The organism is Mesorhizobium sp. NPDC059025, from assembly GCF_042739655.1.
Taxonomy (GTDB): domain Bacteria; phylum Pseudomonadota; class Alphaproteobacteria; order Rhizobiales; family Rhizobiaceae; genus Mesorhizobium.
Genome location: NZ_JBHYIM010000005.1, coordinates 325,613 through 379,484 on the forward strand (window position 1 = coordinate 325,613; position 53,872 = coordinate 379,484).

The following is a 53,872-nucleotide window of genomic DNA, read 5'->3' on the forward strand; positions in this document are numbered from 1 at the left end:
AGGACGAACGAAGACAGCGCGAGGACGAAAGACTTCCCCTAGATCACAGTCTTCTTGAACCAGGCACGGTCGCTCGCCACGAGCGCCGCATTGGTGTTGGTCCATGCGCCGGCGCCGGTGGCGACCGTCATTGCCGGTTCGGTCAGGGTGACGGTCGCCGCATTGGCGATCGCGCCTGTCGCCAGCGCCAGGATGTAGTCGTGGCCGTCATTGCCGGTCACGACGGTGCCCAGTGCCGCGGCATCCTCGCCTGCCTTGATCACCTCGCCGAGACGCAGCCCGACGATCGGGGTAACGGAATAAACCATCTGGTTCTCCTTGTTTGATGTTGCTGTGCCAGCGGTCATCTGACCGTTGGAGCGCGCGCCCGCGCGCCGCGCCCGTTGGCGCGCTAGCCGGGCGGCCCGGATGGGCCGCGCCGGCGCCTGAGGCGTCCTGGATGTGTCAATATCCAGGACTTCAGTCGTCAGACGGTCATTGCAAATGACCGAGCGCGCGACTGCGCGCCGCGCCCGTTGGCGCGGAAGCCAAGCGGCCCGGATGGGTCGCGCCGGCGCTTGAGGCGTCCTGGATGTGTCAACATCCAGGACCTCAGCACTAAGCCGCGTCGAGCAGGAGGCCCTGCAGCGAGCGGTTCGAGCAGGCGACATTGCCCATCCAGTAGTAGGGGATGACCACGGCGTCCTGGTTGACCGGTTTCTTCTCCTCGTCCTGCGACCACTGCGCTTCCTTGTGCTGGAAGATGTAGAGATAGTCGGTGTTGAGGAAGTTGGCCCGCTCCGCATTGGTGGCGAAGTTGGTGTTGTCGTCGAAGATCACGTCGGCGGTCTTGTATTTGTAGGACAGGAAGCCGGTCTGGGCGAGGTCGGCATCCTGGTAGCGCTGGAACTGCTGCTGCGAGGCTTCGTAGACAGAGAACAGGTCATGGCTGAACGTGATCAGGTCCGGCGTGTCGGTGCCGCGCGTCAGCGCCATCCACAGCCGGTTCATTTCACCGAGGATCGTGTCCTTGGTGTAGGCGTCCGTGCCGGGAATCTCGCGGAACTTGTTGCGCCAGAACGGCCACAGCGCCGAATCGATGCCGCCGACCGTACCCTGGCCGTTCGACTGGATGATGTTGGCGAGACCGGCGATCTGGTTCGGCAGCGAGCCGTCCGAATAGAGATCGATCGAGAAGTTGTTCGCCGCGGTGTGCAGCGCGTTCTTCTTCTTGGTCTTCACCAGGTTGATCATCGCCGACTTGCCGGAGTTCTGGCGCAGCTCGCGTCCGCTCGACACGACATGCAGCGCGATCTGCGCCCAGTCGTATTTCGCCGACGTCACCACATCGGAGGCGTTGGTGTTGAGGGTTTCATAGCCGCCATAGCGCTGGTAGGTGCCGTTTTCGCCATACTCGAGCGGAACCTGGATTTCGGTGCCGCCGTCGAGATTGCGAATATTGCCCTTCTTCTTGAGGCGGGCGAGCAAGGCATTGTTCTTGCTCACATTATCAGCGACTTCCGTCGCGGCGTTACGCAGCGTGGTCGAAACCATCTGCGTGAACACAGTGGATGGTCCTGCCATCTTGATCACCTTGAGTTCTGAGCTTCGTCATAGGCCTGGCCGAGCAGTTCGTCTTCGCTGAACTGCCGCGACTGGCCGGTGGAGGTCGAGGTCACGTTGACGGAGGCGGCGCGGCGTGCGTCGGCCATTCTCCTCGGATCGGCGGCGGCGGCCCTGGCGGCGGCGGCTGCCTTGACCCTCAGGTCTGGGTCGGCATTCACGGCCATGTCGTAGGCAAGGTCGAACACGGCTTCGTGGGAAGCGGTGTCGCCAAGCCTGGCACGTGCCTTGTGGATCGCATGCACCATGTCGTCCTCGGCGAGCTCGGAATAGAGCGGCTTGTCCTTGGCCAGGCGGCTCACTTCCTCGTTGGCGGATCGCGCCATGGCGTCTTCCTGCTGGATTTCCCGTATCACCCAGGCAATATCGGCCGGCGTCATCGCCGGCGGTTGCGGGTCGGCGGGGATGTCGATCTGGCCGCTCAGCGCCGCGGCGAGATGCTGTCGCACGCCGTAGCGGTCGGCGATGTCGATAAGGCTGGCGATGGGGTTCTCATCCAGCCGGCGCTGGGCGCTGAACAGGAAGTCGACCGCCTCGGCCATCGACGGCGCCGAGCCGTCGGGCAAGGTCCGCCCGGCCAGCAGGTCGGCATTGCGTTCGAAGATCTCGTTGTAGTGGCGCATGGCGCCAATCTGCCGGCCCTGCTCCGACATGCGGGTGTGCAGCTCGGCGTCGCGCTGGGCGATCCTCGCCTGCACGTCCGCCGGGATCTTGCCCCACTCGCCTTCCATGCCGCGCCAGTTGGCCGGGAGAGGCACGGCGCCGGCGAGGGGCGAGGAAACCTCGGCCTTCGCACGCGCCCCTCCCGTTCCCTCACCTTCCAGTGGGGAATTCTGGGGTGAATCGTCGCGACGGTCGACCAGGCCACCGTCGGCGGCGTCCTGGCTGTCGCTTTCGATCTGGTCCCATACCGCGCCGAGCGCGGCATCGTCGCTGGCGGTATCGGCGCCCTTCGCGACAGCGGCATCCGGGATCATGGCTTCGCCATTCTCGATGGTCATCGGTAGTCCTCGCTGACTGTCAGGCCCCGCTTGGCGGCGAAGGCCTTGTTCCTGATCTTGCCGCCGGTCGGCGACGGCATGTCGCCGGCTTCCACGCAGTTGTTGCGTTTCATGTCCTCGCGGCGCTCGTGGCGGGTGCTGATAAGACGGCCATCGATCGGGCTGGCATATTCCGGCATCGGCCGGGTGATGCCGGGCCTGGCCAGCGGCCCGGCCGGAAGCGCCATCGGCGCGCCGGTTTCCGGGTCGCGGAAATGGCCGTCGCGAAAGACGTAGCGGCGCATCAGTAGAGCGCCACGATGTTGCTTGCCGTGGTGCCCGCCGCGCGCACCGCCTTCGCCCGCACCGGCAGCACGCTGCCGGCCGGCACGGCGGTGAGCGTCACGGCGAGCGTGTCGTCTTCGGCGATCACCGCCACGTCGCCGGCGGCCCCTATCCACAGCGCCCGGCAGACGCCATTCGGCAGCGTATCGGTCGCATGCGGCGTCACAGCCTTGAGCGACGAGGCGGGCGCCGAAGCCAGATCCACGGTCGCGTCGGCGGCTTCACGCACCCCGGAGGGCAGCGTGTGAAAAAGGCGTTGCATGGCTGTGTCTCCTGGTTATCCGGCCAAGCCGACCTGCTGCATCTGCAATTGCCGTTGCACTGCGGTGAGCTGGCTGGTCTTGATCTGCAGTTCGGCGTTCTTGATCTGTAGGTCGAGCGAGGCGTTCTCGCGCTTGATCTGCCGCTCCACCTCGGCGTTCTGCAGCTTGATCTGCTGGTCGAACTGCGCTGCCTCCTGCCGCCGCTTCTCGGCTGCTGCTGCGGCATCGGCCTGGCCGTCCTGCTGAGGCGGCACGCCGCCGCCCTGCTGCACCTTGGCGATGAGGTCGTCGAGCACATCCTCGATCGCCTTGCCGAGGTTGAACAGCCGGGCGAACGATCCGTAGATGGTGATCGCCGCATTGGCCGGCATTACGCCCTGCTGCACCAGCGGGCCGACCGAGGCGAAGAACGCGCTGGAGGCCGACATGAACTCGGTCGCTTCCTGTTTCTTGCGGCTGACGTCGGCGCGCACCGTGCTGTCGGTCTCGACATCGATGCGGTACCCGGCGGTCACCCGCTCATGCATCAGGCCGTTCAGTGCGGCGAGGTGCTGCAGTTTCTTCTGCCGCGCCGCCTCGGCCTGGCTCGCCTCCTGCGCCGCCGCTTGCTGCGCCTGGGCCACCGCCTCCGGCGGCAGCCCTTGTGGCAGCGGCTTTGGGGCCACCGGCGTCAGGTCCTGCGCGCTCGGCAGCAGCTGCACATCGGTCATCTTCTGCAGTGTCTCAGGCGAAAACTTCGCCGGGATCACCTCCGCCATCATCACGAACAGGTCGCGCGAGGCGCGTTCGATCATGCGCTGCATCTTGTGGATGCGCAGCGAGCCCCACTGGCTCTTGATCTGTTGCGCGCCATAGGTCTCGGCGGCGTTGGAAGCGCCACGCACGATGTCGGAAATGCCGGTGATCTCGTAGATCGCCTGCTTGGTCTGGTCGCGCAGCCCGTAGAGCTGCGCCAGCACCACGATCAGCCGCTCCACCGGCCAGAACAGCACGGCAGCCTGCAGTCCGCCATTCTTGGCCCACACTTCGGCGTCGGCGACCGGCACGAACTCGTTGTCGTCGGCTTCCAGCACCGCCTGCACGTCGGTCGGGCTCACCCCGTACCAGCCCTTCACCTTCAGCTGCCTCGTGATGACGCGGATGCGCTTGGTGGTGGTGTCAAGCTCGTCGGCCAGCCTGCGGTAGATCGAGAACGGATTGACCGGCTCCAGATTGCCGTTGACCTCGATCGGCTGCACCGGCGTCGCCGTCGGGAAGAAACCCGACCAGCCGAGCGGATCGGCGACTTTCTTCAGCACCTTGCCGTCACCGGCCCCGATGAACAGCACCGCGCGCGACTTGCGGTCCCACACCTCCCAGACCTCGTGGTCGCTGTCGTCCCTGTCGCTGCTGTCGTCGGCCTGAAGCGCCACCAGCGCGCCGTCGACAAAGCGGTCATAGTCGTCGCTGGCGATCGAATGCCGGAACGCCTCCCAGGGCCGCTGGTCCCAACGCTTGGCCTTGCCATGGCGATAGTCGCGCCAGCTCACCGCCTCGAACACGATGCGTTCATTGGCAAGATGTTCGCCGCCAGCATTGTTTCCGGCGTCATGGTCGCCACGGTCGGCGTCATCCGCGCTGGCATCGCTGTCGTTGTCTTCGGCAATCCTCTTCAGCTCCTCATCCGTGGTCTCGCCGCCGACGAAATCGCTCATGAAGCGCAGCCGCACCACGCCACGTCCGGCCAGGAAGCCGTCCTGCGCCATCGCTTCCAGCTCGCTCTGCAGCCGGCTGTCATCGATCTGCACCGAGATCGCCCGCTCCAGCAGCTGCGCGAAGTCGCGCGCCACCGGATCGTCGGCACCGAAACGACGACGTATATCCGGCGCCGGTGCCGAGTTGATCACCGCCGGCACGATGGTTTCGACATTGGAGAACAGGATGTTGAAATCGAACGGCGCCGTGTCCGAGGAGCCGTCGGTCTTCGGCGCGCCTTTGCCGCGATAGACGGCAGTCGCCACCGCCGCGTCATCGAGGAACGTCTTCTCGTCGGCTTCGGCCGCCTTGATGCGCTCCAGCCACTTCCGGCCGGTGTCGCGCAGCGCCGCACCCTTGCCGGCTTCGGTCTTCTTGGCCATGTCAGAATGCTCCAGCCGGGCACTTGCGAAATCGCATCATCCGTCCATCCTCTTCTTGCGCCGCACCATCGCCTCGACAGCCGCCTTCACGCCGATGTCGGCGCGCACCACGCCCGTTGCGGTCACCTGGTAGGTCGGCCCATCCGCCTGTCTCTTCGGCACAAACGCCGGCGCCACGTCGCGCCAGGCCAGGCCGAGATAGCGGAAGCTTGAGCCGATATGCTCGGCCCAGTCCTTCACCGGGCTGTCGACGAAGCTCTTGCGATCGTCGTCCCATGTGCGGCGGTACATCTTCAGCCCGTCGATGCCGTGCTGCATGCGCTGGCCGCGTTCGTCGGGGCCGAGATGAAACTCGGCCAGCTTGATCGTCTCGCGCCCGGCATTGATGCCGTCGGCCACACTTGCCATCGTCACGATCTTCGGCTTGCGGCCATGCGCCTTCAGCGTCTCGACCCGGGTGCGTTTGTCGCCCCAGTTCTTCACCACCGCGTCATGCGGCACATAATCGTTGCCGTGATAGCCGCGTTTGTCCAACCACTCGCACCAATCAGCCAGGTCATCCGTTTCGGGCCGGTAGAAATCGACGATGCGCGGCCGGCCGTCGATCACCTGGAAACACCAGATCGGGTTGTTCGCCGCCTTGCCGAGATCCCAGGCCGTGTGCACCGGCTCGCCCCAGTCGACAGGCACCTTGCCGATGCGCCCTTGCACGTCGGCCGTGGCCATCTCCGCGCCCCAATAAGCGCCCACCGTGGCACCGGCAAACGAGCAGAAGAACTCCTGCTCCACCAGCAGGTCGGCGACGGTCTTGCCGAACAGCGCCTCATATTCCGCCCGCTGCGCCTCGATCGCCGCGTCCGAGATCGCGCCGGTGTCATGTGCCGTCAGCACCTGCGTGAACCAGGCTGCGTCGCTGCGGAACCGGTCCAGCATCGCCTTCAGATGGTTGTTGCCGCGCGGCGTCGAGATGAAGGATGCCCAGCCGCCATTCTCGGCCAGGATCGGCGCCAGATAGGCCCAGGCCATCGGGTTGGCCAGCGCCCATTCCGAGGCGGTGAGGCCGACCGGCGGCGTGCCGATCAGCGCGTTGAAATTGTCGGAGCCCACCACCTGCCAGGTCGATCCGTTCTTGAAGCGGATGAACATGTCGGATTCGCGTGTGTTCTCGCGCAGCGCCTTGGGGAAGGCTTCGTCGATGCGTCTTTTGCCGGTGTTGGGGTTGACGGCGTCCCAGATCGCTTTGCGTGCCTGCGAATACTCCGGCAGCATGTGCCAGTAGGTGCCGACGCGGTTGAACGCGCCGACGGAGTGCATGCGCAGGTTTATGTCGTCCTTGCCGGCGCGGCGGTGCCAGACCAGAAGTTGCCGGTTGCAGCCGTTCAGCCAGGAGTGCCAGGCAGGCTCCTGGTAGCCGCGCGGCGCCCAGTCATTCGGAAGTTCGATGCGCGGCACGCTGGATCACGTTCACGGTCAGCGGCCCGCCATCGGCATCGGTGAGCGCAACCTTGTTGCCATATTTCTTCGGCTTCAGCTTCTCGGCGATCCATTGCCGCGTGCTGAGCCGCAGCGCCGAGCGCTTCAGCGCTTCGCCATTCTCCTTCCAGCCAGTCACCTCGCCGTCGCGGCCGCGCTGCTCCATCCAGTCGTTGGAACCGTCATCGGCAATGTCGAGCATTTCGTCCACCAGCGCATCCGCCTGGGCGTCACGGGCATGGGCATATTGTGTGGCGAAGTCTTCCCGAGCCGCCAGCCAGCGGAAAACCGTTGCCTTGTCCGGCATGTCCGCATCGCGGCAGATCGAGCGCAGGCTTTGACCCTCCGCGATCCGGTCGCAGATCGTGCCAGCCGTTTTCTGTGAGTATTTGGTCGATAGCGACATGCTGCTCCGAGGATAGAAAAGGCATGGAGGTGAGCCAAGCCGGTCGCAAAGTAAGGCGAGCGGCGATGCGAGTGACGGTTTAAAATTAGCCGGCTTGTATGGAGCGGGGCATAGCTTCCCCTTTTGTCGGCGGTGAGGACCGAGGCTGCTCCGGCAGGTGGCGCTAAGGCCCCGCTCATGTCGAGCAAATCACCAAGTTACTGCGGGAAGATAGCGCGGCTGGTTGGGTTGGCCTAGAGGCGCGAGGGGCTGCGTTAACAGGATAGATGCTGGTGATGTTTAGCGTTGATGTTCGCGAGGCCACAGACGGCTGGCTTGCGTCTTTGCCATTGATCGCCTTGGACGAGGGCGGCCGCGTGGCACGACCGCCCCGGTCAGATCAGGCGGACAGCCATTCATCGGCAGCCCTTGCCGCGGCCAGTTCCAGCGCGTCGGGTGCCAGGATCCCGGTTTTCTGGGCGAAAGTTTCGAATGCGAGGCGCGCCACCGATACATCACCGTCGCTGAGAGCCGCGCGAACTGTGGCAATGGCTTGCTCATGCGTGGGGCTTCGCGAACCGACCCATTCGTTGAGGATTTCAAAGGCCTCCTCGACCGAATCCACGTCGCGCGGAAATCCAAGACCGACAAAAATGTAGACGGGTTTCGCGAAAAGCTTCATGGGGATTCCTCGTTTGTGAGCAACACCGAAATTATCCGGTTTGCTGAGAACGGACGATCCGGCACTTCGTTCAAACGAATTCATCCTTTTGGACGAAGGGCAAATCCCATCTCACTGGTGCAGCCGGCAAACCGGTCCTCTGCGTTGGGGGACATGGCGAGCCGGACGACGTTGTGGCCATCATCCTGGCACAGACCACAACGTCCATTCAGGCATGTGGCTGGCTCATGAACAGCGGAACGATAAGCGATCCGCGCCGTTTTCGAACATAACCGTCGGGTTGTCGCACACATCGCGACTCCTCGGACGAAAGTTTCGAATGCCGGTATCCGCTGACTCAAAGGAGTATCGATCATGACCAGATTCATTGGCTACATGGCGGCGGGAATGCTCTGTCTCGCGGGGCCCGCGCATGCCACGGACGCAGCCTTTCTCCAATCGCTGGGCGGAAGTTGGGGTGGCAAGGGCACGGTCAAAACCGAGACGGGGTCTCAGCCTATCAAGATCGACTGCAGATTTGCGTCGCGTGCGACGGATACCTCGCTGTCGTTGAATGGCAAATGCACCGGATATGTCGTCTTCTCCCGAGCCATCGGTGCCGACGTCAAGACCGACGGCAAAACCTATACCGGCGTCTACAACGGTTCCCGGACCGGCCCCGCCGGCCTCCGTGGCAAGCGTGCGAACAATGCTTTGGTCTTGGGCATTCGCTGGGCCAAGGAAGTCAATGGCGACCGTGCCGCGGAACTCAGGTTGGAGAAGCTCGCAAACAACCGGATGCGCTTGACGACCACCGACAAGGATCCGGCGACCGGAAAAAACGTTGTGATCAGTCGGATTGATCTCAACCGCACCTAGAGCGTTTCCGTTTTTCACGGAAACGCGGAAACGCTCTAAGTTTTTGTTTTCGTCGCATTTTTGTAACGCCAGGTGATTCCACTGGCTACAAAATGCACCTAGGCTGCTTCGCTTTCTCGCCTTGGGAGGAGAGCCATCAGTCGCTGGGTTGGATTTGCTTGCGGCGCCAGGTGAGTTGGGGCTGGTTTGCGCCCGGATTTCTGAAGTCGACATTCGACGACAAAGGTTTACCTTCAACGGTTCTTTCGACGAAGTGTCTTCGGTCGGATCGGAGAAGATGCGGGCTGGCCGTAACGCTCATGTAATTCCGGTCGAACACGATGCTTCTATGACACGACCCACCCGCCCTATCTCATGAAGCTTTTGCTTGTCGAAGACGATCTGGAAATGGCCGACGCGCTTCAGGTCGCATTGTCCAGACATGGTATCGTTTTGGATTCGGTGACCAATCTTGCGGCAGCACGAGAGGCAGTCGCCATGTCGGATTACGAGATCGTGCTCATTGACCGACAATTGCCGGACGGCGACGGAAGCAGCCTGCTTGCTGAGATGCGCAACTCTGGCAAGTCTGCCCGGTCCATTATCATTTCCGCGCTTGGTTCGACACGTGAGAGGATTTCAGGACTCAATGAAGGGGCGGATGACTACCTGCCCAAACCCTTCGAGATCGACGAACTGATAGCAAGGATCAGTGCAGTTCTGAGACGTGCTCCGGTACCGGGTTCGCAAATCCTCGCAGCGGGCAATCTTACGTACGATCGCGGCACCCTGGATATTCATGTCGAAGGAAGCCGACTTGTACTCACCAGACGCGAACTCCTGATCATCGAGACCCTTCTGAGGAACCGCGGACGAACGGTCTTGCGGTCATCGCTGGAAGAAAATGTCTATTCCTTCAACGAGGAAATCCAATCGAACACCTTGGAAGCCAACATGTCGCGGTTGCGCCGCAAGCTCGCAGAGGCAGGTGCGAACATAGTCATCAAAAATATCCGCGGGATCGGCTATTTCCTTCATGAACCGGAATGAAATGAACGGCACACCTCTCCGCTGGCGGTTCACGCTCGGCTTCATCGTCCTGCAACTCTTCGCTACGGCAGCCTCCCTCGCTCTTGTCCTTTACCTTGCTTCTGGCATCGCCCCTGACGGTGCTATTCCATCCATATGGTTGTCGGAGCAGATCGCGGATTCGATCGAAGTGGGACCGAACGGGAAGCCGATCCTGGTTCCAACCGAAAGCCTGTCGAACACACTGAAAGAATGGCCAAGCGTTTGGTTTGTCGTCGAATTGCCGGGCGGTGAAGTCATCAGGCAAGGGGAGGTCCCAGGCGCTATCGCCGCGAATATTCCATTTCTGCGGACGTTCAGAAGTGCTGAGTTGCATGGTTATGTCGGCAATCCGAAGAGTGTCGCGCGGCTCGAACGGATAGCTACCGCCGCCGGCGAGGCCTCTATATTCGCGGGGGGTGTTTCCATGTCTCTCCATGGCTTGATCGTATGGTTGGGAAATACCGCGGTCGCCATTCCGGCCGCGATCCTTGCCGCGATCACGCTTGTCGGCGTTCCTTGGGTCACCAGATGGTCGCTTCGCTCCTTCAACGATCTTACCGGACGCCTGAACACGATCGACTTTGACGCACGAGGCGCAGTTGTAGATGTTCGCGGCCTTCCAGGCGAAGTGTGGAGGGTCGTTGATGGCATCAACAAGGCGCTTCGCAGACTGGACAACGGCTTCGAGACGACAGAACGGTTCTTCGTCAATGCAGCCCATGAGTTGAGAACACCGATCGCCATCCTCCAGGTCCGTATCGGCACCTTGCCGGCGAGCGAAGAAAAATCCCAGCTCCAAAACGGCATCAAAAGGCTGGCAGCGATCACCAACCAACTTCTGGACATCGAGAAGTACCGGCAGAAGCCACCGCGCAAAACAAAGGTGGACCTCAATGCCGTGGTCTCGAAAGTGGTGGCCGATCTCGCGCCGTTCGCCATTGCCGAGGGCTACGAAATTTCCTTCGACAGCAAGGCGAAACAGGTTTCCTTGATCGGTGATTCCGATGCCTTGGAAAGAGCCTTCGCCAATCTGGTGCGCAATGCCATTCAGTATGGCGGCAAGTCAGGTGAGATTTGCGTGGGCATCGAAGCGGATGGCAGCGTTCGTGTCGCGGACCAGGGAGTGGGTATCGCCAGCGACAAGCATGCACGCATCTTCGAACCGTTTTATCGGATCAATCCTCACGGCTCTGGAGCTGGCCTCGGCCTCAGCATGGTCCATGATATCGTCACCAGTCATGGTGGTTTCATTGAGTTGAAATCTTCGCCGGGACGCGGCAGCACTTTCACTGTGCGATGGCGCGGCGTGTGCGATACTTCCGTGCCGGATGATGCATGAAACAATCGCGGCGAGCTTCCTCTGCCCGCCAGGGCAATTCCAGGAAAAGTGTGTAACGGTTTTCCGTCCGGAATTGTGTAAAAACAAAAGGCTGGAGCGTTTCCGCGTTTCCGTGAAAAACGGAAACGCTCCAGGGCAGTCAGGCAAGTGCGTAGGTGACGAGCCAGAGCGCGTTAAAGACAACGTGGACAACAAGACCGGGCCAGATAGACAACGTCTTCCTGAATGAGAAAGCTGTGAGGATTCCGATCAGAAATGCGTTGAAAAAGATGACGCTTGGCCCGTGGGCGGCGGCGAAAATCAGAGCGCTGCCAACAACACCAATTCCCGCTGGATAACGGTTCAATGCGTTGGCGACGACCGCGCGAAACACCAGTTCCTCGCCAATTGGTGTAAGAAGAGCGCCTGTGAACAGCAGGATGAGCAAAGGCACGATCCCTTCTTTGGCTCCAGCCTGGAAATCAGCCTGGGTGTTCACTTCGGTGACGAGCAGGAAATACACGCTCTCCATAACGTGGCTGGCGCCGTAGGCGGCAAATCCTGTTGCGGCACCAGCCAGCATCCATTTCCATGGAACTGTCCGGAATCCAAAGGCTCGAAAATTGCCGATGCGGATGGAGAACGCGGCGGTAAACGCGAGAACAGCAACAATGCCATTTCCGGCCATCCCAAAATTGCCGCGAAAGGCCGCCTGGTCATCAGGTATCCGCAGCATGAAGGCGGACATAATCGCCAGCAGCCCGAAATAGGAAACGAGTACGACCGTCACCTCCAGCGAACCAGGGCGCGCGAGATGGGCCGAATTGCTGCGAACGTTCATTCAATAAATCCCAGTTGCGATGGTCGCCTGATAGCGCGACGTCAAGATTGCTTTCTCGCAGTAGAGGGCTTGCCTTGCGGCAAAGTTACAGGCTCGGGATGCGCGCCGCCGACCTTGGGAAACTACGAATTCAACTGGTCTTGCCAGCCGTAATGCACCCGTAATTGTGGGCAGCCATAGGCATCCTGGCAGTGCGGCGCTTCAACACATGAACCGTGCCTGATTGCTGAACTGACGAGGATGAGACATGAAGAAGATCATTTCAGGTTTGCTGGTTTGCCTATCGCTGACAGCGTGCAGCCAGACTGAAAAGGGAGCCGGGATCGGCGCGGCCAGTGGCGCGATAATCGGTGGCCTGGCAAGCGGCTCATGGGAAGGTGCTGCCATAGGCGCCGCCGCCGGCGGCGTGGGCGGCGCGGTGGTGGGCAACATAAGCGAACGCAACGAGAGGAGCCGCCGCGCCGATCAATGGAATCAAAGGGACCGCCGATATGATCGTTGCTACTATCGCGATCGGTACGGTCGTTGTCGTTGAAGCAGAGCAGGAAAAAGCCCCTAGGCATCAGGCTCTGGAGCCCAGGTTGGCCGTCGTTGCGGCTCACTCAACGGCTGCTATTCCATCCTGAACGGCCAAGGCGGACCGTCTGGATCGGCCCATTCCGGTCTTTCCATGGATTGGTGTTAGAATGGCGGGCACATACTTGTCGCAGGATGCCTGAATGGCCAAACCCACCCGCTCCACCGGCCTTCGCCAGTTCCTCGATCTCGACCAGCAGCGTGATTGGCTCGACGGCAAGATCGACCTTCCAGACACCACCGAGCGCTCGGAATCCCTTGAACAGCGCTTCAGATACGCCGCCCGCTTCGAGAAGCTGCTGCGTCGCCCGCAAGGAAAGCAGGTGCTGGAGCTGCTCAAGCTCTACGGCCCGGCCTGCATCCCGATCCCGTGCCAAACCGAGCGTTTCTACTGGTCTGTATCCTGCCTGCCGTCGACCTCGGACAAGCCGCTCGTCCGCGTCAATGCGAGCTGGATGGAGCTGTTCACCCTCTATGCAGACGGCGAGGATGTCCGTGCCCGCTTCATCGTGCATCTGTCGGATTTCACCAGCGATGGTTCGGCGACGCCCGGCCAACTGGATGAGGCCTTTCTCGAACAGAGCGTCGTGGCGCCGGAGGACGTCAGCTGGGTCTTCCCGAGCGGCCCCGACATGTTCATCGTCAAGCTGCGCAATGCGGCCTCGATCCGCGAATTCATTGCCAATCCGCGCGCGCTGCGCGCCATCCGCACCTTCAACCTCACCCACATGAACCGGGGGCGCAACGCCTACCAGGCCAGCCACAGCTATAGCGTGGCGGATCACATGCTGCCGGATTGAGTTTCGCGAACGCGCCGGCGTCGCTGCATGGCGTGGGGCCGAACACGCTTGACCATCCGCAGGCGGTGCGATCAGTCTTGCCGCCAACGGCATGATCCCAAAAAGTGGGAACCGGTTTCTGGAAAAGATCATTCTCCGAAAAGAACCGGCAATCTGGAGATCACGACATGGCGCTCAAGCGGATGGACAATGTCGGCATCGTCGTCGAGGACCTGACGGCGGCGGTCGACTTCTTTCGCGAACTCGGCCTCGAACTCGAAGGGCGGGCCACGATCGAGGGCGAATGGGCCGGGCGTGTCACCGGGCTGGGCGACCAGCATGTCGAGATCGCCATGATGCGCACGCCGGATGGCCACAGCCGGCTCGAACTCTCCCGCTTCATCCGGCCGGCCGTCGTCGCCGACCACCGCGCCGCCCCGGTCAACGCGCTCGGCTATCTGCGCGTCATGTTCGCCGTCGACGACCTCAACGACACGTTGAAAAGGCTGCAAACGCATGGCGCGCGGCTCGAAGGCGAGGTCGTCGACTACCAGGACGTCTACCGGCTCTGTTACATCCGCGGGCCGGAGGGCCTGCTCATCGGGTTGGCGCAGGAGCTCTGACCACTCACCCCTTCCGCACCGTCAGCCGCTCCAGCGCATCCACGATCAGGTCGCAGAACTTGGCGTGGTCGAGCTGCATTGCCACGGTGTGGCGGAAGTTCATCTGCTCGCTGGCGGTGCCGCCGAAATGGCGCATGCCGCCCATCTTCTCGAAATTGCACACGGTCATGCCCTTCGTCCACCGGCCGGCGATCTCGACGCGGATGTCGGCCTTTTCGGTGGTGAAGACGCTCGGGTCGATCAGCGCCGCCACGCAGCAGGCGTCGTGCACGGCGGGATGTTCGATCTGCAGCAGGCCGCCATGCGTCGTCGCGATGAAGTCCCAGATGTCGAGAATGAACTGGCTGATCGGCCCGCCCACGGCGCGCACCCTGTCCTGCAGAGCGGGCGTCGCCAGCGCCTGGTGGGTCAGGTCCAGCCCCACCATGGTCACGTCCCAGTTGGCGCGGAACACAACGTCGGCGGCTTCCGGATCGCCATAGATGTTGAACTCGGCGGCGGGCGTGATGTTGCCGCGCGTATAGCTGCCGCCCATCGCCACCACCCGCTTCACCCGTTCGATGATGCGCGGCTCCTTGCGGGCGGCGAGGCCGATATTGGTGTAGGGGCCGACCGGCACCAGCGTCACCGTCTTCGGCTCATGCGCCATCACCGTGTCGATGATGAAGTCCACGCCATGGCGCCTGTCCAGCTCGAAGGAAGCCGGTGGCAGCACCGGGCCGTCCAGCCCGGTCTCGCCATGGATCTCGATCGCCAGCACCTGCTCGCTCAGCATCGGCCCGGGCGACCCCTTCGCCACCGGCACCTTGATGCCATAGGCGGTGCACACCGACAGCGCGTTGCGCGTCGTGTTCTCGACATTGTGGTTGCCGGAAACGGTAGTGATGCCGAGCAGGTCGATGGCCGGATTGCCGGCCGCCAAAAGGATGGCGATGGCGTCGTCGTGCCCGGGGTCGCAATCCAGGATGATCTTTTCCATATGCCGCCTCTCTGTCGATTGCCGCGACTGGAAACCACCACGCCGGCGCCGTCAAGGTGCGACCGACTGGGCCAATCCGTCGGCGCCACATATCGCTTGCAACCGCGAGGAACATGATCGCGATGGTCAGGAAGACCGTGACGGCGCGCCGAACTCTCCATCGGGGCCGGCGTTACCCGGCGCCTTCACATTGCCCCGAACCCCGCCTGCCGCTATCAGCAGGCATGAAATCCGCAATCATCCTCATGATCCTCGGCGCGGTCATCTTCGGCGCTACCTTTGCCGGCTGGTATCTGCTCAATGCCTTCGCCTGCGGCATGAGCCCGACCGGATGCACCGGCTTTTCTTTGAAATGGCGCGATTGGGAAGCCTTGCAGCTGTTCGTGCCCACCTTCGTGCTCGGCGGCGCGATCTTCCTGTTCGGCCTGTGGCGGGCGGTCAGGGCGAAATCCTGAGCCTCGTGTTGTTTCCAATGCGCTCGCTGGCCGCCGCTAGGTACCTGCCGGTCGCGCCCGCGTGGCGACATCCACCCACCACTGGTTGACGACTTCCGGACTGGTCAGCTGGGTGTGCAATGAAGCCTCGAGCTGCGTCCTGCGATAGTCGCTCGCGGTGATGCCGAAGCGCTGGCGGAACGCGCGGCTGAAATGGGCTTCGCTGTTGAAGCCGAGATCGGCTGCGATGCGCGACAGCTTGCGGGTTTCGAGCGGATCGCTCAACGCTGCCCGCACCGCGATCAGCCGGCGCTCCTGCACATAGCGCATGATGCCGCCATGCGGGGCAAAAACCCGATACAGCGAGGCGCGCGAAATGCCGAGCCTGTCGGCCAGGAAATCCGGAGACAGCTTGCCGATGGCAAGATGATCGCGGATGACCGCCTGCGCCAGCGACAACAGGTCTTCCTCGGCATTGCGTGCATTCTGCGCCAGATGGTCCGGCTGCGTGAACAGACGTTTCAAGAACTCCGCCGTATCGGCAACGGCGGCGCCGACTTCCTCCTCCGAGATCTGCATACTGCGCTCCTGCAGCGAGCGGATGTGTGCGGCAAGCAATTCGTTGCGGGCCGCGTCGAGCCGCGGCCTCAGCGTGCCGGGTGCCATATCGGGCAGCATCGTTCGGGGAACGACAAGCGACAGCGTGTTGGAAGCGAACGCACGCGTCCGTACCTCATGGGCAAGATCGATCACCGCCACCTTGCCGGGTCCGATCGAGGTCTGCTCCCCCGAAATCATTCCGGTGAAACCGCCGCTCATATAGAGATGCAGCAGGATGTGGCCCGGAGTGACGGCAATGCGTTCGGCGTCGCGCAGGAATGCCTGTGGTTCGAACGCCACCTTGGCGATGATCATATCGCCCAGGATAGCGCCATTGGCCGATCCGGTGGGCAGGCTCTTGCTGCGCGCCCATGGCCGCGGTTCGAACAGCGGCGATAACACCGCGCTCCAGGTCGCAAAGGCCGTCTCCGGGTCCAGCCCGGCTGTCACATAGTAAAGTCTCGGTATGGTCATGCGTGGATAAAGCTTCTCCCATTCATGCCTATACGCCACCGGGCACGGCAGCGAAATCCGTTTCGAAACGGCAGCGCCCGATCGAGCAGGCAATCTTGGCTCAACGCGTCTGGTTACTTCCACGTTCCGGAAAATCGCGCGGCCGGGATGTTCGATATTTCGCGAAACAATTGATCGAGCGTCTCAAAGCGGCGCCTTTTCAGGAAGCCCGCCCATTGGCTTGCTGACTCCTCGCAGGACTCGTGTTTCAAGCGGCCATCGGATGGGGATCCGGCCGCGATCGCGGCGAGTGCTGGGGTGGTTCAAGTGTTTGTTCTGGATGACGTTGCCGCGTGCGGCCAGCGTGCGGCACGGCTGTGCCTTGCTTTCCGTGCAGGCCTTGCGGTTTGCATCGCGCTTTTCTGCCTGCTGGCTTCGTCGCCGGCCGCCTTCTCGCAATCGGCCACCCTCACCATTTCGCCGGCTACCTACACCGGCGCTGGCGTCACCATGACCTATTCGATCAGGATCACGCCGGGCTCCGTCAACATACGGTCGATCAACGCCACCAGTTCCAACATCAAGGGTGTGCCGATCACCTGCGACGCCATTCCACCCAGCGGCTTCGTCATTCCGTTCAACTGCAGGGGCTCTTATGTGACCACTGCCACGGACAACACCACCGGGCAGTTCGGCGACAACATCCGCTTCACCGGAACCCGCACCGGCGGCAATTTCGACTTCACCACCAACTACGCCACCGCGACGAAGCAGGGCGGTGGCGGCACCTCCACGAGCGTCTCCTCATCGCCCAATCCTGCCTTGCCCGGCCAGACCGTGCTGATCCGCGCCAGGGTGTCGTCGATGGGTTGCGACGGGGGCCAGGCCCCGAGCGGTTCCGTCAAGATCACCGTGGGTCCGCAGTCGACCACCGCCGGGCTGAATTACAGCCGGCCTGACCGTGCCGGCGACTCCTATGCCGATTTCTCGACCGCGACGCTGCCTGTCGGCAACCACGCGGTCACCGCCGAGTTCCTGGGCAACGCCGCCTGCGACAGGAGCACGGCGACGGGCAGCAACCTGATCGTCAACACGCGGCCCAACGTCACGATCAACAACGGCGCCGGCCAGGCCAGCCCGACCGGCAGCGCCCCCGTCAATTTCACGGCCGTTTTCGAGCGGGCGGTGACAGGGTTTTCCCGAACCGGCGTCCAGCTTTCCGGCACCGCCGGCGCCACCACCGCCACCGTCAGCGGCTCCGGCACCACCTACACCATCGCCGCCAGCGGCATGACGCGAAGCGGAACGGTGATAGCGACAATTCCCGAAGGCGTGGCGAGTGCCTCGGGACTGACCAACCTCGCATCGACCAGCACCAGCAATTCGGTCGACTTCGTCGTCATCTCGGTCAGCCCGGGCGTCTTGCCAAATGCCGCCTACAACACGAGCTACGCGCAAGCGCTTTCAGCGACTGGCGGTACCGGGCCCTATGCCTTTGCCTTGCACAGCGGTGCGCTGCCCACCGGCATGTCGATTTCCAACGGACAGGTCTCCGGCACGCCGACGCAGAGCGGCACCTTCAACTTCGTCGTCCGCGCCACCGATGCCAATGCGATTGCCTCGACGCAGGCTTTCTCGCTCGTCGTGATGCCGCCGAGCATAGCGGTGACGCCGACGACGCTGACCGCCGCGACCGTCGGTCTTCCCTATTCGCAGACGCTGTCGGCCTCCGGCGCCATCGCGCCCTATCGTTTCACCCGCACCGGCGGCGCATTGCCGGCGGGGCTGCAGCTGGACGAACAGAGCGGCACGGTCAGTGGAACGCCGACGGCCGGCGGATCCTTCGGCTTCACCATCACGGCCGCCGACGCCAACGACCAGACCGGCGCCCGCGCCTATACGCTCACCGTCGATCCGGCCGCCATCGTCCTGCCGGCGACGACGCTGGCCAATGGCATTGTCGGCACCGCCTATTCCGCCATGATCAATCCGGCCAGCGGCGGCACGGCGCCCTACACCTACGCCGTCACCGGCGGTGCCTTGCCTTCCGGCATGGCACTCGGCAGCACCGGGCAGATTTCGGGAACGACCGCAACGCCCGGCGTCCATGATTTCACGGTCACGGCGCGCGACGGCAGCACCGGCACCGGCCCCTATACCGGGACGCGCAGCTACCGGCTGACCATCACCGATACCCCGCCGGTCGCCAACCCGGCCTCCGCCACGGTCGCCTATGGCAGCGGTGCCAATGCGATTACCCTCAGCTTCGGCGGCGGTGTCGCGACTTCCGTCGCCGTGGTATCGCCTCCCGCGCATGGCGTGGCGCTTCCGTCAGGCACATCGATCACCTATCAGCCTGCCCCGGGTTATGCGGGTCCGGACTCCTTCACCTATACCGCCAGCAACGAGGCCGGACCATCGGCGCCGGCCACCGTCAGCATCACCGTCACGCCGCCGGTGACGGCGGTCGCACCCACCGGTTCATTGTCGGCGCAGGCCGGCAGGCCGTTCACGCAGACTTTCACCTTCACGGGCGGCGCCGCACCCTACACGCAGGTCGCGGTAACCGGGCTTCCGGCGGGTCTCGCCGTCAGCGGCACCGGCGCGAACGGCGTCACCATTTCCGGAACACCGACGGAGGTCGGCAGCTTCCAGCTCGCCGTGTCGGCAACCGATGCCAGCACCGGCACCGGGCCCTTTCCTGTCAACGGCAATATCACGCTCCAGGTGGCGGCGCCGACGCTGACGCTGTCGCCGGCCGGCGGCGTCATCGCGCTGCGTTACGGCGAAACCTCCTCGCAGGCCTTCACGGCGTCCGGCGGCTCCGGCAGTTTCAGCTATGCCGTGAGTGGAGCATTGCCTGCCGGAATGGCCTTTTCCGGCGATACGCTGAACGGCACGCCGAGACAGCCCGGAACCTTCCCCATCAGCATAGTTGCGACCGACGGTACGACCGGCAGCGGCGCGCCTTTCAGCGTTTCCAACAGCTACTCGTTGACGGTTGCAGCGCCAAACCTCGGCATCACGCCGGGCGCTCTCACAGACGCGACGGCCGGCGCGAGCTACTCGGTCCAGCTATCTGCCAATGGTGGCGTTGCACCCTATGGTTATGTGCTGCAGTCGGGTCGGCTTCCCGACGGGCTCACGCTCGTCGAAGGAGTGATTTCGGGTACGCCGACCGAGGCGGGTTCGTTCCCGCTCACCATACAGGCCACCGATGCGTTCGGGCAGTCGGCCAGCACCGGCTACGTGCTGGACGTCCGTGTTCCGGCGTTGAGTCTCGCCCCGGCCAGCCTGCCGCAAGGCACCGCCGGCACGGCCTACAGCCAGGCCATCTCGGCCACCGGCGGCATTGCCCCTTACCGCTACGCCCTGTCGGGAAGTCTGCCGTCCGGCCTCGGCTTCGACCCTGGCACCGGCGAATTGCGGGGCACGCCGACGCAGGCGGGCTCGTTCGCGATGTCGATCGAGGTCACCGACAGCACCGGCGGGACGCCGGCGAAGGTCACACAGAGCTATACACTGGTCGTCGCGACGCCAGAAGTGCGTGTCACACCATCCAGCCTGCCGGGCGGCTTGCAAGGCACACCCTATGCCGCGACCATCGCCGCGAGCGGTGGCATCGCGCCCTATACCTACCAGGTCTCGGGCAGCCTGCCGGGAGGCGTCGGGCTCGACCGCAACACCGGCGTGCTGAGCGGCACGCCGGACAAGGCAGGCACCTTCAGCATCTCGGTGACGGCCACCGACAGCACAGCGGGAGCGCCCGGCACCCGGACGGTGAACTATTCCCTGGTGATCGCCGACGGTGTGCCGGCCGTGTCGGCCGACACGGCCCACACCATGGGCGGCAAGCCGGTGGATGTCGATGTCACCAGGAATGATGCCGGCTCCATCACCTCGATTGCCGTATCGCGTGCTCCGGCAAACGGTACGACGGGCGTTTCCGGCTTTGTCATAACCTACACGCCGGCAGCCACCTTTTCCGGCACCGATACGTTCGACTATGTGGCGAATGGACCGGGCGGAGCATCGGTGCCGGCAACGGTGACGGTCACCGTCGATCCATTGCCGGTCCCCGCGCCGCAAAGCGTCTCGGCAGTGGCCGGACAGCCGACGATGATCAACCTCGCCAGGATGGCGGCCGGCGGACCATTCAAGGCAGCCACCCTGATATCGGTGGCGCCGGAGAATGCCGGCACGGCCGCGCTGAACGGCTTCGATCTCTCCTTCACGCCCGACGCACGCTTCGGCGGTTCCGTGGCCGTCACCTACACGCTGACCAACGACTTCGCGACCTCGGCGCCGGCAACGGTCACGATCGCGGTTCAGCCGCGGGTCGATCCGACCACCGATCCGGAAGTCACCGGCATGATGGCGGCCCAGGCCCAGGCCGCGCAGCGCTTCGCGACATCGCAGGTCAGCAACTTCCAGCAGCGTCTCGACGGCCTGCACGACGATGACGCCACGCAGCCGCTGGGGGAAGGGATCGGCTTCGTCCAGGGCATCACGCTGGGCTACGACACGGTCTGCCGGCCGTTGCAGCCGGATTGCGCCCTGCAGGTCAAACCGGACCTGACGGCGCCGTTCAGGAGCGCGTTCGGCGACGCCGCACCGGCCGTCGGCCGCCGGGCGCGCCTCACTCTGTGGACCGCAGGGTCCATCGCCATCGGCAAGGGTGACGGCGATGCCGGCTACGAATTCAGGACCACCGGCCTCAGCACGGGGATCGACTATCGCCTCAACCATGACCTGACGCTCGGCATGGGCTTTGGTTACGGCCGCGACGACACCGACATCGGCGACAGGGGCAGCCACAGCAAGGGCGAGAGCTACACCTCCGTCGTCTATGCCAGCTACCACCCGGGTGACGTGTTCTTCATCGACGGCCTGGCCGGTTATCAGTGGCTGAATTTCGATTCGCTGCGCTACGTCACGCAGAATGGAAATTTCGTCACCGGCAGCCGTGACGGCGGACAGTGGCTGGCCTCGATCTCCGCGGGCGCCAGGCTTCGATTCGACCAATGGCGCGTCACGCCATACGGAAGGCTCGATGTGGCGAAGGCGACGCTGGGGGCCTACACGGAAGCCGGTGATGCGATCTATGCGCTGCGTTATGGCGAACAGGACATCAGCAGCAGGACCGGCAACATCGGCGTCACGCTGGACTACAGATATCCGGTCGATTTCGGTTCCGTCACCCCGAAGCTGCGGCTCGAATACCAGCATGATTTCGAGTCGGGCAGCTCGGTCGTCATGAACTATGCCGACATCTTCGCTGGGCCGGGTTTTACGGCCTCGGCCGAGGGAACGGCGAGGGACCGCTTCCTGCTCGGTCTTGGCGTGGACATCCAGACCATGCAGGACCTGTCCCTGCGTCTGGAGTATCGCGGACTATTCGGCAACCGCAGCAGCGCCAGCCACGGCTTTGCGATCAACGCCGGTGCCAGGTTCTGAGCAGGCCATGCCGCAACGCGCGGATCGCGGCGGCGAGGACATCCGGCACAGGTTTTCGGAACGGGCGGTCGGCTCGATGGTTGGGGTTGTCTGAGCCTGAAAAGGACAACGCTCGAAAGGAGACAACCATGGACCACACCAATCATGTCCGTCTCACCGCGGCCGAGATCAACTCCGCCACCCTGGCCGGCGTCACGGTCTACGGCCTGGACGATGCCAATCTCGGCGCCATCTCCCATGTCCATGGCGCCGGTCGCGACAGCGAGGTCATCGTCGATGTCGGCGGCTTCCTCGGCATCGGCACCAAGCCGGTGGCACTGCGCGCTGGCCAGCTCGACCTGATGCGCGACGAAGACGGCGAGGTTCACGCTGTCACCGCGTTCACCGAAGACCAGCTGAAGCAGATGCCCGAGCACCACGAGCCGGATGGCGGCGCGCCCTGGCCGGCATCGTGACTGTCAAGCTGCCGAGCGACGAAGAGCGTTTGACGCCTCTGCCGTGACGTCGGTTTGATCTTGTGAGGTCCGCGCCGGCGTCGTCGGCTCCTGCGGCGGCGCCGGCTTATGGCGGATGTGGATGCCTTTGAGCCACAGAAGCAGCGCGTGCCAGTGGATCGCCGCCATCACCTTGAGCGTCAGCAGCGGATAAAGCAGCAGTCCGCGCGTCAGGCCGGCGCTGTCGAACGGCGCGGCGGTTCCCGCGAGCGCGGCATGGATCAGCGTGCCGTCCTCATCGGCGCCGCGGATGGCCAGCGCGAAACGGTCAGCCGGCAAAAGGGTCCGGAATTCATAGTGCATGCCCATGTCCATGAAGGGTGAGACATGGAAGCGCTTGTCGCAGCCATGCGCGGCGGGCTGCTTTCCGTCCCGCGCGTCGAACACGTAGCTGTGCCGTTCGCCGAACGTGTTGTGCACCTCGTAGACGATCGCCGCCAGCCGGCCGTCCCGCTGATGGCAGAAATAGACGCTGATCGGGTTGAAGCCGTAGCCGAGCACGCGCGGCATGCAGAACAGGCGGATCGCGCCGCCGTCGAAGACGATGCGGTGGTCGGCAAGGATGCGCTCGACCTGGGGGCGCAGCGGCGCGCCCGAGCCGTCGCCATGGTCCCTGTCGTGGAAGCTCAGCAGGTTGCGGCGGTTGTAGGAGAACAGCACGCTGCGCTTCGGCAGGCTGGCCAGCTCGTCGAGATCGAGCAGCGTCCAGAACAGGCGGTATCGCAGCGCGTGCGGGCGCGGGCGCAGCCGGCGGTGTGATACGGTGCCGAAATAGAGCAGCGATCCGCTCACGCCGCGATCTCCCTTGGCTGCTGAGCCTGCATCCAGTTCTCCGGCAGCGTGATGCGGGATGATTGTCCGGCGACCGACCACGGCCGCGCCACGCCGCCCAGCGCCTCGGCGGCGGCCAGGCCTGACTGCAGCCCGTCTTCGTGGAAGCCGGAGCCGAAATGCGCGCCGCAGAACCAGGTTCCCCGCTCGCCCTGCAGCGTCCATAACTGTCTCTGCGCCTCGATGGCGGCACGGTCGAAGATCGGATGGTGATAAGTCTCGCGACGCAGCACCTTGGACTCGTCGAGCGGCTGCCGCGGGTTCAGCGTCACCAGCAGCGGCTGCGGTGTCTCGAAACCCTGCAGCCGGTTCATCCAGTAGGTCACGCTGGCGGCATCGTCGCCGGCGCTGCCGTCGACATGGTTCCAGCTCGACCACACCGTGCGCCGGCGCGGCATGGCGCTGGTGTCGGTGTGCAGCACCGCATCGTTGCGGCTGTAGCGGAAGGCGCCGAGCAGTGCCCGTTCCTCGGATGAGGGGTCGGCCAGCAGTCCGAGCGCCTGGTCGGCATGGGTGGCGATCAGCACTGCGTCGAAGCGCTCGCTGCGGCCCTGTCGCTCCGCGATGGTGACATGGCTGCCGTGCCGGGTGATCGCGGCGATGTCGGCGCCGAGGCGGATGCTGCCGCTGAAGGCGTCCGCCAGCTTGCGCACATAGGCGATGCTGCCGCCGTCGACCGTGCGCCATTGCGGCCGCCCGTTCAGCATCAGCAGGCCATGGTTATGGAAGAAGCAGATGAAGGCGCAGGCCGGATAGCCGAGGATGGCAGAGCACGGCGCCGACCAGATCGCGCCAGCCATGGGCAGCAGGTGGTCGTCGCGGAACGCCGCGCCATAGCCGCCGCGTTGCAGATAGTCGCCCAGCGTGTGCGAGGCGGGCAGGTCGGCGAGGTCGGCGGCGGCGGAACGGTAGAAGCGCACAAGGTCGCGCAGCATCGACCAGAAGCGCGGATTGGCCACGTTACGCTTCTGCGCGAACAGGCCGCCGAGGCCGGCGCCGGAATATTCCAGCCGGCCGGCGTCGCGCGACACCGAAAACGACATGTCGGAAGCCTTGGTTTTCACGCCGAGATGCGAAAACAGCGCTGTCAGGTTTGGATAGGTCGTCTCGTTGTAGACGATGAAGCCGGTATCGACCGGCACCGGCTCCGGCGCGCCTTTCACCATCACCGTGTTGGAATGGCCGCCGAGGCGCGTTTCGCGTTCATAGAGCACGACCTCGTGCTTTTTCCCCAGGAGCCATGCCGCCGAGAGGCCGGAGATGCCTGCCCCGATCACGGCGATGCGCTTTCTTGCCTGCTGCATGCTTCACCCCTGCCTGCGGCGGCCGGGAAAAGCGGCCGTCGCAACCAGATACGTGCCGCGCGTGCGATCGGATCACGGCTGGAGCGTTTCCGTTTTTCGCGGAAACGCGGAAACGCTCCAATTCTCTGATTTTGCGGAATCGCTTGGGTGATCCAAATCGCGCGGCCATGCGTAATCCGGTCGGAAAGTCGACGGGAAACAGCATTGTGGTGATCTCTTGCCAGCCGCAGCACGCTTGGACCTATATTGCGACGTGATGGTGGAATTCGATCCAGCCCGGCTGATCACGCGCATCGCGGCAACCCGGGACCGGGCGGCCTTCGCGGCGATGTTCGAATTTTACGCGCCGCGCGTGAAGGCGATGATGATGCGCCGGGGCGCCAGCGCCGACCGGGCGGAGGACCTCGCCCAGGAAACGCTGCTCCGGCTGTGGCGGAAGGCGGCACAGTTCGATCCCGCCCGCGCCAGCGCATCGGCCTGGGTCTACGCCATCGCCCGCAATGTCAGCGTCGACATCATCCGGCGCGAAGGCCGCGCCGCCGTCTGGCTGGAGGAGCAGGACGAGCCGGACGAGGAAGATCTGAATGAGCCCGAGCAGCATCTGCTCATCGCCGAGCGTGAAGGTCTTGTCCGCTCGACCATGGCGACGCTGCCGGAAGAACAGGTCCGGGTCATCCGGCTGTCGTTCTTCGATGGGCTCGCGCATTCCGAGATCGCGGAACTGCTCGGCATTCCGCTTGGCACTGTGAAGTCGCGCATCAGGCTTGCCCTGCAGCGCCTGCGCGACCGGCTTGGTGAACTGCAATGAACGACCACATCACCCATCACCCGAGCGAAGAGACGCTCGCCCTGTATGCAGCGGGTACGCTCGACCAGGCACGCGCGCTGATCGTCTCCATGCATCTTGCCCGCTGCCCGGCCTGCCGCGAGGAGGTGGCGCGATTCGAGGCCGTTGGCGGTGCTCTGCTGGAACAGGCGCCGGCGGTGGCGATGAAGGCCGATGCCCTGGAGGTTGCCCTGCGGCTCATCGAGAACGAACGCGTCCTGCCGGGGGACACCGCGCAGGCCGACCCGCTCGACGACTACGCGCTGGGGCCGTGGCGCTGGGTCGGGCCGGGTGTTCGCCAGCGCTCCGTGTCCGTTCCCGAGGTCGATGGCATCAAGGTCTTCATGCTGAAGGCCGCACCGGGTACGAAGCTGCCGCACCACAAGCACAGCGGCTATGAATGGACCTGCGTGCTGGAGGGCGCCTTCGAGCATGCCTTCGGTCGTTACGGCCCCGGAGACTTCGACGAGGCCGACGAGACGATGGAGCACAAGCCCACCGTCTGCGAGGGCGAGCCCTGTATCTGCATCGTTGCGCTGCAGGGCAATATCCGCCTGCAGAGCCGCCTCGGCCGCCTGCTGCAGCCGCTGATCCGGCTGTGAGGGAGCGCTGAGCCGTGACCCCCGCACTCTTCCTGGTCACGCTCCTCTGCATCGCCCTGGCGCTGAGTGGCGGCATGAGCCTGGCCTGGCTGGCATGGCGCCGGACGAAGAATTCCGGCTGGGTCGATACGGTGTGGACCTTCAGCGTGGGCCTTGTCGGGTTGGCTGGCGCGCTCCTGCCGCCCACAGGCTCGGACGCGCTCGCGTCACGCCGCGCCATGGTGGCGGCGTTCACCTGCCTGTGGGCGCTGCGGCTCGGCCTGCACATCGCCCGGCGCACGCGTGGCATCACCGATGATCCGCGCTATGCCAGGCTGCTGCAGGGCTGGGGCGCGGATGCGCCGCGCCAGATGTTCCTGCTGCTGCAGAAGCAGGCCTTGGTCAGCATCCCGCTCGGCCTCGCCATGGTGCTGGCCGCAGCCAATCCGGAACCCGCTCTGCGCCCGCAGGACTGGCTTGCGGTCGCGATCATGGCGGTTGCGATCATCGGCGAGGCGACGGCCGATGCGCAACTGCGCCGCTTCGCCGCCGACCCGGCCAACCGAGGCCCAGACATTCATGGCAGGAAGGTTTGTGAAATTGGGCTGTGGCGCTGGTCGCGCCACCCCAACTATTTCTTCGAGTGGTTCGGCTGGCTTGCCTATCCGCTGCTGGCCATCGGCGCCTGGCAGTGGGGCTGGCTGGCCCTTGCCGCCCCTGTCTGCATGTACTGGCTGCTTGCCTATGTGTCCGGCGTTCCGCCGCTGGAAGAGCACATGCTGGCCACGCGCGGCGACGCCTATCGCGCCTACCAGCGGCGCGTCAGCACCTTCTTCCCCTTGCCTCCGGGCGTGAAAATACGGGTGACTTCATGGGACTGATAGACCGCACCGTACAATTGGGCGAAGCGTTTCCATGGCCTGATCCCGTGCTGAGAAGCGCCATCGGCCTGCTGGTCGCGCGCACCGATCGCCGCCTCGGCTCCTCGGCGGAGGGCACGGACCGCGCGTTCGCGGAGGCGATGTCGGACTACCCCGTCGCCATCCACACCGCAGATGCGAACGCCCAGCACTACGAACTTCCCGAACGCTTCTTCGGCCTGGTTCTCGGGCCGCGCCGCAAATATTCGTGCTGCCTGTTCGCGTCTTCTGCAACCACGCTCGCCGAAGCCGAGGAACTGGCACTGAAACGCACGGCCGAACATGCCGATCTTCGCGACGGGCAGGCGATCCTCGAACTCGGCTGCGGCTGGGGCTCGCTGTCGCTCTGGATGGCCGAGCGCTTCAGGAACGCCCGCATCACCTGCGTATCCAATTCGCATTCGCAGCGCGCTTTCATCCTCATGGAGGCGGCCAGACGCGGCTTGAACAACCTGACGGTCATCACTGCCGACATGAACGATTTCGCGATCCGCGAGAGGTTCGACCGTGTCGTCTCGGTCGAGATGTTCGAGCATATGGCGAACTGGCGGCTGCTGCTGTCGCGCATGAAGGGCTGGCTGGAGCCGGATGGCCGCGCCTTCGTCCATGTCTTCAGCCATGCCCTGGCGCCCTATCGTTTCGACAGTGGCAATCCCGCCGACTGGATCGCCAGATACTTCTTCACCGGCGGCCTCATGCCGAGCCATGGTCTGATGCACGCCTTTGCGGAGAGCTTCACCGTCGAGCAGGAATGGCGCTGGAGCGGCGAGCATTACCGTCACACGGCGGATGCCTGGCTCGCCAATTTCGACGCCAGGGCAGGCGAGATCGACACGATCCTGCGCGAGGTCTACGGCAAGGAGTCCGCCCTCTGGCATCGCCGCTGGCGATTGTTCTTCCTCGCCACGTCAGGCCTGTTCGGCCATGCTGACGGCACGGCCTGGGGTGTCAGCCACTACCGGCTGGCGCCGACGCGAGGTTGAACAGCGTCACCCCGCAACCCAGCGCGCCGCCTGATAGGCGGCCAGCGCGGTCAGGCCGGCGACGACCGTGCCATAGGCGAGGTCGATCAGCGTGATCTGCAGCGTCCAGCTGCGCAGCGTCGCATAGTTGGTCAGGTCGTAGGTGGCATAGGCGATCAGGCCGAACAGCGCGCCATGGGCGAGCGCTGTTCCCGCCGATCCCGCGCGCAGCGCCGGCATGGCGGCGAAGACGACGAGGCCGACCGGATACAGCAGGTAGAAGGCGAGTGCCGGCGCGACCCGCAAGTCGCTCAGCAGGATATCGCCGAGCACCGGCCGGTAGATCCGGCTGGTCATGGTGGTCAGCCAGATGGCGTCGAGTGCGCCGAACACGATCAGCGAGGCGATGTAGGCAACGATGTAGGTCACGGTGTCGTCTCCCGGTGGCTGGCGCATTTTCCGACGGCCGCGGCGTTGTCCCGGGCGCATCGGCGCGTGTGCAGAAGATACGCGCCGGCCGCGCGATTGGATCAGTCATCGCCGCGCGTCGCCCGATAGGTCGCCATTGCCCGCTCTCTTGCCTGCGCGTGGTCGACGATAGGCTGCGGATAGTCCCTGCCGAGATCGAGGCCGCTGTCGCGCAGCACAGCTGCCGGTGCCTCCCAGGGGCGGTGGACGAAGCGGTCGGGAATTTTTCCCAGTTCCGGCACCCAGCGCCGCACATAGCTGCCCTGCGGGTCGAATTTCTCGCCCTGCAGCACCGGGTTGAAGATGCGGAAATAAGGTGCGGCATCGGCGCCCGATCCGGCCACCCATTGCCAGCTGGCTGGGTTGTTGGCGGCATCGGCATCGACCAGCGTGTCCCAGAACCAGGCCTCGCCGTCGCGCCAGTCGATGAGCAGGTCCTTGATCAGGAAGGAGGCGGCGATCATGCGCACACGATTGTGCATGAAACCGGTCTGCCACAGTTCGCGCATGCCGGCGTCGACGATCGGATAGCCGGTCCGTCCGCGCTGCCAGGCCTTCAGGGCATCCGGTGTGCTGCGCCATGTGAAGGCGTCGAATTCCGGACGGAAGTTCTCGCGGTGCAATGCCTGGCGATGAAAGAGCAGGTGGTAGCAGAATTCGCGCCAGGCCAGTTCCCTGGCGAAGCTCTCGGCGCCGCGTCCCCGGCTGCGCTGCAGCGCCGCCATGATCCGGAACGGAGTGATCTCGCCATGCGCGAGATGCGGCGACAGGCCGGAGGTGGCGTCTTGGGCAGGCCTGTCGCGCCCTTCGGCGTAACTGGCCAGGCGTTCGTCCAGGAACGTCTCCAGCCGCTCCAGCGCACCGTCCTCGCCGGGCGTCCAGCGCTTGGCCAGCCCGCCAGCCCAGTCCGGCGTTGGCAGCAGCCCGAGCGCGTCCAGGCGTTCGGAGGGCAGTGTCGTGTCGCATTGTGCGAGTTGCTTCGGCGCATCGACCGGGTGGCGCGGTTCGCCGTCCGCTGCCAGCCTTTTGTGGAAGGGCGTGAACACCTTGTAGAAATCGCCCGATTGCGTGGCCACGCGCGACGGCTCGTGCAGCAGGAACCCGTCGAAGCTCTCGGCCTGCAATGCGTCGGTGCGCAGGCGGCTCTTCAGCGCCGCGTCGACGGCCATTCCAGCCGGATCATAACGCCGGTTCCAGAGCACCGTGTCGGCGCCGCTCGCCTTGATGGTGTCCGCCACGATGCTGTCGGTCGCGCCGGCCCGCAACAGCAGCCGGTTGCCGAGCGTCTCGATCGCCTTGCCGAGCGCGGCCAGCGAGTGATGCAGCCACCACCGGCTGGCGCCGCCTGCGAGCCTTGCGTCCGCACTCGCTTCGTCGAGAATGAACAATGGGATGACCGGCCTGCCGGTGTCCGCGGCGGCGGCGAGCGCCTTGTTGTCCGATATCCGCAGGTCGTTGCGGAAAAGCACGATGATGGAACTGCTGGTCATGACGTCATCTGGCCGCGGTCCATGACACGTCCTTGCAGATCAGTTTGCCGACGAAGCAGCCGCGGGTGACCAGGCCTCCCTTTCGCGGCGTCAGCACGATCGAATAGGTCAGCTTGCGCTTGGCATCGTAGGCCGTGCCCGAGTAACTGCCGGCGGCGCCCGGCGTCAGCGACATCACCAGCCGGTCGCCGGTTGCCTCGCCCTTGCTGGTGTCGCCGATCCACAGATTGGTGGCGCAGACCTTGTTGCCGCAGGGTGCGATGCGCACCAGCGCGTTGCCGTCGCCTCGCTTCCATTTGCCCTCGATCCCGTCGGCCATGGCCGTTCCGCAAACCACAATCGACACCATGAACGACGAGACAAGTGCGCGCATGTCCATCCCCCTCGCAAGCCCCGGTTCTCGCAAAGCAAAGGGATTACGCCGGGGATGGACCGCCGGATCACCTGAAATCGCGGAAACCCGACAAAAACTGTCAGAACCTTTGTTGGCAACCGGTTCGCCTGTTGCCGCGATTTTCGATCCAACTGGTCAGCGCGGCGTTCACGTCATCCCTGCGGTCCTGCATTCGCCCATGCGTCCACCTTCGATTTGGCGTTGCCGAACCATGGCCGCATGCGCTCGGCCTGCGCGGAATCACGGCACAGGTGGTAGATGGGCACGGTCAGGGTGTGAGGTGCTTGCCGGTTGCGCGTGCTAAGGCGCAGCGTCCGTGATCTGCTTCAGCAGCTTGAGGAAATCGCTGGTCCTGATGCCCTTCGGCGTCTGCTTCAGGTCCACCATCTGCACCACCACCAGTTTCCTGGCCGGCACATAGGCGATGATCTGGCCGCCGAAGCCGGCGGCATAGGCGGCACCCGGTCCCCACTGCTCTGGCGGCAACACCCACCACATGTAGCCGTAGCCCTGTCGTCCGCGCTTCGTCCAGGAGTAGGCCGTCGTCGATTCCTTCACCCAGGCGGCGGGCACGATCTGCCTGCCGGCCCATGTGCCGCCATTGAGGTAGAGCTGACCGAAGCGGGCCGCATCTCGGGCGCTGAGGCTGAACGGATAGGCGGGATGCTCCGAGGAGGCCTCCGTCACATAGTGGCCGTCACTGGGCGCATAGTCTTCCATGCCGATCGGCCGGGCGATCCGCGTCTCGAAGCTCTGGAAGATGTCCTCGCCGGTCAGCTTGCGGTAGATCGAGCCCAGCGCGTTGAAATCCCAATTGTTGTAGAACCAGAAGGATCCCGGCGCGTGGCTGCCGCGCTCCGGCCGCTTGCGTTTCATGTCCTTGGTTTCATGCGCCGCCGGATGGTAGATGCCCGAGCGCGCCATCAGGAGATCGCGCACCGTCGCCGCCTTCTCGACGTCGGTCAGGCCGGGCGCCTTGTCGTCGATGCCGAGGCCGGCCAGGCTTTTCGACAGGTCGATGCGCCCTTCAGACACCGCAATGCCGTAGAGCGCGCTGAGCAGGCTCTTGCGCACCGAGGCGACATTGATCCTGGCGCTTACGTCGCCCCAGCCCGCGATCTCCTTGCCGTCCTGCACGATCAGGAACGCCGCCGGCTTGAGCGCCTTGGAAGCCTCCTCCACCGTCTGAAGCTCCTGCATTGACCAGCCGGTGGCTTTCGGGTCAGCGATCGGCCATGGCTCTGCCGCCGCCGGCCCGTTCAGGAACAGGACAATGACAAGACCCAGCAACCAGCCATGAAATCGCATGCGCATGCTCCAATCGGGAGCGGATTTGCTGCGGACAATCCGGTGAATTTTTGACGGCACGCAATTGCGGCTGATCGAACCGGGAATCCTCGCGACTGCGTTGGTGAATTGCACTATTTGTTCTTGCGCATCGCGCGACCTCTTTGGTGGAAGGAATGGCCGAATCCCTGTCTCTTGAGCTTGAGATACTGCGCGTCGGTGAGCAGATGCTCTACAAGGTTACGGTCTTCGACGCTTCCGGGCAGGAGACGGAGGGCTCGGCCTGGATCGTTGCCCGCAATCCGGATCGTACCGAAGCGGCCATGGCCGAGGCGGAAACCACGGCTTCGCAATGGTGCCGGCAACGCGGCATCGTGACGTACGACCTGATCGACAACAGAAACTATGATCCCTGCCCCCCGCGTTGATCCCGAGAATCGTTGCGAAGCGCCCACGGCGATATTGCCGGCTTCCCGCATCACCGGCCTAAAGCTGCGCCTGCCGGAACACCTCGGTCACCCAGTCGAGGAACACGCGCAGACGCGGCGCGACCTGCCGGTTCTGCGGATAGAGCGCCGACAGCGGCGTCGGTGGCGGTGGCGTTGCCTGGAGGATCTCGACCAGCGCACCGCTGGCGAGATCCTGTGTGAAGCGATAGCGCGGCGCCTGGATCAGCCCGAGGCCGAGCCGCGCCAGGCCGGCCGCCGTATCGGAGTTGTTGCTGGTCACGCGGCTCGGCAGCACGACCTTGCGCACGCTGCCGTCGACCATGAACTCCAGCGGCATCACCTCGCCGGTGCGTGACGACACGAAACCCGCCATCCGGTGCCCGTCGAGATCGTCCGGGCCTTGCGGCGTGCCGTGCCGCGCCAGATAGGCCGGGCTGGCGCAGGTGATCTCCTCGATCGTGCCCAGCCGTCGCAGGATCATGCCGCTGCTCGCCGGCTCGCCCGCCCGGATCGCGCAATGGATGCCTTCCCGCACCAGGTCGACCAGCCGGTCGCCTTGCCCGAGATGCAGGTCGATCAGCGGATAGCGCTCTAGGAATTCGGCCAAGCGCGGCAGAAGGAAGGTGTGGGTCAACAGGCCGGGTGCATCCACCCGCAGCCGCCCGCGTGGCTGGCCGCCGCGCAGGTCGCTTTCGGCCTCGTCGAGCCGGGCGAGGATATCCAGGCAGCGCCGGTAATAGTCCTCCCCGTCCGGCGTCGGCGCCACGTGCCGTGTCGTCCGCTCCAGCAGGCGGGTGCCGAGATTGGTTTCGAGGCTCTTCAGCGCTTCGGTGGCGGTTGAGCGCGGCATGCCGAGGTCGGCAGCCGCCGCCGTGAAGCTGCGCCGTTCCACCACCTGCGCGAACAGGCGCATCTGCTCGAGACGGTCCATTCGCGTCGCGGCCCCGTACGTCGGCTCGAAGGGAGCCATCCAATTGTTCAGCTTATCCGAATAGTGATGGCGGCAATAGAGGGATTATTCCGAACGCTGCGATCGCTATCTCCAGCGCACAGCACAGGAGATTGGATCATGCAGCAGCAACGTGTCGCCATCGTCACCGGCGCATCGAGGGGCATCGGCGCGGCAATGGCGCAACGGCTTGCCCATGATGGTTTCGCCGTCGTCGTCAACTATGCGCGTGGCCGCGAGGAGGCCGAACAGGTCACCGCCGCCATCGAAAGGGAAGGCGACCGCGCCGTCGCCGTCCAGGCCGATATCGGCGAAGCGTCCGCCGTCGTGTCGCTGTTCGATGCCGCCGAACAGGCATTCGGCGGTGTCGATGTGCTCGTCAACAATGCCGGCACCATGAAGCTCGGCGCGCTCGCCGAAGTCGCGGATGCAGATTTCGACCGCCAGGTCGCACTCAACCTCGGCGGCGTCTTCCGCGGCATGCGCGAGGCGGCGCGGCGGCTGCGCGATGGCGGCCGCATCATCTCCTTCTCGTCCAGCGTCGTCGGGCTCTATCAGCCCGGCTACGGTGTCTATGCCGCCAGCAAGGCGGCGGTCGAGGCCATGACCCACATCCTGCCAAGGAGCTCGGGCCGCGCGGCATCACCGTCAATGCCGTGGCGCCCGGCCCGGTCGAGACGCAGTTCTTCCTCGCGGGCAAGAGCGAGGACCAGGTCCGTGCCATCACGGGTATGAACCCGCTCAGGCGGCTTGGCCAGCCTGAGGACATCGCCCGTGTCGTCGCCTTCCTGGCCTCGCCCGAGGGCGGCTGGGTCAACGGCCAGGTCATTCGGGCCAACGGCGGCGTCATCTGAGCGCAATCAAATCCGGAGAAACCGATATGCCTTTCGCCAACATCAAGGTGCCGCAGGCCGCCCTTTCGAAAGTCCAGAAGGAGGAGATCGTCCACCGCGTCACCGCTCTGTTCGTCGACTATTTCAGCGAGGCCGCGCGCCCGCACACCATGGTGCTGATCGAGGAAGTGCCGGACGGCGGCTATGGCCGCGCCGACGAGGTCTTCGTCGTACCCGAAGCATATCGGGCGAAGGGCTAGATCAGCCGTGCACTCTGATCCCCAGTCTGGGCGTGATGGGAGTGCGAATGGGCGGCATTGGCAGTGCTGCCAGCCTCGGCTCAATCATCTTCACCGTTCAGGAACGGCTGCAAATCTTGGCGTCGCCTGCTGGCGTGGGCAGCGTCGCGCTCGCGGATGTCGAAGTCGTCGAGGTAGTGAAAAGACAGTCTCGGGGATTTCATCCAGCTCATGTTCGTGCTGCCCCTTCAGCGAAAGCGACAACTCACCGACCTTTGCCCATTGCGGTGCGATGGTGCTTTCAGCCGCGATGATCTCTCGCAACTTCAGTTGCAGGTCATGATAAGTCATATACGTGAACTACCATCGTTGCGGGCTGCCGGAAGGGCCGGGAGCATGGACGCATCGGAGGGCTCAACATGCCGGGTGTCTCGGGGGACATATGACCAGACTGGGCGACTGGGTCTTGCTTCAAAACCTTACCCCGCTGATCGATGAGATCAGTGCCCTGGCCGGCGAGCAGCTCGACCATGGTTTGCGCAAAGTGTTTGTCGACGAGGTCAACACCTCCGATGCCGACGCATCGCCACCAAGATGGGCAGAGTGCCAGTTTGACGGACCCAACCCGATCACGGCGTATTTGGGCGTGGACCAGGGTACCGACAACCTGCAGGTACGGCTTGATTTGCCAGCTGAACTGGAAGCCGCCGCAGGCGCGACACTCAGGTTGATGCAGCGCTACGTTTTGCTGCCGCCACACGACCTCCCATGACACGAGCGGAATTCCATTGCGATTTTGACCTGGGCTCCATTGATGTGGCGGTCGAGAGCGGTGCGTTCCGCGGACGCGGTACCGTCACGCTCCATGAAGATGATGTGCGCCGGCTGCGCGGGTTCCTGTCCGCACTGGGAGGCTTTCCGTTGCAGCACAGCATGGTGGAAATCGTCGAACCGGGAATTGTCGTCCTGACGGCGAGCCAGTCCGATCGCGTCGGCCACCTTCAGCTTCTGGTCCAGGTGTCGGACCGTCTTTCGATGGCGCGCATCGCCATTCCCCTCGACCATGCCGCACTCGAACTGTTCCGCCTGCACCTGGGGAAGATGCTCGACGGTGAACTGGAAACGTTCGACGTCGTGCAATCGACGACATAGCCTGCACCTGCGAGGGACGTTTGCATTTGGGTGAAACGATGGCTGACGTGGTCGATCTGCATGAATTGCGCAATCTCGTGAACGGGCTTTTCGACCGGCTCGAGCATCGTGGGATCAGCCGGTATCCGGTTGCTCAGGACGCGTTCTGGCAGACCTGGTTCGAAGAGGCGTTCGATCTCGACGCCGTTCCGGCTCCAGTGATGGCGAGTGTCGCCGATTGCCTGACGGACATCCGTGCCGAGGCAGCCGACCCTGACAGCCAAAGCGACTGGCACGCCTTTTTCCATCTCTCAGGTCTATTCAGTTTTCTCGCCGATGCGGCGAACGATCGATAGGCGGTCGGACGCCGTCCCGAGTGATCGCGCGCACTTCCCTGAACCAGGAGAACCTCATCGTGTCCCCAACCCTGATCCGTGCCGACAGCGCGTTCGGTCCACCGGTGGCGGTCAGCATGCCGGTCAGCGAGCCGGCAGCTCTTGTCAGGACCGCTGCCGATCAGGAGCTACCGGTCGGATCCACCGGTTTCTGGGAATGCACGCCCGGCCGCTTCCGCCGCCAGGTGCCGCAGGCCGAATACAGCTGTTTCATCTCGGGGCAGGGCAGTTTTACCCCGGACGGCGGCGAGCCGATCGAATTCCGCGCCGGCGACGCGATCTATTTCGCCGCCAACACGCAAGGCGAATGGAACATCGTCGAGACGGTTCGCAAGACCTATCTGATCTTCCCTTGAAGGCGGCCTGCGCACTCAGCGCGGCTTGTCGATCTGCCAGCGCAGATGCGAACGCACCGTCGGCCATTCCGGCTGCGTGATGCTGTAGACGCAGGTGTCGCGCAGCGTGCCGTCTCCCATGCGCTGGTGGTGGCGCAGGATCCCGTCCAGCCTGGCGCCGAGCCGCTCGATCGCCCGGCGGCTCGCCGTGTTCATGAAATGCGTGCGGAATTCGACGGCCAGGCAGCCGATCCTGTCGAAGGCATAGCCCAGCAGCAGAAGCTTCGCTTCGGTGTTGAGCGGCGTGCGCTGCATGCTGGCGGCATACCAGGTCGAACCGATTTCCAGCCGCGGCTTCGCGAGCTCGATGTTCATGTAGGTCGTCATGCCCACCGGCCGCCCGCCGGGGCCTTCCAGCACCGTGAAGGGAAACATGCTTCCCGTGGCCCTGAGGCCGAGCCGGCGGTCGATCTCGGCACTCATCGCCTCCGGTGAAGGAATGGCGGTGTACCACAATTGCCAGAGGTCACCATCACGCACGGCTTCCGAAAGGGCGCTGCAATGATCCTGCGACAGGGGCACGAGCTCGACATGTTTCCCGGTAAGGACGATAGAATCCAATGGCATGGTGCCTCCCACTGCAGCCGCCAAGACTAGCCAGAACCGGTGCGCGGCGTCCATCGCCGGTTGCGCCGCCGCTGCTTCGCCTGGCGGCAATCGTTTGGGCCACGGCGCGATGTCGGGCAAGGTGCCCCAAAAAAGCCCAAGGTGGAGCCAACACGAACCCGGCAGGTCGCGCATGCCGGGGAGGTGCCGCAACATCTGCAGGAATGGGGGGCAAAGGGGAGCCGTGGCGTGTTATGAAGGCCGTGGCTGGAAAGGAACAAAGATGCGCATAGTCACCACGATCGGGCTGCTGCTCGCCATGAGCGCTGCTGCAGAGGCCGAAACGATTTTCTACGGCTCGCGCGCCGGCGAGGAAGTGACAGTGACCGACAAGTCCGACATCGGCTCCGCCGACGCCAGGATCACGGCCAAACTCACCAAGGCCAATGCCATCGCCTACTGCCGGGAATATGTGCAGAAGGTCACGCGCAAATGCGTCTCCGACACGATGAAGACCGAGTTGCAGCCGCAGATCACGGCCAACTGCGAAACTGGCGCGTTCAGGACTTTCTACGGACAGGACTACCGCTTCCAGGGCAAGAACCCGGACTATGAAGCGGCCGGTACCGCGACCGAATTCCTGCTGGTCGAGGCGGATGGGAAAGAGCCGCTGGATGGCTCCAGCGCGTCGGGCTACGACGTCGCGCTCGGTCAGTTCAAGGCGCTGTGCCCGAGCCGGGTGAACTGACGTACGACAGATAGTCAGCCTCCGCGGGACAGTGGCTGACCGGCAATTTCACCGCAGGCATTCTCACGTCTCTGCCGAACGCGCCGTCATGATCTGTGCCGGCCAGGATACCTGCTGGCTGCCGGCAGCCAGTGTGCAGTCCTGCGTTCCGATCATCGCGAACATGAACTCCATGGTCAGCGGATCGGCAGGCAGCAGCCAATATCTGCCCTGCTTCTCGTACAGATCGGCATCGGCCGCAAAGCAGAACGTGCCGCGATTTGCCTGCCGGCTTTGCGGCGCGAGGAACAACAGCCATTCGGGCACGGGCTGCCCCGAGCGGAACGACTGCACGTGTCGGAGGTCGACAATGTCGTGCTGTTCGCGTTCGACCTTGTCGCGGCCTGGTTTCGAGGATTCCATGTAACGGCTCGTGCTGCTCCCGCGAACTAGCAGCTGGGCGCCGCTTCAAGAATACGGCAAGTGACGTATTTCGGCGTGCATGGGAGCCGAGGCGGCATGGTCGAGAGGGTTCGGTCGCCTGGCAGGCGGTGTCCGAGAGGGGAAATCAAGTGATCCTCATGCATACTAGTATACATCTGCACAAATCAAGGCGGATGCGAGAATTTTATGATATGAAAATGATCGTTCAAATAATGAAACTTATTTCATATTTTGCATTTTTTCACGATCGACTTGGTGGTGATTTTGTCGATTTACAAATTCATCATTCTTGCAATAGATGAAACACGACGGGGGCGCGTGTCATGAATCCAGAAAAGTATTCTCAGCACATGCTGGGCGTCATGCGCATCGTTTGCGGTCTGACGTATCTGTACTGCAGCATTCCCACCCTCTTGCAGCCACCTCTCGCGACGGACCATCCGGCATTCACGCTTTATTGGGCTTCGCGCTGGGTGCAGATATTCGCCGGCGCGCTGATCCTCGTCGGCCTGTTCACGCGCGTTGCGGCATTCATCCTCTCGGTCAATTTTCTCGTCATGTTTCCCTACTGGTATCAGTCAGGTTTTTATTGGCCGACGACGGAGGCAACCGGCTTCATGCTGGCGAGTGTCGTCTGCATGTATCTCGTTACCGCCGGTGCCGGCCGCTGGAGCCTGGATGCGCTCCGGGCCGAGCTGGCAAGCCATTTGCAGCCCAGATAGGTTCGGGCGCTCCCGCGCCGACAAGTCGGACGATTTCTTCGTTTACCCGATTGTGCTAGAGAGGAACGGTCAGGCAGCGCTCCGCGGGGAAGCATGGGCGTACCATCGGGCAGCGACGAGTGGTTGATCGAGGAACTGGTGCGCGCGGCGGACAATCTCGCCGAGCTGTCGCCGCATGACGTCGCCATCCTGTTGCGTCGCGCCGCCCTGCAACTGCAGATCAGGCCGACCGCGTTCGACGTCGACAAGGCGCTTCAGAGCATGATGGACCGTCTGGACAGTGCCTATGACGCCCAGCTGCAGGCGAAATAGCCCGAGGCTCAGCCGGCATGGGATAGGCGTGGCCGTCGAAATCGCTGCGCTGGAAGCCGAGGTCTTGCAGGTCCCTGTCGGCTAGCAGCTCCAGGCGGCTGTGCCGCCTCGCCCGCTGACGACGACGCCACTCCAATGCCCGCTGCAGATATCGTCGCATCGTTCTCATCGAGCCCTCCACAACTGTCCGGACAACCGGCTTTCGGGCGAGCCGGGACACATCAGAGGATTTCGTGGACTTCATATTCGACACCGCCCGGGCACCTTGCGCCCGTGGCGACCGATACGACCCGGTTCAGCCATTCATGGGCCGGCGCCGCGGTTTCGAAACAGGGCGTGGTGCGCAGGTAGTATTCGCTGGCATCGACGGGTTCGTTGCGGCGCAGCCGCTCGTCGACCTCTGGGGACGCGTGTCGGATGCCGCGATAGGTCATCAGCACCAGGCCGCCATCGTCGGCCACCAGCAGCAGCCTGACATCCTGCTGGAACGTGCCGTCCGGGCGGGCGAGGAGCAGGTCGGAGCCGATCAGCGGCGACACCTCGCCGCTGAGGCGCTCGCCGCGGAAATGCCCGCCAGCGACAGGAAAGATGCGCCGGCCGCCGGCCGGCGTCTGCCCGAGGTCCAGCGTCGGATGCAGTGCTATGGAAAGCGTGAACAGATGTCGTGATTGCAGGGGCACGGCCGATCTCCTATTTTTCCTGTTTCGGCCGACATCTGCGCCCGGGCGTTCCACTTTCAAAACGCGCATTGCTTGTCTGCTTCACAAGAGAAACTGTTCATGCGGCCATCGTTGGAATCCCTGCGGGTGCTCGAAGCCTGCGTGTCGGCCGGCAGTTTCGCGCGCGCGGCCGAACGCCTGTTCCTGACGCCGGCAGCGGTCAGCCTGCGCATCCGCACCCTCGAGGCCGAGCTTGGCCAGCCGCTGTTCGAGCGCGTCGGCCGGCGTGTCGTGCCGACCGCCGCCGCTGCCGTTCTGGCCGGTCGGGTTCATGAAGCATTGTCCGGCATCGCCGACGCGCTCGCTGATTTCCAGGCCGCGACACCGCCGCTTCGGCTGACGGCGCCACCGACATTTGCCTCGCGCTGGCTCGCCCCGCGCCTGGCGCGCTACGTCTCCCCCGTGCCGTCCAGCATCGAGCTCGATGTCTCGGCCGATGTGCGCGACGCTCAGGCATTCGATGTCGCGATCCGCACCGGCCGCGGCGGCTGGGCAGGGCTCGACGAATACCGGCTCACGCCGGTCGAAGTGACGCCGATGCTGGCGCCGTCCTTGATTGGCGCGCGCACGCTGGATGACGCATCTGCGCTGGCCGGTTTCGAACTCCTGCCGCACCCGGACTGGGGGCGGTGGTTTGCGGCAGCCCATTGTGAAACGCCTGCAGGCGTGCGCTTCGCGTCGGTCGATTATCCGACGCATGAGCTCGACGCCAACGCCGCCGTCGCCGGGCTTGGCGTGGCGTTGCTGTCGCCTTCCCTGTTCGAACCGCTTCTTGCCTCAGGGCAGCTGATAGCGCCCTTTTCCTGCGTGTTGAGCGGTCCGGCCTGGCATTTTGCGCTGGTGCGCACCGATGATGCCCGCCTTGCGCCCCGGCAGCTATGTGCCTGGCTGCACGAGCAGGCCCGGGACGCCGCTGTATGAGGAACGGGCTGCCTCGCGGCAGCCCGTAAGTGCGTGGCGTTGGGGGCCGGCGCCTCGCTCTTTTCCTTGTCAATGCTCGTGCTTGATCGGCACCGGCTTGCCGGTGGAATCGTAGAGCTTGCCGTCGAGGAAATAGTCGCCTTCGTGCAGGCAGGCGATGTCCTGGTAGCGCAGCGTGCGTTCCATGCCGGCGACGAACACCGACTGCTGGTCGGAATTGCCGGCCCGGAAGTGGTTGAACAGAAGGTTCATGGCAATCGCCATCACTGCCGCCGAGCTGATGCCGGAATGGAAGATGGTGGCGAACCAGGCCGGGAAATGTTCGTAGAACTGCGGCGCCGCGATCGGGATCATGCCGAAGCCGAGCGAGGTGGCGACGATGATCAGGTTCATGTTGTTGGTGTATTCCACCTTGGACAGCGTGCGGATACCGCTGGCCGCCACCGTTCCGAACAGCACCACGCCGGCGCCGCCGAGCACGGAAGGCGGCACCGCCGCGATGATCCTGCCCATGACCGGGAGCAATCCCAGCGCGATCAGGATCATGCCGGCGCTGGCCACCACATAACGGCTCTTCACGCCGGTGACGGCGACGAGCCCGACATTCTGGGCGAAGGCGCTTTGCGTGAAGGAGCCGAACAGCGGCGCCAGCGAGCTCGACAGCATGTCGGCGCGCAGGCCGTCGCCGAGACGGCGGGAATCGACCTTGGTGCCGATGATCTCGCCGACCGCCAGCACGTCGGCCGATGTCTCCACCAGCGTCACGATGATGACGATCAGCATCGAGATCGTCGCCGCCACTCCAAACACCGGCAGGCCGAAATGGAAGATCGTCGGCAGGGCGAAGAAAGGCCCGTCCGCCACCCTGGAGAAATCCGTCATCCCGAGCGCGGCGGCGACGATGGTGCCGATGACCATCGACAGCAGGATCGAAAGCCGGGAGATCGTGGCACTGCCCAGCTTGCTGAGCAGAAGCACGATCAGCAGCGTCAGGGCGGCAAGACCGATATTGGCCATGCTGCCGAATTCAGGCGAGGCGCTGTTGCCACCCATCGCCCAGCGGGCGGCCACCGGCATCAGGGTCAGGCCGATCGTGGTGATGACGATGCCGGTCACCAGCGGCGGGAAGAATTTGGTGATGCGCGAAAACACCGGCGTGATCAGAAGGCCGATCAGCGAGGCGACGATCACGGCACCGAACACCTGCGGTAGGCCGCCGCCGCCCGTCACGATCGCCGTCATGGTGGCGACACCGGCAAAGGACACGCCTTGCACCAGCGGCAGCTGGCAGCCGAAGAACGGGACGCCGAGCGTCTGCAACATGGTGGCCAGCCCGCCGGCGAACAGCGACGCCGTGATCAAAAGGCCGATCTCGTTTGGCGAAAGGCCGGCTGCCTGGCCGACGATCAGCGGCACGGCGACGATGCCGCCATACATGGTCAGCACATGTTGAAAGCCATAGGCGAGGTTGGCGAACAGGCCGAGCTGTTCGTCTTCGGGCCGCTCCTGCGCCTGCACCTGCACTTGCGATAACGTTGCGGTCAAACTGGTCTCCTCCCCTGCTTGAACGAAATACGCAGCTTTATCTTCGATGACTTGGACGCAAGAGATTAGACCTGCTTTTGGTGAAGCATTTTAAGACGCAGGATGGTAATCGGGCAGGAGTTGTGCTGGCCATCATGGGGCCTTCCACGCAGCAAACGTGGTGTGTAGGGCATTGGCAAAGCAGAAGTGGCCGTGGCGATTCCGCACCACGGCCATGCATGCAAGGGATTGTTTTTACCCGGGATTCGCCGAAGCGACGAGCCCTGTCTGCAGCCGCTTGCGCACGAACGGATAGCTTGCCGACAGGAGCACGAGGAACGGCACGCCGGCGATGAGGGTCAGCCGGAACGGTTCCGAGAACAGTGTGCTCACCATGATGGCGACCATGGTGAAGGCGCCGAGCAGCGTCAGCCACGGAAAACCGAGGAAGCGGAATGACGGGACCGGCCGACCCTCCCGCTCCCATTGCAGCCGGAAGAAGTAGTGCGACACGAAGATCATCAGCCATGTGAACATCGCGCCGAAGCTCGACAGGGACAGCATCGTCAGGAATGCGTCTTCCGGCCAGCGCACATTGATTGCCGTGGCAATGGCGATGCCGACGCAGGAAATGGCCAGCGCGTTCACCGGGATGCCGCGCGCGCTGATGGTGCCGAAGACGCGTGGCGCCAGGCCGCCTCTCGACAGGCTGAACAGCATGCGCGACGCGGTATAGAGCTGGCTGTTCATCGCCGATAGCGCGGCGATCAGGATGACGAAGTTCATGATGCCTCCGCCGCCGGAGATGCCGAGAAGTTCCATCACCTTCACGAAAGGGCTGCCGCCGGTGCCGATATCGGTCCAGGGAACGAGGGCGAGCATCAGCGACAGCGTCAGCAGATAGAACAGCGTCAGGCGAATGATCGTTGTCCAGAAAGCGCGGCGCACGGCCTGCTGGGGATTGTCGGCCTCACCGGCGGTGACGGCGATCATCTCGATGCTGAGATAGCTGAAGATGGAAACCATCACGGCCTGCCACATGCCCCACGAGCCGTTGGGCATGAAGCCGCCATGCTGGGTGTAATTGGCGAAACCCGCCCCCTCCGGCGGCGCGGCGAACAGGATGTAGGCTGCCACCAGGATGAAGGCGAGGATGGCGATGATCTTGGTTGACGAGAACAGGTATTCGATCGTGCCGAAGGCTTTGACGCTCGCCACGTTCACACCGATCAGGATCGCCGAGAACGCCGCGACCCAGAACCAGGGCGCCGAGGTCGGAAACCAGTAGGTCATGTATTCGCCGACGGCGCTGATTTCGAGGCCGACAGCCAGGACGAGGCTGATCCAGTAGCAATAGCGGACAAGGTAGCCGGCAAAGGGGTTGATGTAGCATTCGGCATAGGTGCCGAAGGCGCCGGACGTCGGCTGTGCCGTCGTCATCTCGGCCAGGCAGCCCATGATCAGCAGCGCGACGACGCCGCCGATGATATAGGAGATGATCACGCTTGGCCCGGCCAGGCCGATCGCGAATTTGCTGCCGAGGAAGAGCCCCGTGCCGATGGCGCCGCCGATGCTGATCATCGCCATCTGGCTGGCGGTCAGCTTGCGGCTCAACCCTCCCTCTCGTTTCACTGCGTTTTCGATCGTGTCCATGGTTTCCTCCCCATTCGATCGTTGTTGGATTTCTGGTGTTCGTGTCCCTCGGGAAACCTGTCTGGCGGCGCCGGCCGGTCAGCCGTTGAGAAGCCGTTCGAGCGCCTTGTCGAGCAGGGCGTGGGCCTCGGCATTGTGCGCGGCGAGAGCAGCGGCCAGCGCCGCGAAATCGCGCGCCATGGCGAGCTCGTAGAGTTCGAGATGCGCGTCGACCGTGTTCATCGTCTGGACCTCGTCGACGAGGTCGGTAGAGCCGGTCTGTTCCAGCCAGCCGCCCATGATGTAGCAGCGATAGCGATCCGTGTTGGTGTTCAGGATGTCGACCATGTGCAGGGCAGGGTTGTTGGTCGATCCTGCCAGCAGGGCGAGGTGCAGGCGCCGGTGCCCTTCGAGCCACAGGCGGTTGCTCTCATAGCTGCCCAGCGGCGACAGCGTGTCCATTTTCCTGAACTGGTGGAAGATGACAACGAGGTCCTGTTCGTGCTTGTCGTTCCAGTGTTCGGGCGAATCCCGCAAGATCAGCTGCTCGAGCGCGGTCTTCGTGTCGATCAGATGCCGCAGTTCGACCGGGTCGATCGCCGGTTGCCAGAAGCCTTTCTGGTGGTTGACTGTCACCAGCCCTTCGGCGGAAAGCTGGAACAGCGCTTCCCGCACCGGGGTGGTGCCGGCGTCCACGCGTTTCGCGATTTCCTCGACCCGGATCCGCGTGTTGGGGGTCAGGGTCGAGCTGATGACCAGCGCACGCACGTCATCGTAGACTTCCGAACGCCGCGGAACCGCCAGTTCGATCTTGCTCATCGTCATCAGCTGTCTCCATCCCGAATTCAAAACAGGCGTCACGTCACCAGCTTGCGTTCCGCGAAGCGCGGCTCGCGCCAGCGCCCGCTGCGCATGATGTCGGCCAGCGTCATGGCCGCGTCCCACACGTCGGCATGGGTGACGTAGAGCGGCGTGAAACCGAAGCGCAGGATGTCGGGGGCGCGGAAATCGCCGATGACGCCGGCATCGATCAGGGCCTGCATGATCGGCCAGCCGTGGTCGTGGGTCAGCGCAACCTGGCTGCCACGCTCGGCGTGGTCTCGCGGCGTCACCACCTCGAAGTCGAAATCGGCCAGCTCGGTGTCGACAAGCTCGATGAACAGGTCGGTCAGCCGCAGCGACTTGGCACGCAGTTTTGCCATGTCGAGGTCCTGGAAGATCTTCAGGCTCTCCAGCAGCGGCAGGTAGGAAAGGATCGGCGGCGTGCCGACGCGGAACTTCTCGATGGTGGCAGCCGGCGCATAGGTGCCGTCGAAGGCAAAGGGCGTCCTGTGCCCATGCCAGCCGGTCAGGGGGCTTTCCACCAGCGGCAGATGGCGGGCGGCGGCATAAAGCCAGGCCGGGCCGCCGGGACCGGCATTCAGGTATTTGTAGGTGCACCCGACCGCGAAATCGACCTTGGCGCTATTGAGATCGACGGCAAGGGCGCCGACCGAATGGCACATGTCCCAGACCACCAGCGCGCCGTTGGCGTGGGCTGCCTGGGTGATGCGTTTCATGTCGCGCAGCCGGCCGGTGCGATAATTGACATGGGACAGGCTCACCACCGCCGTGTCGGTTCCGAGCAGCGACAGCACGCTGTCGTCGTCGTCCTCGGCAAGCACCATGGCGTGGTCGGGAAAAAGCGTCCGTTGCATGCCCTGGACGACATAGAGGTCCGTCGGGAAGTTGTTGCGCTCGGAAATGATGGTCTTGCGGTCTGCTCTCAGCGACAGGGCAGCGTACAGCACCTTGTAGAGGTTGATCGAGGTGGAATCCCCGACCAGGACCTCGCCCGGTGCCGCACCGAGAAGACCTGCGAGCCGGTCACCCGCCTGCAGCGGCAGATTGTGCCAGTCGCGTTCGTTCCAGCTGCGGATCAGCTGCTGCCCCCAGCCCTGTGTCGCAGCCTCGGTCAAGGCCGACGGCACCGTGCGCGGCATGGCGCCGAGAGAATTCCCGTCGAGATAGATGAGGCCCTGCGGCAGGTCGAAGCGATCCCGGAACGGCGCCAGTTCGTCTTTTCCATCCAGCTCCACGCACGCCGCGCGATCGATGGACAGGCGCTCCTGAAGCGCCGCTGCACCCGTTCCGGTCATTCCTGATCTTTCCGTTTATCCGTCCCGCCCCGATAGAGCCCGTGCAAAATGACTCATATTTTGCAAATAGCAAGAAATTTATAAATTTTATGATTGATCGTCCATCATCGTTGACGACGGTACCGTTCAGCATCAAAAACTAAGGATTTGACCTAAGTATTTTATCGGGTTATCAAGCGCCCCGTTGCAGGCCTCCGCAGGCTTCCCGAGGGGCAGAGACATGACACCGCAAGCACTTGGCGCCACGCCGCCTCATATGCCCGATCCAGCAGTCGTGGATCGTATCTTTCGCGCGCTGTCGGATCCGACGCGTCGCAATGTCCTCGAGCGGCTCTCCGCGCAGCCCGCTTCGGTGAGCGAGCTAGCCGCGCCTTATGGCATGGCGCTGCCGTCCTTCGTCGAGCATCTGAAGGTGCTGGAGGGAAGCGGCCTGGTGCGTTCGCACAAGGCCGGGCGGGTGAGGACCTACGAACTGGCGGCCGATCAGCTGAGACTTGCCGAGGATTGGCTCGGCCGCCAGCGCAATCTCTGGGAACGCCGGCTCGATCGGCTGGACAGCTATCTGCTCAAACTGAAGGAGGAAGGTACCATATGACATTGCCCAAGATCACGGTCGACCCGAAGCTCGACCTCGTTCTGGAACGCGAGCTCGATGTGCCGGTGGAACTCGTCTGGCATGCCTGGACGACGGCGGAGCATCTGCGCCACTGGTTCGTTCCGAAACCCTGGACGATCACCGCTTGCGATCTGGACGTGCGCCCCGGCGGCGCCATGAACTTCACCATGCGTTCGCCCGAAGGCCAGGAGTTCCCCAACAGCGGCTGCTATCTCGAAGTGAAGTCGTTCGAGCGCCTGGTCACCACCGACACGCTGCTCGGCGGCTATCGGCCATCGCCCAATCCGTTCTTCACCGCGGTGCTGGATTTTGCCAGCAACGGCAAGGGTACGCGCTACCGCGCCATCGCCATCCATGGCGAGGAAGCCAGCCGCCAGAAGCACGAGGAAATGGGCTTCCACGACGGCTGGGGCACCGTCGTGTCGCAGATGGTGGAGTATATCAAGGCCGGCCGCATGGCCGGTTGACAGCGGTTCGATCGTGGCTGCCAGCCAGATCGAATTGATTGCCTGGGCCGGGGCCTGCACGTCGTTGTGCTGGCCCCGGCCACTCCTGCCGAAAGGTGTACCTTGCGCCGGATTGGCTCGGCACCGGCCAGGTACCACGCAGCTTCGCTAGGCTGCCGGTTCGTAGATGTAGGATGCTTCTTCGGACTTCAGCCGGCCCATCCCTGGCCTGCCGAGATGCGCGCCGGCGATCCAGGTTCCTTGGCTTGCCGCCTGCCGCAGGATCTTCGACCGTGTCGCGCGCGCTGTGATCTGGTCGTCGTCATAGCCCCAGCTGAGTGTCGGGTCGGCAAACTGCAGTGCCGGAACATGCACGACATCGCCGAAGAACAGGAAATGGTCTTCATCGGTCCTGAGGGCGTAGCCGACATGGCCTGGAGCATGGCCGCGCAGCGCCACCACCTGAAGTCCGCTCTCCAGCCGGTCGCCGTCCCGCACGGGCTTCAGCAGAGGCCGGAATGCCGCGAGATGCGTCTTTGCAAGGAAGCCCTTGACGGCGTCTTCGCCAATCACGATCGCCTCCAGTTTCGGCAAGAGCGCGTGGCCATGCGGCGTCAGCAGGCCGCTGACATGGTCTTCGTGCGCGTGCGTGGCTGCCATGGTCGTGATCGAAGCCGGGTCGATCCCGGCTCGCATCATCACCTTCTCAAGCCTGCCCATGGTCGGCTCCCAGCTGCCGCCGGCGCCGCAATCGATCAGGACGCTTTGACCATCGGGGCTCGCGACGACGAAACAATTGACGGAAAGGCGAACCCGATCCTCGGCCTGCACGATCGCAGGAAAGGGATTGTCGCTGGCGTCCCTCAACAGAGCTGCCTCCATGTCGACATAGCCGTCGGAAAGCGACCAGATGCGCCATCCCCCGGATGTCGCAGCCAGCACGTCGACGCTGTGGGAAAGGATCTTCATGCTGCACCCCGTCGCGGTTTTGATATCCTGGCTTTTACAACGTCTTGTCCGGATTTCAGTGTGCCAGCTTTCCCCTTGGCGCAGTTGCAGATCGCCGCCGCGACCCGCGAGGGTTCCTCCCAATGCGGGTTGTGCCCCGCGAGCGGCAGATCGACGACCGTCGCTTCGGGCAGTGCCGAGACCAATGCCGCGCGGTCGCGGCTGCCGAAGAGCGTATCTTGGACGCCATTGACGAGGACGGTTTCGATGCCGCCGCGCGCGTGTACCCTGGAGGTGAGGTCGACACGTCGGATCAGTTCCAGCATCGAGCGCCAGCGGGCGGCGGGCATCTTGGATGCCTCCTGCGCAATTTTTTCAAGGAAGGCTTTGGGCACGTCCTCCCGGCAATGGTGCCAATAGTCGAAGAATGGATCCGTGGGGTGGATGGGATCGCGCAGTGCCTTCAGGCCGGCGGTGACCGGATGCCCGTCTCCGATCCGCGGGCGCAGTGAGCAGCCGATGAGAACGAGCGCCCCGAACAGGCCGGGCGCCGCCGCGCAAGCCTCTATCGCGACCATCGCGCCGAGCGAGTGTCCGACGAGAACCGGGCGATGCAGATCCTTCGCCATGACCAGCGCGATCAGGTCAGACGCGAAGCAGCCCAGTCCGTCTGGCTCCGCGCCGAACGAGCCGCCATGGTTGCGCAGGTCCGGGATCAGCAGCCGATGCCCGGCCAGGTGCGGCATCAGCAGGGAGAAGCTGCGGCTGGTGTCGGTGAAGCCGTGCACCAGCACGACAGCCGGCTCGATGCCGGCTTCTTCGACGAATGCAACCGTTCCGTCCTGCAAGGGAAGCTGGCGCTTGCGGCCAGCCCAGCTGTCCTGTTCGACGGAAGTGCTCACAGGCCGAGCTTTGCCTTGACGGCTTCCAACCCGGGCTTGCCGTCGAACGTGGTGACGCCCGCCAGCCATGCAGCCAGCTTTTCCGGGCTCTGCCTGATGGCCTTCAGGCCGGCATCCTGCGGCTGCATGCCATCGTTGATCAGGTAGCCCATGCCCGCATTTTCGAAATCGATGTCGAAGGCGAGGTTGTTGAGGAGTTGCCCGACATTGGGGCATTCATCGGCGTAGCCCTTGCGGGTCTGCGTCGACACGGTCGCGGCACCGAAGTCCGGGCCGTAATATTTGTCGCCTCCGGTGAGGTACTTGAAATCATACATCGTGTTCATGGGGTGCGGCGCCCATCCCTGGAAGACGATGAACTTCTTCTCCTTGATCTTGTAGCCGACCTCCGAAAGCATCCCGGCCTCGCTGGACTCCACCACCTTCCAGCCCTTCAGGTCGAGTGCGGGGTCGGCGATCGCATCGAGCATGAGCTGGTTGGAACCGGGCTCGATGCCGTACATCTGATGCTCGAACATATCGGCGAACTTGCTCAGGTCCTTGAAGTCCTTGACGCCGGCCTCCCAGACATAGGTCGGCACGGCAAAGGTGTATTTGGCGCCGGTCAGGTTGACGCGCACGGTGTCGATCGAACCGTCTTTCCTGTACGGATCGAAATAGCTGACCATGGCCGGGTTCCAGTAGCCCAGGAAGACATCGAGATCGTTGTTCTTCATGCCTTCGTAGATGACGTTGATCCCCAGAATGTCGCTCTTCGGCGTGTAGCCGAGTGCGTCGAGGACGACGTTGGCCACCCCGGTGGTGAACGCAAGGTCGTTCCATCCCGGCTCCGCCATGCGCACGGTGCGGCAGGAATCCGCATCGCCGGCAATCGCGACTCCCGTTGAAAACGCCAGGGCGAAAAACGAAGCGACACCCTTGAACCCGTGCATGGCAATCTCCCTTTGACCCATTGGTATGTTTATTGTCCCATAGGTCAATTCTTGATCTGATGGGACGGCGCTGTCAATATGCCCGCGGAACCGGGAGTGGATTTTGAAACTCACACGCATCAGCGACATCCGCCGCAGGGAATTGCGGCAGGCGGCCTTTGCGGTCCTGCAGCAGGAGGGTGCCGCCGGGACGACCCTGGAGAAGGTCGCCGCGCAGGCCGGCGCATCCAAGGGCATCGTGCTGCACTATTTTCGCAGCAAGCAGGAGTTGTTCGAGCACGCGATGCGCGAGGCCAACGCCGTGTTGCGGGACGCGGTGATCGTCAGGCTGCGGCGCGCGCGCACCTCGGCCGAAAGGCTGGATGCGGTGATCGAAGGCAATTTCGAACCGCACCTCTTCCAGCCGTCTGTCTGCCACGCCTGGCTTTCACTGTGCGCCGAGGTCCCGCGCGACGAAAACCTGGCCCGCATCCAGACCGTGCTTCATGCCCGCATGCGTTCTAATCTGATGTCGGCGTTGCGGCAGCTCGCTCCCGCCGCGCTGGCAGAAGAGGTTGCGCTAGGCGTTACGGCCCTGATCGATGGCCTCTGGCTGAGGCTGGGGCTGCAGCCCGGCAGCATCTCCCGCGAGCAGGCCGTTGCGCAGGTCAGGGATTTCGTTGCGGCGCGGCTGAGATCCTAGAGCAATTCCAGGAAAAGCGCATAGCGGTTTTCCGTCCGGAATTGTTTGAAAACAAAGAGCGTTTCCAGCTTTCTTGAAAGCGCTCGCACCCTTTGCGTCAGGCCTTGTGCCGCCGGTTGATGCTCGACGGCCGCCCGGCGATGTTCAGCGCCATGTCGCGCTTGGGCCGTTCGGCCACCACCTTGCCCCTGGCGATCACGCACAGCCGTTCGGCGCGCAGCCGCAGCGCCTCGATCGGGTTGCCGGCATCCAGCATCACCATCGAGGCGGTCTTGCCGACTTCGATGCCGAGATGATCCAGCCCCATGATGGCGGCGTTGACGCTGGTGACCATGTCGAAGCAGCGCGCCATGTCGGCGGGCGATGACATCTGCGCCACATGCAGGCCCATGAAGGCGACGTCCAGCATGTCGGCGGTGCCCAGCGAATACCACGGGTCGAGCACGCAGTCCTGGCCCCAGCCGACGCGGATGCCGGCCTTCAGCATCTCCGGCACGCGCGTCATGCCGCGCCGCTTCGGATAGCTGTCGTGGCGGCCCTGCAGCATGATGTTGATCAGCGGATTGGGGATGGCCGACACCTGCGCTTCGGCGATCAGCGGGATCAGCTTCGAGACGTAGTAGTTGTCCATCGAATGCATCGAGGTTAGGTGCGAGCCGGCGACGCGGCCCTGCAGGCCGAGCCGCTGCGTTTCATAGGCCAGCTGCTCGATATGGCGTGACAGCGGATCGTCGGTTTCGTCGCAATGGATGTCGACCATCAGTCCGCGCTGGGCGGCGATCTCGCAGAGCTCGGTCAGCGAGCGCCGTCCGTCTTCCATGGTGCGCTCGAAATGCGGAATGCCGCCGACGATGTCGGCGCCGAGATCGAGCGCGCGGATGGTGTTTTCGCGCGCGTTGGGCGCGCGGTAGAGCCCGTCCTGCGGGAAGGCGACGAGTTGCAGGTCGATATAGGGCGCGACCTCCTTCTTCACCTCCAGCAGCGCTTCGACGGCCAGCAGGCGGTCGTCGCAGGTGTCGACATGCGTGCGGATGGCGAGCAGTCCCATCGACACCGCCCAATCGCAATAGGCGAGCGCGCGCTGCTTCACCGCCTCATGCGTCAGCAGCGGCTTCAGCTCACCCCACAGGGAGATGCCTTCGAGCAGCGTGCCCGAGGCGTTGATGCGCGGAATGCCGTAGGACAGCGTGGCGTCCATATGGAAATGCGGATCGACGAAAGGCGCCGACACCAGATTGCCGGTGGCGTCGATGACGCGGCCGGCTTCGGCCTCGATCTTCGGCTCGATCGCCGCGATCCTGTCGCCCTGGATGGCGATGTCCGCGACGCGGCCATCAGCCAGCGTTGCCGTCTTGACGATCAGGTCGAAATTCATCGCTCGCCTTTCTGGTAGGGGACCATGAGCGCCTTTGGATAGGTCGCCCGCCTTGCAACCACAATGAGGGCAAGGATCGAAAGCGCATAGGGCAGCATCAGGAACACCTGGTAGGGAACCATGCCGCCGGAGAGCTGCTGCAGGCGGATCTGGTAGGCGTCGAAGGCGGCGAACAGGATCGCGCCGAGCAGTGCCTTGCCGGGTCGCCACGAGCCGAACACCACCAGTGCGATGCAGACCCAGCCGCGCCCGTTGATCATGTTGAAGAAGAACGAGTTGAACGCCGACATGGTCAGGAAGGCGCCGCCGATTGCCATCAGCGCGCTGCCGGCCATCACCGCGCCCATGCGCACGGCGGTAACCGAGATGCCTTGCGCCTCAACGGCACCCGGGTTTTCACCGACCGCGCGCACGGCAAGGCCGAGCGGCGTGCGGTACAGCCCCCAGGCGACGACGATCACCAGGATGAAGGCGAGATAGGTCAGCGGCGTCTGCGTGAACAGCGCTTCGCCGACCACCGGCAGTTTCGACAGGCCGGGTACTGCCCAGGGCTGGAACGGCTCGATCTTCGGTGGCGAGGTCACTTCGGGCAGGGCCAGTCGGTAGACATAATAGGTCAGGCTTGTCGCCAGCAGCGTCACGCCGATGCCGACGACATGCTGCGACAGGCCGAGCGGCACGGTGAGCAGCGAGTGCAACAGGCCGAAGGCCATGCCGACCAGAGCGGCGACCAGCACGCCGGTCCACAGGTCCCCGCCCATATAGACGGTGAACCAGCCGGCGAATGCGCCGGCGGTCATGATGCCCTCGATGCCGAGATTGAGCACGCCGGCGCGCTCGCAGATCAGTTCGCCCATGGTGGCGAAGATCAGCGGCGAGGCGATGCGGATAGCGGCGACCCAGAAGCTGGCGGTGAAGAGGATCTCGACGGCGTCCATCATTTCCACTTCACCCGGTATCTCGACAGCATGATCGCCGTCACCATGGTCAGCAGCGAGGTCGCCACCATCACGTCGGCAATGTAGCTCGGCACGCCGGCGCTGCGGCTCATGGCGGCCGCGCCGACGAAGATGCCGGCGACGAAGATCGCCGAAAACACCACGCCGATCGGGTTCAGCATGGCAAGCATGGCGACGACGATGCCGGTGTAACCGAAGCCTGGCGACAGATCGAGCGTCAGGCTGCCCTTGAGACCGGCGACCTCGGAGAAGCCGCCAAGCGCCGCGATGCCGCCGGACAGCAGCGCCGTCTTCATCAGCACGCCGTTGACCGGCATGCCGAGGAAGCGCGCGGCCTCGGCATTGTGGCCGACGGCGCGCATCTCGTAGCCGAGCACGGTCTTCTTCATCACGAACCACAGGCCGACGGCCAGCGCCACCGCGATGACGAAACCATAATGCAGGCGCTTGCCGGTGATGACGCGCGGCAGCTGCGCCTCGGCGATGATCTTGGGCGATTGCGGCCAGCCGAGCGCCATCGGATCCTTCAGAACGCCTTCCAGCAGCATGGAGACGAACAGCAGCACGATGAAGTTGAGCAGCAGTGTCGTCACCACCTCGTCGACGCCGAAGCGCAGCTTCAGCCAGGCCGGCCCGGCCAGCAGCAGCGCGCCGCCGATGAGTGCCGCCAGCATCACCAGCGGCACCAGGATGATCGCCGGCAGCGGCAGCGCCCCGGTACCCAGCACCACCGTGATGATGGCGCCCATATAGAGCTGCGCTTCCGCGCCGATGTTCCACAGCCTGGCGCGGAAGGCGACGGCAACGGCAAGGCCGGTGAAGATCAGCGGCGTCGCGCGCGTCAGCGTTTCCAGGATCGCGAATTGCGAACCGGCCGCACCTTTCAGCACCAGCCGGAACACCGAGAACGGATTGGCGCCTGCCAGCATCACCAGCACGCCGGCGATCACGAACGTCACCGCGATCGCCGCAGCCGGGTAAAGGATCGACATCGCCAGCGACGGCGCTGGTTTAGGTTCAAGCCGCATGGTGCCGTCCGCTGAAGCAGGAGTTCATTGCCTAGGCCGCCTCGTGCCCGGCCATCATGGCGCCGATCTGCCTGATGGTGAGTTCGCCGCGCGCCGACGGCTTCGACAGCCGCCCTTCCGAGATCACCACGATGCGGTCGGATAGCGCCAGCAGTTCCTCCAGGTCCTCAGAGACCAGCAGCACGGCGGCGCCGCGTGCACGCGCCTCGAGCAGCCTGGAATGCACATAGGCGACGGCCCCGACATCGAGCCCGCGCGAGGGCTGGTTGGCGAGGATGACTGAGGGGTCGGGGTCGAGCGCGCGGCCGAGGATCAGCTTCTGCATGTTGCCGCCCGAAAGCAGCCGGATGCGCGCCTCGGGCGAGGGGCACTTCACTTCATAGTCGTCGATGATCGACTGCGCGAAGGTACGCGCGGCCGCCCAGTCGACAAGCCCGCCGCGGCTGAAGCGGCGATCGCGATAGCGCTCGGCGATCACGTTCTCGCTGACGCTCATGTCGGCGATGGCGCCTTGTCTGTGCCGGTCCTCCGGCACG

60 protein-coding genes and 1 pseudogene (1 of these 61 only partly in view) are annotated in these 53,872 nt (G+C 64.1%); 27 read left to right on the forward strand and 34 right to left on the reverse strand.

Annotation, left to right across the window (positions count from 1 at the left end):
- Positions 1–38 precede the first annotated feature (38 nt).
- From ACFWYE_RS15045 to ACFWYE_RS15085, 9 genes are all read right to left on the reverse strand, one after another.
- Entirely contained in the window at positions 39–308 is a 270-nt protein-coding gene (locus tag ACFWYE_RS15045; RefSeq protein WP_379063904.1) for a hypothetical protein, read from the reverse strand.
- 289 nt (positions 309–597) lie between these two features.
- Entirely contained in the window at positions 598–1,563 is a 966-nt protein-coding gene (locus tag ACFWYE_RS15050; protein WP_101937473.1) for a phage major capsid protein, read from the reverse strand.
- A gap of 5 nt (positions 1,564–1,568) precedes the next feature.
- Positions 1,569–2,603 (reverse strand): hypothetical protein, encoded by a 1,035-nt coding sequence (locus ACFWYE_RS15055; protein WP_379112365.1) that lies wholly within the window; start codon positions 2,601–2,603, stop codon positions 1,569–1,571.
- Positions 2,600–2,887, reverse strand: coding sequence for a hypothetical protein (locus ACFWYE_RS15060; RefSeq protein WP_379112366.1), 288 nt, complete (start codon positions 2,885–2,887; stop codon positions 2,600–2,602). Before ACFWYE_RS15060 ends, ACFWYE_RS15055 begins: the two co-directional genes overlap by 4 nt.
- Positions 2,887–3,189, reverse strand: coding sequence for a hypothetical protein (locus ACFWYE_RS15065; RefSeq protein ID WP_379112368.1), 303 nt, complete (start codon positions 3,187–3,189; stop codon positions 2,887–2,889). Before ACFWYE_RS15065 ends, ACFWYE_RS15060 begins: the two co-directional genes overlap by 1 nt.
- Before the next feature lie 15 nt (positions 3,190–3,204).
- Positions 3,205–5,307, reverse strand: a complete 2,103-nt coding sequence (locus ACFWYE_RS15070; RefSeq protein ID WP_379112369.1) for a hypothetical protein — start codon at positions 5,305–5,307, stop codon at positions 3,205–3,207.
- A 36-nt stretch (positions 5,308–5,343) separates the two neighbouring features.
- On the reverse strand, positions 5,344–6,759 hold the full coding sequence (locus ACFWYE_RS15075; protein WP_379112371.1) for a hypothetical protein: 1,416 nt from the start codon (positions 6,757–6,759) through the stop codon (positions 5,344–5,346).
- The gene (locus tag ACFWYE_RS15080; RefSeq protein ID WP_379112373.1) at positions 6,734–7,186 is read right to left on the reverse strand and encodes a terminase small subunit protein; all 453 of its coding nucleotides are present in this window, start codon (positions 7,184–7,186) and stop codon (positions 6,734–6,736) included. Before ACFWYE_RS15080 ends, ACFWYE_RS15075 begins: the two co-directional genes overlap by 26 nt.
- 379 nt (positions 7,187–7,565) lie before the next feature.
- Positions 7,566–7,847, reverse strand: coding sequence for a DUF982 domain-containing protein (locus ACFWYE_RS15085; protein WP_379112375.1), 282 nt, complete (start codon positions 7,845–7,847; stop codon positions 7,566–7,568).
- A gap of 354 nt (positions 7,848–8,201) precedes the next feature.
- On the opposite strand from ACFWYE_RS15085, the gene ACFWYE_RS15090 reads away from it, so the two are divergent.
- The 3 genes from ACFWYE_RS15090 to ACFWYE_RS15100 all read left to right on the forward strand — a co-directional run bounded on the left by ACFWYE_RS15090 (position 8,202) and on the right by ACFWYE_RS15100 (position 11,094).
- Entirely contained in the window at positions 8,202–8,705 is a 504-nt protein-coding gene (locus tag ACFWYE_RS15090) for a hypothetical protein (protein ID WP_379063887.1), read from the forward strand.
- A gap of 354 nt (positions 8,706–9,059) precedes the next feature.
- Positions 9,060–9,734, forward strand: coding sequence for a response regulator (locus ACFWYE_RS15095; protein WP_379063885.1), 675 nt, complete (start codon positions 9,060–9,062; stop codon positions 9,732–9,734).
- Positions 9,721–11,094 carry a sensor histidine kinase gene (locus ACFWYE_RS15100; RefSeq protein WP_379112377.1) on the forward strand — a complete coding sequence of 458 codons (1,374 nt, stop codon included), beginning with the start codon at positions 9,721–9,723 and terminating at the stop codon, positions 11,092–11,094. Before ACFWYE_RS15095 ends, ACFWYE_RS15100 begins: the two co-directional genes overlap by 14 nt.
- Before the next feature lie 139 nt (positions 11,095–11,233).
- Here ACFWYE_RS15100 and ACFWYE_RS15105 read toward each other — a convergent pair whose 3' ends face one another.
- Positions 11,234–11,914: a CPBP family intramembrane glutamic endopeptidase gene (locus ACFWYE_RS15105; protein ID WP_379112378.1), complete on the reverse strand. Its 681-nt coding sequence runs from the start codon at positions 11,912–11,914 to the stop codon at positions 11,234–11,236.
- A gap of 247 nt (positions 11,915–12,161) precedes the next feature.
- On the opposite strand from ACFWYE_RS15105, the gene ACFWYE_RS15110 reads away from it, so the two are divergent.
- The 3 genes from ACFWYE_RS15110 to ACFWYE_RS15120 all read left to right on the forward strand — a co-directional run bounded on the left by ACFWYE_RS15110 (position 12,162) and on the right by ACFWYE_RS15120 (position 13,892).
- Positions 12,162–12,449, forward strand: a complete 288-nt coding sequence (locus ACFWYE_RS15110) for a YMGG-like glycine zipper-containing protein (RefSeq protein ID WP_379112380.1) — start codon at positions 12,162–12,164, stop codon at positions 12,447–12,449.
- A gap of 184 nt (positions 12,450–12,633) precedes the next feature.
- Positions 12,634–13,290, forward strand: a complete 657-nt coding sequence (locus ACFWYE_RS15115; protein ID WP_379112381.1) for a hypothetical protein — start codon at positions 12,634–12,636, stop codon at positions 13,288–13,290.
- 167 nt (positions 13,291–13,457) lie between these two features.
- On the forward strand, positions 13,458–13,892 hold the full coding sequence (locus tag ACFWYE_RS15120) for a VOC family protein (RefSeq protein WP_379112383.1): 435 nt from the start codon (positions 13,458–13,460) through the stop codon (positions 13,890–13,892).
- A gap of 4 nt (positions 13,893–13,896) precedes the next feature.
- On the opposite strand, the gene ACFWYE_RS15125 is transcribed toward ACFWYE_RS15120, so the two are convergent.
- Positions 13,897–14,871 (reverse strand): nucleoside hydrolase, encoded by a 975-nt coding sequence (locus ACFWYE_RS15125; protein WP_379112385.1) that lies wholly within the window; start codon positions 14,869–14,871, stop codon positions 13,897–13,899.
- Positions 14,872–15,095: 224 nt separating this feature from the next.
- Here ACFWYE_RS15125 and ACFWYE_RS15130 point away from each other — a divergent pair, with 224 nt between their 5' ends.
- Entirely contained in the window at positions 15,096–15,326 is a 231-nt protein-coding gene (locus tag ACFWYE_RS15130) for a hypothetical protein (protein WP_379063869.1), read from the forward strand.
- Positions 15,327–15,362: 36 nt separating this feature from the next.
- Here ACFWYE_RS15130 and ACFWYE_RS15135 read toward each other — a convergent pair whose 3' ends face one another.
- Positions 15,363–16,379 carry a helix-turn-helix domain-containing protein gene (locus ACFWYE_RS15135; protein ID WP_379112387.1) on the reverse strand — a complete coding sequence of 339 codons (1,017 nt, stop codon included), beginning with the start codon at positions 16,377–16,379 and terminating at the stop codon, positions 15,363–15,365.
- Positions 16,380–16,685: 306 nt separating this feature from the next.
- Between ACFWYE_RS15135 and ACFWYE_RS15140 the strand changes: the two genes are divergently transcribed.
- Both ACFWYE_RS15140 and ACFWYE_RS15145 read left to right on the forward strand, forming a co-directional pair.
- Positions 16,686–21,815 (forward strand): putative Ig domain-containing protein, encoded by a 5,130-nt coding sequence (locus ACFWYE_RS15140; RefSeq protein WP_379112388.1) that lies wholly within the window; start codon positions 16,686–16,688, stop codon positions 21,813–21,815.
- Between the two features lie 128 nt (positions 21,816–21,943).
- Positions 21,944–22,270, forward strand: coding sequence for a PRC-barrel domain-containing protein (locus tag ACFWYE_RS15145; protein ID WP_379063864.1), 327 nt, complete (start codon positions 21,944–21,946; stop codon positions 22,268–22,270).
- Between the two features lie 3 nt (positions 22,271–22,273).
- Here ACFWYE_RS15145 and ACFWYE_RS15150 read toward each other — a convergent pair whose 3' ends face one another.
- Positions 22,274–23,101 carry a DUF1365 domain-containing protein gene (locus ACFWYE_RS15150; protein WP_379112390.1) on the reverse strand — a complete coding sequence of 276 codons (828 nt, stop codon included), beginning with the start codon at positions 23,099–23,101 and terminating at the stop codon, positions 22,274–22,276.
- A complete protein-coding gene (locus ACFWYE_RS15155; RefSeq protein ID WP_379112392.1) occupies positions 23,098–24,444 on the reverse strand; it encodes an NAD(P)/FAD-dependent oxidoreductase in 1,347 nt (448 codons plus the stop codon). The genes ACFWYE_RS15150 and ACFWYE_RS15155 overlap by 4 nt, the downstream gene beginning before the upstream one ends.
- Before the next feature lie 235 nt (positions 24,445–24,679).
- Between ACFWYE_RS15155 and ACFWYE_RS15160 the strand changes: the two genes are divergently transcribed.
- Genes ACFWYE_RS15160 through ACFWYE_RS15175 form a run of 4 tightly spaced genes read left to right on the forward strand, consistent with a single transcriptional unit; the run spans position 24,680 to position 27,754 of the window.
- Positions 24,680–25,252, forward strand: coding sequence for a sigma-70 family RNA polymerase sigma factor (locus tag ACFWYE_RS15160; protein ID WP_379112394.1), 573 nt, complete (start codon positions 24,680–24,682; stop codon positions 25,250–25,252).
- Positions 25,249–25,872 (forward strand): ChrR family anti-sigma-E factor, encoded by a 624-nt coding sequence (locus tag ACFWYE_RS15165; protein WP_379112396.1) that lies wholly within the window; start codon positions 25,249–25,251, stop codon positions 25,870–25,872. Before ACFWYE_RS15160 ends, ACFWYE_RS15165 begins: the two co-directional genes overlap by 4 nt.
- 14 nt (positions 25,873–25,886) lie before the next feature.
- Positions 25,887–26,732 carry a DUF1295 domain-containing protein gene (locus tag ACFWYE_RS15170; RefSeq protein WP_379112398.1) on the forward strand — a complete coding sequence of 282 codons (846 nt, stop codon included), beginning with the start codon at positions 25,887–25,889 and terminating at the stop codon, positions 26,730–26,732.
- Entirely contained in the window at positions 26,723–27,754 is a 1,032-nt protein-coding gene (locus ACFWYE_RS15175; RefSeq protein WP_379112400.1) for an SAM-dependent methyltransferase, read from the forward strand. The genes ACFWYE_RS15170 and ACFWYE_RS15175 overlap by 10 nt, the downstream gene beginning before the upstream one ends.
- A 6-nt stretch (positions 27,755–27,760) precedes the next feature.
- Here ACFWYE_RS15175 and ACFWYE_RS15180 read toward each other — a convergent pair whose 3' ends face one another.
- The 4 genes from ACFWYE_RS15180 to ACFWYE_RS15195 all read right to left on the reverse strand — a co-directional run bounded on the left by ACFWYE_RS15180 (position 27,761) and on the right by ACFWYE_RS15195 (position 31,393).
- Complete coding sequence (locus tag ACFWYE_RS15180) at positions 27,761–28,162, reverse strand: DUF2177 family protein (protein ID WP_379112402.1); 402 nt, start codon at positions 28,160–28,162, stop codon at positions 27,761–27,763.
- 101 nt (positions 28,163–28,263) lie between these two features.
- Positions 28,264–29,691: a cryptochrome/photolyase family protein gene (locus ACFWYE_RS15185; RefSeq protein ID WP_379112404.1), complete on the reverse strand. Its 1,428-nt coding sequence runs from the start codon at positions 29,689–29,691 to the stop codon at positions 28,264–28,266.
- 4 nt (positions 29,692–29,695) lie between these two features.
- Positions 29,696–30,064: a DUF2147 domain-containing protein gene (locus ACFWYE_RS15190; protein WP_379112406.1), complete on the reverse strand. Its 369-nt coding sequence runs from the start codon at positions 30,062–30,064 to the stop codon at positions 29,696–29,698.
- 321 nt (positions 30,065–30,385) lie between these two features.
- Positions 30,386–31,393 (reverse strand): serine hydrolase domain-containing protein, encoded by a 1,008-nt coding sequence (locus tag ACFWYE_RS15195; RefSeq protein WP_379112408.1) that lies wholly within the window; start codon positions 31,391–31,393, stop codon positions 30,386–30,388.
- Positions 31,394–31,548: 155 nt separating this feature from the next.
- Between ACFWYE_RS15195 and ACFWYE_RS15200 the strand changes: the two genes are divergently transcribed.
- Positions 31,549–31,800 (forward strand): hypothetical protein, encoded by a 252-nt coding sequence (locus tag ACFWYE_RS15200; RefSeq protein ID WP_379112410.1) that lies wholly within the window; start codon positions 31,549–31,551, stop codon positions 31,798–31,800.
- A gap of 58 nt (positions 31,801–31,858) precedes the next feature.
- Here ACFWYE_RS15200 and ACFWYE_RS15205 read toward each other — a convergent pair whose 3' ends face one another.
- On the reverse strand, positions 31,859–32,752 hold the full coding sequence (locus tag ACFWYE_RS15205) for a LysR family transcriptional regulator (RefSeq protein WP_379112412.1): 894 nt from the start codon (positions 32,750–32,752) through the stop codon (positions 31,859–31,861).
- 138 nt (positions 32,753–32,890) lie between these two features.
- On the opposite strand from ACFWYE_RS15205, the pseudogene ACFWYE_RS15210 reads away from it, so the two are divergent.
- Both ACFWYE_RS15210 and ACFWYE_RS15215 read left to right on the forward strand, forming a co-directional pair.
- Positions 32,891–33,624: pseudogene (locus tag ACFWYE_RS15210) on the forward strand (SDR family oxidoreductase).
- Positions 33,625–33,650: 26 nt separating this feature from the next.
- A complete protein-coding gene (locus ACFWYE_RS15215; RefSeq protein ID WP_379063836.1) occupies positions 33,651–33,863 on the forward strand; it encodes a 4-oxalocrotonate tautomerase family protein in 213 nt (70 codons plus the stop codon).
- A gap of 80 nt (positions 33,864–33,943) precedes the next feature.
- On the opposite strand, the gene ACFWYE_RS15220 is transcribed toward ACFWYE_RS15215, so the two are convergent.
- Positions 33,944–34,075 carry a hypothetical protein gene (locus tag ACFWYE_RS15220; protein ID WP_379063834.1) on the reverse strand — a complete coding sequence of 44 codons (132 nt, stop codon included), beginning with the start codon at positions 34,073–34,075 and terminating at the stop codon, positions 33,944–33,946.
- A 209-nt stretch (positions 34,076–34,284) separates the two neighbouring features.
- Here ACFWYE_RS15220 and ACFWYE_RS15225 point away from each other — a divergent pair, with 209 nt between their 5' ends.
- From ACFWYE_RS15225 to ACFWYE_RS15240, 4 genes are read left to right on the forward strand one after another with little or no spacing between them, the layout of a single operon-like run.
- Positions 34,285–34,614, forward strand: coding sequence for a hypothetical protein (locus tag ACFWYE_RS15225; RefSeq protein WP_379112414.1), 330 nt, complete (start codon positions 34,285–34,287; stop codon positions 34,612–34,614).
- On the forward strand, positions 34,611–34,994 hold the full coding sequence (locus tag ACFWYE_RS15230) for a hypothetical protein (protein WP_379063830.1): 384 nt from the start codon (positions 34,611–34,613) through the stop codon (positions 34,992–34,994). Before ACFWYE_RS15225 ends, ACFWYE_RS15230 begins: the two co-directional genes overlap by 4 nt.
- 38 nt (positions 34,995–35,032) lie before the next feature.
- Complete coding sequence (locus ACFWYE_RS15235) at positions 35,033–35,329, forward strand: hypothetical protein (RefSeq protein ID WP_379063828.1); 297 nt, start codon at positions 35,033–35,035, stop codon at positions 35,327–35,329.
- 59 nt (positions 35,330–35,388) lie between these two features.
- Entirely contained in the window at positions 35,389–35,724 is a 336-nt protein-coding gene (locus ACFWYE_RS15240) for a cupin domain-containing protein (protein ID WP_379112416.1), read from the forward strand.
- A 15-nt stretch (positions 35,725–35,739) separates the two neighbouring features.
- Here the strand turns inward: ACFWYE_RS15240 and ACFWYE_RS15245 are convergent, their stop codons facing one another.
- The gene (locus ACFWYE_RS15245; RefSeq protein WP_379063824.1) at positions 35,740–36,330 is read right to left on the reverse strand and encodes a GNAT family N-acetyltransferase; all 591 of its coding nucleotides are present in this window, start codon (positions 36,328–36,330) and stop codon (positions 35,740–35,742) included.
- A gap of 262 nt (positions 36,331–36,592) precedes the next feature.
- Between ACFWYE_RS15245 and ACFWYE_RS15250 the strand changes: the two genes are divergently transcribed.
- Positions 36,593–37,057, forward strand: coding sequence for a hypothetical protein (locus tag ACFWYE_RS15250; protein WP_379063822.1), 465 nt, complete (start codon positions 36,593–36,595; stop codon positions 37,055–37,057).
- Positions 37,058–37,120: 63 nt separating this feature from the next.
- Here the strand turns inward: ACFWYE_RS15250 and ACFWYE_RS15255 are convergent, their stop codons facing one another.
- On the reverse strand, positions 37,121–37,459 hold the full coding sequence (locus ACFWYE_RS15255) for a hypothetical protein (RefSeq protein ID WP_379112418.1): 339 nt from the start codon (positions 37,457–37,459) through the stop codon (positions 37,121–37,123).
- Positions 37,460–37,803: 344 nt separating this feature from the next.
- On the opposite strand from ACFWYE_RS15255, the gene ACFWYE_RS15260 reads away from it, so the two are divergent.
- Positions 37,804–38,202 (forward strand): DoxX family protein, encoded by a 399-nt coding sequence (locus ACFWYE_RS15260; RefSeq protein ID WP_379112420.1) that lies wholly within the window; start codon positions 37,804–37,806, stop codon positions 38,200–38,202.
- A gap of 93 nt (positions 38,203–38,295) precedes the next feature.
- Positions 38,296–38,514, forward strand: a complete 219-nt coding sequence (locus tag ACFWYE_RS15265; RefSeq protein WP_379063816.1) for a hypothetical protein — start codon at positions 38,296–38,298, stop codon at positions 38,512–38,514.
- 221 nt (positions 38,515–38,735) lie between these two features.
- On the opposite strand, the gene ACFWYE_RS15270 is transcribed toward ACFWYE_RS15265, so the two are convergent.
- Positions 38,736–39,194, reverse strand: a complete 459-nt coding sequence (locus tag ACFWYE_RS15270; RefSeq protein ID WP_379112421.1) for a DUF3237 domain-containing protein — start codon at positions 39,192–39,194, stop codon at positions 38,736–38,738.
- A 99-nt stretch (positions 39,195–39,293) separates the two neighbouring features.
- Here ACFWYE_RS15270 and ACFWYE_RS15275 point away from each other — a divergent pair, with 99 nt between their 5' ends.
- Entirely contained in the window at positions 39,294–40,154 is an 861-nt protein-coding gene (locus ACFWYE_RS15275) for a LysR family transcriptional regulator (protein ID WP_379112423.1), read from the forward strand.
- 69 nt (positions 40,155–40,223) lie between these two features.
- Here ACFWYE_RS15275 and ACFWYE_RS15280 read toward each other — a convergent pair whose 3' ends face one another.
- From ACFWYE_RS15280 to kynU, 4 genes are all read right to left on the reverse strand, one after another.
- Entirely contained in the window at positions 40,224–41,699 is a 1,476-nt protein-coding gene (locus ACFWYE_RS15280) for a nucleobase:cation symporter-2 family protein (protein ID WP_379112425.1), read from the reverse strand.
- A 234-nt stretch (positions 41,700–41,933) separates the two neighbouring features.
- Entirely contained in the window at positions 41,934–43,331 is a 1,398-nt protein-coding gene (locus ACFWYE_RS15285; protein ID WP_379112427.1) for an amino acid permease, read from the reverse strand.
- Positions 43,332–43,409: 78 nt separating this feature from the next.
- Positions 43,410–44,135, reverse strand: a complete 726-nt coding sequence (locus ACFWYE_RS15290) for a GntR family transcriptional regulator (RefSeq protein WP_379112429.1) — start codon at positions 44,133–44,135, stop codon at positions 43,410–43,412.
- A 32-nt stretch (positions 44,136–44,167) separates the two neighbouring features.
- Positions 44,168–45,448 (reverse strand): kynureninase, encoded by a 1,281-nt coding sequence (kynU, locus tag ACFWYE_RS15295; protein WP_379112431.1) that lies wholly within the window; start codon positions 45,446–45,448, stop codon positions 44,168–44,170.
- 220 nt (positions 45,449–45,668) lie between these two features.
- Between kynU and ACFWYE_RS15300 the strand changes: the two genes are divergently transcribed.
- The gene (locus ACFWYE_RS15300) at positions 45,669–46,043 is read left to right on the forward strand and encodes an ArsR/SmtB family transcription factor (protein ID WP_379112433.1); all 375 of its coding nucleotides are present in this window, start codon (positions 45,669–45,671) and stop codon (positions 46,041–46,043) included.
- Positions 46,040–46,531 carry an SRPBCC family protein gene (locus ACFWYE_RS15305; protein WP_379112434.1) on the forward strand — a complete coding sequence of 164 codons (492 nt, stop codon included), beginning with the start codon at positions 46,040–46,042 and terminating at the stop codon, positions 46,529–46,531. Before ACFWYE_RS15300 ends, ACFWYE_RS15305 begins: the two co-directional genes overlap by 4 nt.
- 147 nt (positions 46,532–46,678) lie before the next feature.
- Here ACFWYE_RS15305 and ACFWYE_RS15310 read toward each other — a convergent pair whose 3' ends face one another.
- The 3 genes from ACFWYE_RS15310 to choX are packed head-to-tail and all read right to left on the reverse strand — an operon-like array spanning position 46,679 to position 49,292.
- Complete coding sequence (locus tag ACFWYE_RS15310) at positions 46,679–47,479, reverse strand: MBL fold metallo-hydrolase (RefSeq protein WP_379112436.1); 801 nt, start codon at positions 47,477–47,479, stop codon at positions 46,679–46,681.
- Positions 47,476–48,360 (reverse strand): alpha/beta fold hydrolase, encoded by an 885-nt coding sequence (locus ACFWYE_RS15315; RefSeq protein WP_379112438.1) that lies wholly within the window; start codon positions 48,358–48,360, stop codon positions 47,476–47,478. Before ACFWYE_RS15315 ends, ACFWYE_RS15310 begins: the two co-directional genes overlap by 4 nt.
- Positions 48,357–49,292 carry a choline ABC transporter substrate-binding protein gene (gene choX / locus ACFWYE_RS15320; protein ID WP_379112440.1) on the reverse strand — a complete coding sequence of 312 codons (936 nt, stop codon included), beginning with the start codon at positions 49,290–49,292 and terminating at the stop codon, positions 48,357–48,359. Before choX ends, ACFWYE_RS15315 begins: the two co-directional genes overlap by 4 nt.
- A gap of 103 nt (positions 49,293–49,395) precedes the next feature.
- Here choX and betI point away from each other — a divergent pair, with 103 nt between their 5' ends.
- A complete protein-coding gene (betI, locus tag ACFWYE_RS15325) occupies positions 49,396–49,974 on the forward strand; it encodes a choline-responsive transcriptional repressor BetI (protein WP_379112442.1) in 579 nt (192 codons plus the stop codon).
- Between the two features lie 97 nt (positions 49,975–50,071).
- Here the strand turns inward: betI and ACFWYE_RS15330 are convergent, their stop codons facing one another.
- The 4 genes in view from ACFWYE_RS15330 to ACFWYE_RS15345 are tightly spaced (at most 31 nt apart) and all read right to left on the reverse strand, a layout consistent with a single transcriptional unit that may run on beyond the window.
- Positions 50,072–51,349, reverse strand: coding sequence for an amidohydrolase family protein (locus ACFWYE_RS15330; RefSeq protein WP_379112444.1), 1,278 nt, complete (start codon positions 51,347–51,349; stop codon positions 50,072–50,074).
- Positions 51,346–52,287, reverse strand: a complete 942-nt coding sequence (locus ACFWYE_RS15335; protein ID WP_379112525.1) for an ABC transporter permease — start codon at positions 52,285–52,287, stop codon at positions 51,346–51,348. Before ACFWYE_RS15335 ends, ACFWYE_RS15330 begins: the two co-directional genes overlap by 4 nt.
- A complete protein-coding gene (locus ACFWYE_RS15340; RefSeq protein WP_379112446.1) occupies positions 52,287–53,336 on the reverse strand; it encodes an ABC transporter permease in 1,050 nt (349 codons plus the stop codon). Before ACFWYE_RS15340 ends, ACFWYE_RS15335 begins: the two co-directional genes overlap by 1 nt.
- A gap of 31 nt (positions 53,337–53,367) precedes the next feature.
- A protein-coding gene (locus ACFWYE_RS15345; RefSeq protein ID WP_379112448.1) for an ABC transporter ATP-binding protein crosses the window boundary here: on the reverse strand, positions 53,368–53,872 show its final stretch. Its footprint extends 1,034 nt past the window's final position; 505 of the gene's 1,539 nt are visible here — the last part of the coding sequence; its start codon lies off the right edge, out of view; it ends in the stop codon at positions 53,368–53,370.

What these genes read in the sequence shown, in the direction of transcription:
- ACFWYE_RS15255 (WP_379112418.1), bottom strand. Translation starts at nt 37,459, where the DNA reads ATGGAATCCTCGAAACCAGGCCGCGACAAGGTCGAACGCGAACAGCAC.
- ACFWYE_RS15080 (WP_379112373.1), bottom strand. Translation starts at nt 7,186, where the DNA reads ATGTCGCTATCGACCAAATACTCACAGAAAACGGCTGGCACGATCTGC.
- ACFWYE_RS15200 (WP_379112410.1), top strand. Translation starts at nt 31,549, where the DNA reads ATGGCCGAATCCCTGTCTCTTGAGCTTGAGATACTGCGCGTCGGTGAG.
- ACFWYE_RS15165 (WP_379112396.1), top strand. Translation starts at nt 25,249, where the DNA reads ATGAACGACCACATCACCCATCACCCGAGCGAAGAGACGCTCGCCCTG.
- ACFWYE_RS15275 (WP_379112423.1), top strand. Translation starts at nt 39,294, where the DNA reads ATGCGGCCATCGTTGGAATCCCTGCGGGTGCTCGAAGCCTGCGTGTCG.
- ACFWYE_RS15300 (WP_379112433.1), top strand. Translation starts at nt 45,669, where the DNA reads ATGACACCGCAAGCACTTGGCGCCACGCCGCCTCATATGCCCGATCCA.
- ACFWYE_RS15335 (WP_379112525.1), bottom strand. Translation starts at nt 52,287, where the DNA reads ATGGACGCCGTCGAGATCCTCTTCACCGCCAGCTTCTGGGTCGCCGCT.
- ACFWYE_RS15110 (WP_379112380.1), top strand. Translation starts at nt 12,162, where the DNA reads ATGAAGAAGATCATTTCAGGTTTGCTGGTTTGCCTATCGCTGACAGCG.
- ACFWYE_RS15120 (WP_379112383.1), top strand. Translation starts at nt 13,458, where the DNA reads ATGGCGCTCAAGCGGATGGACAATGTCGGCATCGTCGTCGAGGACCTG.
- ACFWYE_RS15245 (WP_379063824.1), bottom strand. Translation starts at nt 36,330, where the DNA reads ATGCCATTGGATTCTATCGTCCTTACCGGGAAACATGTCGAGCTCGTG.
- ACFWYE_RS15070 (WP_379112369.1), bottom strand. Translation starts at nt 5,307, where the DNA reads ATGGCCAAGAAGACCGAAGCCGGCAAGGGTGCGGCGCTGCGCGACACC.
- ACFWYE_RS15205 (WP_379112412.1), bottom strand. Translation starts at nt 32,752, where the DNA reads ATGGACCGTCTCGAGCAGATGCGCCTGTTCGCGCAGGTGGTGGAACGG.
- ACFWYE_RS15190 (WP_379112406.1), bottom strand. Translation starts at nt 30,064, where the DNA reads ATGCGCGCACTTGTCTCGTCGTTCATGGTGTCGATTGTGGTTTGCGGA.
- ACFWYE_RS15220 (WP_379063834.1), bottom strand. Translation starts at nt 34,075, where the DNA reads ATGAGCTGGATGAAATCCCCGAGACTGTCTTTTCACTACCTCGACGAC.
- choX (WP_379112440.1), bottom strand. Translation starts at nt 49,292, where the DNA reads ATGCACGGGTTCAAGGGTGTCGCTTCGTTTTTCGCCCTGGCGTTTTCA.
- ACFWYE_RS15085 (WP_379112375.1), bottom strand. Translation starts at nt 7,847, where the DNA reads ATGAAGCTTTTCGCGAAACCCGTCTACATTTTTGTCGGTCTTGGATTT.
- ACFWYE_RS15155 (WP_379112392.1), bottom strand. Translation starts at nt 24,444, where the DNA reads ATGCAGCAGGCAAGAAAGCGCATCGCCGTGATCGGGGCAGGCATCTCC.
- ACFWYE_RS15285 (WP_379112427.1), bottom strand. Translation starts at nt 43,331, where the DNA reads ATGGACACGATCGAAAACGCAGTGAAACGAGAGGGAGGGTTGAGCCGC.
- ACFWYE_RS15175 (WP_379112400.1), top strand. Translation starts at nt 26,723, where the DNA reads ATGGGACTGATAGACCGCACCGTACAATTGGGCGAAGCGTTTCCATGG.
- ACFWYE_RS15060 (WP_379112366.1), bottom strand. Translation starts at nt 2,887, where the DNA reads ATGCGCCGCTACGTCTTTCGCGACGGCCATTTCCGCGACCCGGAAACC.
- ACFWYE_RS15230 (WP_379063830.1), top strand. Translation starts at nt 34,611, where the DNA reads ATGACACGAGCGGAATTCCATTGCGATTTTGACCTGGGCTCCATTGAT.
- ACFWYE_RS15055 (WP_379112365.1), bottom strand. Translation starts at nt 2,603, where the DNA reads ATGACCATCGAGAATGGCGAAGCCATGATCCCGGATGCCGCTGTCGCG.
- ACFWYE_RS15235 (WP_379063828.1), top strand. Translation starts at nt 35,033, where the DNA reads ATGGCTGACGTGGTCGATCTGCATGAATTGCGCAATCTCGTGAACGGG.
- ACFWYE_RS15225 (WP_379112414.1), top strand. Translation starts at nt 34,285, where the DNA reads ATGACCAGACTGGGCGACTGGGTCTTGCTTCAAAACCTTACCCCGCTG.
- ACFWYE_RS15310 (WP_379112436.1), bottom strand. Translation starts at nt 47,479, where the DNA reads ATGAAGATCCTTTCCCACAGCGTCGACGTGCTGGCTGCGACATCCGGG.
- ACFWYE_RS15195 (WP_379112408.1), bottom strand. Translation starts at nt 31,393, where the DNA reads ATGCGATTTCATGGCTGGTTGCTGGGTCTTGTCATTGTCCTGTTCCTG.
- ACFWYE_RS15185 (WP_379112404.1), bottom strand. Translation starts at nt 29,691, where the DNA reads ATGACCAGCAGTTCCATCATCGTGCTTTTCCGCAACGACCTGCGGATA.
- ACFWYE_RS15305 (WP_379112434.1), top strand. Translation starts at nt 46,040, where the DNA reads ATGACATTGCCCAAGATCACGGTCGACCCGAAGCTCGACCTCGTTCTG.
- ACFWYE_RS15100 (WP_379112377.1), top strand. Translation starts at nt 9,721, where the DNA reads ATGAACCGGAATGAAATGAACGGCACACCTCTCCGCTGGCGGTTCACG.
- ACFWYE_RS15215 (WP_379063836.1), top strand. Translation starts at nt 33,651, where the DNA reads ATGCCTTTCGCCAACATCAAGGTGCCGCAGGCCGCCCTTTCGAAAGTC.
- ACFWYE_RS15250 (WP_379063822.1), top strand. Translation starts at nt 36,593, where the DNA reads ATGCGCATAGTCACCACGATCGGGCTGCTGCTCGCCATGAGCGCTGCT.
- ACFWYE_RS15045 (WP_379063904.1), bottom strand. Translation starts at nt 308, where the DNA reads ATGGTTTATTCCGTTACCCCGATCGTCGGGCTGCGTCTCGGCGAGGTG.
- ACFWYE_RS15125 (WP_379112385.1), bottom strand. Translation starts at nt 14,871, where the DNA reads ATGGAAAAGATCATCCTGGATTGCGACCCCGGGCACGACGACGCCATC.
- ACFWYE_RS15090 (WP_379063887.1), top strand. Translation starts at nt 8,202, where the DNA reads ATGACCAGATTCATTGGCTACATGGCGGCGGGAATGCTCTGTCTCGCG.
- ACFWYE_RS15340 (WP_379112446.1), bottom strand. Translation starts at nt 53,336, where the DNA reads ATGCGGCTTGAACCTAAACCAGCGCCGTCGCTGGCGATGTCGATCCTT.
- ACFWYE_RS15130 (WP_379063869.1), top strand. Translation starts at nt 15,096, where the DNA reads ATGAAATCCGCAATCATCCTCATGATCCTCGGCGCGGTCATCTTCGGC.
- ACFWYE_RS15135 (WP_379112387.1), bottom strand. Translation starts at nt 16,379, where the DNA reads ATGACCATACCGAGACTTTACTATGTGACAGCCGGGCTGGACCCGGAG.
- ACFWYE_RS15330 (WP_379112444.1), bottom strand. Translation starts at nt 51,349, where the DNA reads ATGAATTTCGACCTGATCGTCAAGACGGCAACGCTGGCTGATGGCCGC.
- ACFWYE_RS15145 (WP_379063864.1), top strand. Translation starts at nt 21,944, where the DNA reads ATGGACCACACCAATCATGTCCGTCTCACCGCGGCCGAGATCAACTCC.
- ACFWYE_RS15050 (WP_101937473.1), bottom strand. Translation starts at nt 1,563, where the DNA reads ATGGCAGGACCATCCACTGTGTTCACGCAGATGGTTTCGACCACGCTG.
- kynU (WP_379112431.1), bottom strand. Translation starts at nt 45,448, where the DNA reads ATGACCGGAACGGGTGCAGCGGCGCTTCAGGAGCGCCTGTCCATCGAT.
- ACFWYE_RS15265 (WP_379063816.1), top strand. Translation starts at nt 38,296, where the DNA reads ATGGGCGTACCATCGGGCAGCGACGAGTGGTTGATCGAGGAACTGGTG.
- ACFWYE_RS15260 (WP_379112420.1), top strand. Translation starts at nt 37,804, where the DNA reads ATGAATCCAGAAAAGTATTCTCAGCACATGCTGGGCGTCATGCGCATC.
- ACFWYE_RS15290 (WP_379112429.1), bottom strand. Translation starts at nt 44,135, where the DNA reads ATGACGATGAGCAAGATCGAACTGGCGGTTCCGCGGCGTTCGGAAGTC.
- ACFWYE_RS15115 (WP_379112381.1), top strand. Translation starts at nt 12,634, where the DNA reads ATGGCCAAACCCACCCGCTCCACCGGCCTTCGCCAGTTCCTCGATCTC.
- ACFWYE_RS15095 (WP_379063885.1), top strand. Translation starts at nt 9,060, where the DNA reads ATGAAGCTTTTGCTTGTCGAAGACGATCTGGAAATGGCCGACGCGCTT.
- ACFWYE_RS15105 (WP_379112378.1), bottom strand. Translation starts at nt 11,914, where the DNA reads ATGAACGTTCGCAGCAATTCGGCCCATCTCGCGCGCCCTGGTTCGCTG.
- ACFWYE_RS15065 (WP_379112368.1), bottom strand. Translation starts at nt 3,189, where the DNA reads ATGCAACGCCTTTTTCACACGCTGCCCTCCGGGGTGCGTGAAGCCGCC.